The sequence below is a fragment of the Olsenella sp. Marseille-P4559 genome (assembly GCF_900605015.1).
Classification (GTDB): Bacteria; Actinomycetota; Coriobacteriia; order Coriobacteriales; family Atopobiaceae; genus Tractidigestivibacter.
The window spans coordinates 671396-718756 of sequence record NZ_LR027573.1 but is presented as its reverse complement, the minus strand read 5'-3'; the positions used below and the strand labels follow the sequence as shown (position 1 = coordinate 718756).

General features: G+C 61.8%; 54 protein-coding genes and 3 pseudogenes. 28 read left to right on the top strand and 29 right to left on the bottom strand.

All coding sequences use genetic code 11. The features are described 5' to 3' along the window. The 5 genes from E0E00_RS03285 to E0E00_RS03265 form a co-directional block, all read right to left on the bottom strand. A partial coding sequence (locus E0E00_RS03285) for a WG repeat-containing protein (RefSeq protein ID WP_130811161.1) occupies positions 1-828 on the bottom strand: 828 nt, incomplete at its 3' end. 24 nt (positions 829-852) lie between these two features. Then, a complete protein-coding gene (locus E0E00_RS03280; protein WP_130811160.1) occupies positions 853-1725 on the bottom strand; it encodes a WG repeat-containing protein in 873 nt (290 codons plus the stop codon). Between the two features lie 19 nt (positions 1726-1744). Then, the gene (locus E0E00_RS03275) at positions 1745-3595 is read right to left on the bottom strand and encodes a hypothetical protein (RefSeq protein WP_130811159.1); all 1851 of its coding nucleotides are present in this window, start codon (positions 3593-3595) and stop codon (positions 1745-1747) included. Between the two features lie 13 nt (positions 3596-3608). Continuing rightward, positions 3609-3866: a hypothetical protein gene (locus E0E00_RS03270; RefSeq protein WP_130811158.1), complete on the bottom strand. Its 258-nt coding sequence runs from the start codon at positions 3864-3866 to the stop codon at positions 3609-3611. Next, positions 3856-4275 (bottom strand): hypothetical protein, encoded by a 420-nt coding sequence (locus tag E0E00_RS03265; RefSeq protein ID WP_130811157.1) that lies wholly within the window; start codon positions 4273-4275, stop codon positions 3856-3858. The genes E0E00_RS03270 and E0E00_RS03265 overlap by 11 nt, the downstream gene beginning before the upstream one ends. A gap of 76 nt (positions 4276-4351) precedes the next feature. On the opposite strand from E0E00_RS03265, the gene E0E00_RS03260 reads away from it, so the two are divergent. After that, complete coding sequence (locus tag E0E00_RS03260) at positions 4352-4681, top strand: hypothetical protein (RefSeq protein WP_130811156.1); 330 nt, start codon at positions 4352-4354, stop codon at positions 4679-4681. A 95-nt stretch (positions 4682-4776) separates the two neighbouring features. Here the strand turns inward: E0E00_RS03260 and E0E00_RS14905 are convergent, their stop codons facing one another. The 9 genes and pseudogenes from E0E00_RS14905 to E0E00_RS03220 all read right to left on the bottom strand — a co-directional run bounded on the left by E0E00_RS14905 (position 4777) and on the right by E0E00_RS03220 (position 12763). Continuing rightward, positions 4777-5532 (bottom strand): ABC transporter ATP-binding protein, encoded by a 756-nt coding sequence (locus E0E00_RS14905; RefSeq protein WP_242622155.1) that lies wholly within the window; start codon positions 5530-5532, stop codon positions 4777-4779. Positions 5533-5580: 48 nt separating this feature from the next. Next, positions 5581-6480 (bottom strand): annotated as a pseudogene (locus E0E00_RS14900) (ABC transporter ATP-binding protein); the annotation flags it as partial. A 10-nt stretch (positions 6481-6490) separates the two neighbouring features. Further along, positions 6491-7669 carry an ABC transporter ATP-binding protein gene (locus tag E0E00_RS03250; protein WP_130811155.1) on the bottom strand — a complete coding sequence of 393 codons (1179 nt, stop codon included), beginning with the start codon at positions 7667-7669 and terminating at the stop codon, positions 6491-6493. Between the two features lie 76 nt (positions 7670-7745). Further along, positions 7746-8213: a MarR family winged helix-turn-helix transcriptional regulator gene (locus E0E00_RS03245; protein ID WP_130811154.1), complete on the bottom strand. Its 468-nt coding sequence runs from the start codon at positions 8211-8213 to the stop codon at positions 7746-7748. A gap of 80 nt (positions 8214-8293) precedes the next feature. Then, the gene (locus tag E0E00_RS03240) at positions 8294-8770 is read right to left on the bottom strand and encodes an Rrf2 family transcriptional regulator (RefSeq protein ID WP_130811153.1); all 477 of its coding nucleotides are present in this window, start codon (positions 8768-8770) and stop codon (positions 8294-8296) included. A gap of 8 nt (positions 8771-8778) precedes the next feature. Then, positions 8779-9759 (bottom strand): alcohol dehydrogenase catalytic domain-containing protein, encoded by a 981-nt coding sequence (locus E0E00_RS03235; protein WP_242622111.1) that lies wholly within the window; start codon positions 9757-9759, stop codon positions 8779-8781. Positions 9760-9779: 20 nt separating this feature from the next. Next, positions 9780-10610 carry an ABC transporter ATP-binding protein gene (locus E0E00_RS03230; RefSeq protein WP_130811152.1) on the bottom strand — a complete coding sequence of 277 codons (831 nt, stop codon included), beginning with the start codon at positions 10608-10610 and terminating at the stop codon, positions 9780-9782. Beyond that, a complete protein-coding gene (locus E0E00_RS03225; RefSeq protein ID WP_130811151.1) occupies positions 10610-12151 on the bottom strand; it encodes a glycine betaine ABC transporter substrate-binding protein in 1542 nt (513 codons plus the stop codon). The genes E0E00_RS03230 and E0E00_RS03225 overlap by 1 nt, the downstream gene beginning before the upstream one ends. After that, positions 12152-12763 carry a 4Fe-4S binding protein gene (locus E0E00_RS03220; protein WP_130811150.1) on the bottom strand — a complete coding sequence of 204 codons (612 nt, stop codon included), beginning with the start codon at positions 12761-12763 and terminating at the stop codon, positions 12152-12154. A gap of 129 nt (positions 12764-12892) precedes the next feature. On the opposite strand from E0E00_RS03220, the gene E0E00_RS03215 reads away from it, so the two are divergent. The 5 genes from E0E00_RS03215 to E0E00_RS03195 all read left to right on the top strand — a co-directional run bounded on the left by E0E00_RS03215 (position 12893) and on the right by E0E00_RS03195 (position 16430). Next, a complete protein-coding gene (locus tag E0E00_RS03215) occupies positions 12893-13699 on the top strand; it encodes a protein-ADP-ribose hydrolase (RefSeq protein ID WP_242622110.1) in 807 nt (268 codons plus the stop codon). Then, complete coding sequence (locus tag E0E00_RS03210) at positions 13641-14522, top strand: Sir2 silent information regulator family NAD-dependent deacetylase (protein WP_130811149.1); 882 nt, start codon at positions 13641-13643, stop codon at positions 14520-14522. The genes E0E00_RS03215 and E0E00_RS03210 overlap by 59 nt, the downstream gene beginning before the upstream one ends. Before the next feature lie 88 nt (positions 14523-14610). Then, the gene (locus E0E00_RS03205) at positions 14611-14874 is read left to right on the top strand and encodes a type II toxin-antitoxin system Phd/YefM family antitoxin (RefSeq protein WP_130811148.1); all 264 of its coding nucleotides are present in this window, start codon (positions 14611-14613) and stop codon (positions 14872-14874) included. Then, complete coding sequence (locus E0E00_RS03200) at positions 14858-15190, top strand: type II toxin-antitoxin system RelE/ParE family toxin (protein WP_130811147.1); 333 nt, start codon at positions 14858-14860, stop codon at positions 15188-15190. Before E0E00_RS03205 ends, E0E00_RS03200 begins: the two co-directional genes overlap by 17 nt. A gap of 109 nt (positions 15191-15299) precedes the next feature. Continuing rightward, positions 15300-16430: an ATP-binding protein gene (locus E0E00_RS03195; RefSeq protein WP_130811146.1), complete on the top strand. Its 1131-nt coding sequence runs from the start codon at positions 15300-15302 to the stop codon at positions 16428-16430. Here E0E00_RS03195 and E0E00_RS03190 read toward each other — a convergent pair whose 3' ends face one another. The 5 genes and pseudogenes from E0E00_RS03190 to E0E00_RS03175 all read right to left on the bottom strand — a co-directional run bounded on the left by E0E00_RS03190 (position 16431) and on the right by E0E00_RS03175 (position 20430). Beyond that, entirely contained in the window at positions 16431-17093 is a 663-nt protein-coding gene (locus E0E00_RS03190; protein WP_242622154.1) for a LysR family transcriptional regulator substrate-binding protein, read from the bottom strand. It abuts the gene before it with no gap. Between the two features lie 52 nt (positions 17094-17145). Then, a pseudogene (locus E0E00_RS15305) lies at positions 17146-17316 on the bottom strand (LysR family transcriptional regulator); the annotation flags it as partial. A 67-nt stretch (positions 17317-17383) separates the two neighbouring features. After that, positions 17384-18772, bottom strand: a complete 1389-nt coding sequence (locus E0E00_RS03185) for an RNA-binding domain-containing protein (protein ID WP_130811145.1) — start codon at positions 18770-18772, stop codon at positions 17384-17386. Between the two features lie 205 nt (positions 18773-18977). Next, positions 18978-19601: a hypothetical protein gene (locus E0E00_RS03180; protein WP_130811144.1), complete on the bottom strand. Its 624-nt coding sequence runs from the start codon at positions 19599-19601 to the stop codon at positions 18978-18980. A gap of 82 nt (positions 19602-19683) precedes the next feature. Continuing rightward, positions 19684-20430 (bottom strand): hypothetical protein, encoded by a 747-nt coding sequence (locus E0E00_RS03175; RefSeq protein WP_130811143.1) that lies wholly within the window; start codon positions 20428-20430, stop codon positions 19684-19686. Between the two features lie 247 nt (positions 20431-20677). On the opposite strand from E0E00_RS03175, the gene E0E00_RS03170 reads away from it, so the two are divergent. From E0E00_RS03170 to E0E00_RS03145, 6 genes are all read left to right on the top strand, one after another. After that, complete coding sequence (locus E0E00_RS03170) at positions 20678-21187, top strand: flavodoxin (RefSeq protein ID WP_130811142.1); 510 nt, start codon at positions 20678-20680, stop codon at positions 21185-21187. Positions 21188-21274: 87 nt separating this feature from the next. Next, a complete protein-coding gene (locus E0E00_RS03165; RefSeq protein WP_242622109.1) occupies positions 21275-21940 on the top strand; it encodes a carboxymuconolactone decarboxylase family protein in 666 nt (221 codons plus the stop codon). Beyond that, positions 21933-22640, top strand: coding sequence for a hypothetical protein (locus tag E0E00_RS03160; RefSeq protein ID WP_130811141.1), 708 nt, complete (start codon positions 21933-21935; stop codon positions 22638-22640). Before E0E00_RS03165 ends, E0E00_RS03160 begins: the two co-directional genes overlap by 8 nt. A 67-nt stretch (positions 22641-22707) precedes the next feature. After that, the gene (locus E0E00_RS03155) at positions 22708-23376 is read left to right on the top strand and encodes a flavodoxin (RefSeq protein ID WP_130811140.1); all 669 of its coding nucleotides are present in this window, start codon (positions 22708-22710) and stop codon (positions 23374-23376) included. Between the two features lie 102 nt (positions 23377-23478). Then, positions 23479-23751, top strand: coding sequence for a type II toxin-antitoxin system RelB/DinJ family antitoxin (locus E0E00_RS03150; protein ID WP_130811139.1), 273 nt, complete (start codon positions 23479-23481; stop codon positions 23749-23751). A gap of 4 nt (positions 23752-23755) precedes the next feature. Beyond that, on the top strand, positions 23756-24052 hold the full coding sequence (locus E0E00_RS03145; RefSeq protein ID WP_130811138.1) for a type II toxin-antitoxin system YafQ family toxin: 297 nt from the start codon (positions 23756-23758) through the stop codon (positions 24050-24052). A gap of 68 nt (positions 24053-24120) precedes the next feature. Here E0E00_RS03145 and E0E00_RS03140 read toward each other — a convergent pair whose 3' ends face one another. Then, on the bottom strand, positions 24121-24957 hold the full coding sequence (locus E0E00_RS03140) for a LysR family transcriptional regulator (protein WP_130811137.1): 837 nt from the start codon (positions 24955-24957) through the stop codon (positions 24121-24123). Between the two features lie 153 nt (positions 24958-25110). Here E0E00_RS03140 and E0E00_RS03135 point away from each other — a divergent pair, with 153 nt between their 5' ends. The 5 genes from E0E00_RS03135 (at position 25111) to E0E00_RS03115 (ending at position 30758) form a co-directional block, all read left to right on the top strand. Further along, entirely contained in the window at positions 25111-26484 is a 1374-nt protein-coding gene (locus E0E00_RS03135; RefSeq protein ID WP_165443530.1) for an MFS transporter, read from the top strand. Between the two features lie 32 nt (positions 26485-26516). Next, positions 26517-27677, top strand: coding sequence for an iron-containing alcohol dehydrogenase (locus E0E00_RS03130; RefSeq protein ID WP_130811135.1), 1161 nt, complete (start codon positions 26517-26519; stop codon positions 27675-27677). Positions 27678-27701: 24 nt separating this feature from the next. Continuing rightward, positions 27702-28715, top strand: coding sequence for an alpha/beta hydrolase (locus tag E0E00_RS03125; RefSeq protein ID WP_130811134.1), 1014 nt, complete (start codon positions 27702-27704; stop codon positions 28713-28715). 158 nt (positions 28716-28873) lie between these two features. After that, on the top strand, positions 28874-29788 hold the full coding sequence (locus E0E00_RS03120) for an alpha/beta hydrolase (RefSeq protein WP_165443529.1): 915 nt from the start codon (positions 28874-28876) through the stop codon (positions 29786-29788). A gap of 142 nt (positions 29789-29930) precedes the next feature. Then, complete coding sequence (locus E0E00_RS03115; protein ID WP_130811132.1) at positions 29931-30758, top strand: SDR family NAD(P)-dependent oxidoreductase; 828 nt, start codon at positions 29931-29933, stop codon at positions 30756-30758. Between the two features lie 59 nt (positions 30759-30817). Here the strand turns inward: E0E00_RS03115 and E0E00_RS03110 are convergent, their stop codons facing one another. Beyond that, positions 30818-31396 carry a TMEM175 family protein gene (locus E0E00_RS03110; protein ID WP_130811131.1) on the bottom strand — a complete coding sequence of 193 codons (579 nt, stop codon included), beginning with the start codon at positions 31394-31396 and terminating at the stop codon, positions 30818-30820. A 249-nt stretch (positions 31397-31645) separates the two neighbouring features. Here E0E00_RS03110 and E0E00_RS03105 point away from each other — a divergent pair, with 249 nt between their 5' ends. The 5 genes from E0E00_RS03105 to E0E00_RS03085 all read left to right on the top strand — a co-directional run bounded on the left by E0E00_RS03105 (position 31646) and on the right by E0E00_RS03085 (position 35664). Beyond that, a complete protein-coding gene (locus tag E0E00_RS03105) occupies positions 31646-32098 on the top strand; it encodes a flavodoxin family protein (RefSeq protein WP_130811130.1) in 453 nt (150 codons plus the stop codon). Positions 32099-32134: 36 nt separating this feature from the next. Beyond that, positions 32135-33061 carry a prolyl oligopeptidase family serine peptidase gene (locus E0E00_RS03100; RefSeq protein WP_207302628.1) on the top strand — a complete coding sequence of 309 codons (927 nt, stop codon included), beginning with the start codon at positions 32135-32137 and terminating at the stop codon, positions 33059-33061. A 116-nt stretch (positions 33062-33177) separates the two neighbouring features. Further along, positions 33178-33861, top strand: coding sequence for a flavodoxin (locus E0E00_RS03095; RefSeq protein ID WP_165443528.1), 684 nt, complete (start codon positions 33178-33180; stop codon positions 33859-33861). 46 nt (positions 33862-33907) lie between these two features. Then, positions 33908-34768, top strand: a complete 861-nt coding sequence (locus E0E00_RS03090; protein ID WP_130811129.1) for an aldo/keto reductase — start codon at positions 33908-33910, stop codon at positions 34766-34768. A 47-nt stretch (positions 34769-34815) separates the two neighbouring features. Continuing rightward, positions 34816-35664, top strand: a complete 849-nt coding sequence (locus tag E0E00_RS03085; RefSeq protein ID WP_130811128.1) for an aldo/keto reductase — start codon at positions 34816-34818, stop codon at positions 35662-35664. Positions 35665-35701: 37 nt separating this feature from the next. On the opposite strand, the gene E0E00_RS03080 is transcribed toward E0E00_RS03085, so the two are convergent. From E0E00_RS03080 to E0E00_RS03060, 5 genes are all read right to left on the bottom strand, one after another. Then, positions 35702-35959 (bottom strand): HPr family phosphocarrier protein, encoded by a 258-nt coding sequence (locus tag E0E00_RS03080; protein WP_130811127.1) that lies wholly within the window; start codon positions 35957-35959, stop codon positions 35702-35704. Between the two features lie 43 nt (positions 35960-36002). After that, positions 36003-37514, bottom strand: coding sequence for a glycoside hydrolase family 1 protein (locus E0E00_RS03075; protein ID WP_130811126.1), 1512 nt, complete (start codon positions 37512-37514; stop codon positions 36003-36005). A 52-nt stretch (positions 37515-37566) separates the two neighbouring features. Then, positions 37567-37890: a PTS lactose/cellobiose transporter subunit IIA gene (locus E0E00_RS03070; RefSeq protein ID WP_130811125.1), complete on the bottom strand. Its 324-nt coding sequence runs from the start codon at positions 37888-37890 to the stop codon at positions 37567-37569. Between the two features lie 67 nt (positions 37891-37957). After that, positions 37958-39238: a PTS sugar transporter subunit IIC gene (locus E0E00_RS03065; RefSeq protein ID WP_130811124.1), complete on the bottom strand. Its 1281-nt coding sequence runs from the start codon at positions 39236-39238 to the stop codon at positions 37958-37960. A 35-nt stretch (positions 39239-39273) separates the two neighbouring features. After that, positions 39274-39600, bottom strand: coding sequence for a PTS sugar transporter subunit IIB (locus E0E00_RS03060; protein WP_130811123.1), 327 nt, complete (start codon positions 39598-39600; stop codon positions 39274-39276). Positions 39601-39864: 264 nt separating this feature from the next. Between E0E00_RS03060 and E0E00_RS03055 the strand changes: the two genes are divergently transcribed. From E0E00_RS03055 to E0E00_RS03050, 3 genes are all read left to right on the top strand, one after another. Further along, the gene (locus E0E00_RS03055; protein WP_165443527.1) at positions 39865-41802 is read left to right on the top strand and encodes a PRD domain-containing protein; all 1938 of its coding nucleotides are present in this window, start codon (positions 39865-39867) and stop codon (positions 41800-41802) included. Positions 41803-42256: 454 nt separating this feature from the next. Then, complete coding sequence (locus E0E00_RS14280; protein WP_165443526.1) at positions 42257-42397, top strand: hypothetical protein; 141 nt, start codon at positions 42257-42259, stop codon at positions 42395-42397. 691 nt (positions 42398-43088) lie between these two features. Further along, entirely contained in the window at positions 43089-44558 is a 1470-nt protein-coding gene (locus tag E0E00_RS03050; protein WP_130811121.1) for an RNA-binding domain-containing protein, read from the top strand. A 60-nt stretch (positions 44559-44618) separates the two neighbouring features. Here E0E00_RS03050 and E0E00_RS03045 read toward each other — a convergent pair whose 3' ends face one another. Next, positions 44619-44927 carry an HAD hydrolase family protein gene (locus E0E00_RS03045; RefSeq protein WP_130811120.1) on the bottom strand — a complete coding sequence of 103 codons (309 nt, stop codon included), beginning with the start codon at positions 44925-44927 and terminating at the stop codon, positions 44619-44621. Between the two features lie 167 nt (positions 44928-45094). Next, positions 45095-45304 carry an HAD family hydrolase gene (locus tag E0E00_RS03040; RefSeq protein WP_165443525.1) on the bottom strand — a complete coding sequence of 70 codons (210 nt, stop codon included), beginning with the start codon at positions 45302-45304 and terminating at the stop codon, positions 45095-45097. Positions 45305-45586: 282 nt separating this feature from the next. Between E0E00_RS03040 and E0E00_RS03035 the strand changes: the two genes are divergently transcribed. After that, positions 45587-45775, top strand: coding sequence for an antitoxin VbhA family protein (locus E0E00_RS03035; RefSeq protein WP_130811118.1), 189 nt, complete (start codon positions 45587-45589; stop codon positions 45773-45775). 96 nt (positions 45776-45871) lie between these two features. After that, complete coding sequence (locus E0E00_RS03030; RefSeq protein ID WP_207302627.1) at positions 45872-46420, top strand: Fic family protein; 549 nt, start codon at positions 45872-45874, stop codon at positions 46418-46420. Here E0E00_RS03030 and E0E00_RS03025 read toward each other — a convergent pair. Then, a complete protein-coding gene (locus E0E00_RS03025) occupies positions 46410-46823 on the bottom strand; it encodes a hypothetical protein (protein WP_130811116.1) in 414 nt (137 codons plus the stop codon). The two genes, E0E00_RS03030 and E0E00_RS03025, sit on opposite strands and share 11 nt — an antisense overlap. Before the next feature lie 177 nt (positions 46824-47000). On the opposite strand from E0E00_RS03025, the pseudogene E0E00_RS14605 reads away from it, so the two are divergent. Then, positions 47001-47361 (top strand): annotated as a pseudogene (locus E0E00_RS14605) (IS21 family transposase); the annotation flags it as partial.

Below are 47361 nucleotides of genomic sequence, written 5' to 3'. Positions count from 1 at the left end.
CTCGGCGAAGGCCGGCTGCACCACCCAGCCGCCGTCCCAGCCGACGTAGCCCCAGAGTCCCGTGTCGGCGTCCTTGGCGGCCAGGACGCCCGCGTCGAAGGCGACGACCAGGTCTGCGTAGGCGGGCCCGACGACCCACCCGCCGCCCGCGTCGACGACGCCGCAGAGCCCCGAGCCCTGCGGCCGGGCGAGGAGGTAGTCGGAGTGGCCGTCGGTGGCGAGGTCGGCGAAGGCGGGCTCGAGCGCCCACGTGCCGTCTTCTGCTATGATGCCCCAGAGCCCGCTGGCCGGGTCCTCCCTCGCCTGGGGGCGCGGGCTTCTTCTTCCCTCTAGGATTTCCCCCTTCTCGTTAATCCACGTCGTACGCTCTCTTTCTGCGTCTAGCACAAAGGCAGTGCCGTTTTCGTAGAAGGACCAGGCGTCGGCGTATCGGGGCTCTATGGCCCACTCACCCGACTTCCCGATATACCCCCACAGGCCCGTCTCGGTATCGCAGGCGGGGGCAAGGCCATTCGGTGAGAACCACTTGGCTTCGCTGAAGCACAGCTCGATGGCATAGCCTCCCGAGGAATCCACATAGCCCCACAGGTCCGTCGTCGGATCCTGTACGGCCGCCAGCCCGTTGGAGGCGAAGCCGTACCCGTCGGCGTCGGAGAAGCGGGCCGTGCCCACCCAGTCGCCGCTGGAGTCTATGACGCGCCACCGCGCCCCCTGTTCCGAGGCGCCGGACGGGTCCCCGCCGGCCTCGCAGCCGCAGAGGCAGGCGGCGAGCGCGCCCGCCGCGAGGGAGGCGAGCCCCCTCCTCGTGATGCCGCACGGCCCCCTCATGCGATCCCCCCGTCGTGGCCCAAGCTAGGCCGCCCTGGCCAGCGCGCGCCCGTTGTCGCCCATCCGCGTCGCGTCGGAGAAGGCCGGCTGCACCACCCAGCCGCCGTCCCAGCCGACGTAGCCCCAGAGCCCAGTGTCGGCGTCCTTGGCGGCCAGGACGCCCGCGTCGAAGGCGATGACCAGGTCGGCGAAGGCGGGCCCGACCACCCACCCGCCGCCCGCGTCGACGACGCCGCAGAGCCCCGAGCCCTGCGGCCGGGCGAGGAGGTAGTCGGAGTAGCGGTCGGTCTGCAGGTAGGAGAAGGCAGGCTCGCACAGCCAGTCCCCGCCGGCCGCCGCGATGCCGTACAACCCTGTCCCGTCGTCCTTCCTGGCCCACCGGCGCACGGCAGTGGTGTCTTCGACAACGTTGCCCTCCCCGTCCAGCCAGACGATGTTGTGGCCCGACTCGTCCAGAACCTGCGTCGTGCCGTTGTCGTAGAACGACCAGGCGTCCGCGTATCGGGGCTCTATGGCCCAGGAGCCCGTCTCGTCGACGAACCCCCACAGGCCCGTCCCGTCGTCCTGCGCGGGGGCAAGTCCGTTGGGGGCGAACTCGCGGGCCCTGAGGAACGTCGGCTGGAGGGCCCACCTCCCTGCCTCGTCGACGAAGCCCCACAGGCCCGTCCCGGCGTCCTCGACGGCCGCAAGCCCGTTGGGGGCGAAGCCGTACTCGTCGGCGTCGGAGAATCGGGCCGTGCCCACCCATTCGCCGTTGGAGCCTATGACGCGCCATGCGTCGCCGGGGTCCCCCGCCGGGCTCGCGCCGCATCCCCCGAGTGGGAGGAGGAGGGAGGCGAGCGCGCCCGCCGCGAGGGATGCGAACCCCCTCCTCGTCATGGTGTCGGGCCTCTCCATGTGGCTACCTCCCTGTTACTTAGTACTTAGTAGCTGGATCACTCCAGGCAAGTTTGTCGGGGCTGTTCGCAATCTCGTAATTGGTTGGCTTCGTGTTGGCCCAGCCCTCCAAGGAAGTCATCGAGTATCCACCCTCGGGCTTCGATCGCGCCCAGTCGAGGTAGCTGTCATAGGTGGTACCACCATTGGTGTTGTCGTAGCGATATTGGCTGTATGCATTGGTGAATTTCTGACGATCCCCGTCGTTGGCAAACCCGGGGGCCACGACGTATGCGCCGTCCCCGCTTGCGTCCGAGACGAGCGTGCCGTACTCGTAGAAGCTGTAATGGGCTTCCGTGTCCGCCCGGTCGAGCTCGAAGACGGTGTCTATCGAATGGTTGGCGGCACTTTGCTCTCTGTAGCTTTCGACGGTGCTGGTGACCAGGCTCTTCGCGGTGCCAAGGACGGGAATGCCGTCGAGGATCTTGCCAGAGACCGCGTCGCCGGCGGCTTCAATAAGGCCCTCCCCGGCGGCTTGGTACTCGTTCTTGTAGTTCCTGCCCGCGACGATGTCGCGCATCTCGGAGAACGCGGCGTTGACGTCTGTCGTCGCGGTCATCGCAACGAAGCCACCGTGGGAGTAGAGACTGCCCCCTCCGTCTGCCGGGACTTCCACTTGCCCTCCGTATGTGATCTCCGTGTATATGTATGTGTGCTCCTCGCCCTTGCCGTCTCGAACGGTCTCAGACCTGTTGTGACTCACCTTGATGTTCGGGCCCAGCTCCTTGAGGGCGTCTTCCGCAGTGGTGTACGAGTTGAAGCCCCCGATGCGCGTGTAGGTTCTCCCGCTGGCAAGGAGGCCCGCAGCGGTGCTCGCGAGGAGCCTCTCCGTGTCGCTCAGCGGGGAGTTGGCCTGAAAGGCGGCTGATGTCGTTGCGACGGCATAGGCGGAGAGGAACCCCGCGAGGCCGTCCCGCATGGAGTATCGGACCATATAGATCTCGCTGGGGCTCTGGTAGTTCGAATAGCCGATATGGCGTATCCCTTCGCATGGCCAATAGCCGTCGTTGAGGAACCGCTCGAGCAGCGTGGAGTCGCCCCCGGCGGCCTGGCTGCCCGCTCTCCGGTAGAGCTCCGCGACGGCGGTTGCCTCCCCGTCGGTCCACAGCTCGACGGGCCTGTCGAAGATCCCTCCGAGCGTCCCGTCATCGAGCTCGCCGTTGCTGTACAGGTCCTCGAGGGACTTGACGCTGCTCCCAAGCATGTCCTTGAGCTCGCCGATCCAGCTCGCGTCCGCCGCGCTGGGCCAACCAACGCCGCTCTTGCTGAACTCGGATTCTGATAGGGAGGCTGTGCCCCTGGCCAGCGTGGCGAGCATGTCGGAGCAGGAGCCGGCGCCCTCGTAGATCCCGTTGGTGGTGCTCAGGTAGTCCGCGATCCTGTCGAGCATGTCTTGGGCGGCGATGCGAGCTCGGTCGCACCAGTAGCGCATGAGCGAGAGCCCGGCGCTGAAGCCAGGGTCGTTGCCGTAGGGCGTGCACTCCAGCTCTGCGATCCTGTCGAGCATGTTCTGGGCTTCGTCCCTCTTCCGTACGTACTCGTCCTCGTTGACCTCGGCGACGGCTCCAAAGTTGGACGAGAGCGCGTCCCTGACCGTGTCGTCTGCCGACCTGACCCTCTCGAGGGCCTCTGTGATGCCCGCGTAGAGCACGCTGTAGTTGCTGAGCCGACTGCGTGCTGCGTCCCACGCCTCGGCCGTGAGGTAGGTGTCGTTGCAAAACTCGCTCACCGCCTGTCGACGCTCCGAGCACTCTTCGCCGGCCCTGTCCATCATGGTCGACTTCCTGTCGAGCATCGAGATGAGTTCGGCTGGTCTGATGATTGCCCCCATGCGCCTCTCCTTCTCAGCGGGACATGAGCTCGTCCCAGGCGGCAAAGTCGCCAGCGACGCTGCTGATTGCCGCTGCGTCCAGGTTCACCTCGGTCGCCGCATTTGCCATGAGCGAGCGTATGGCGTCTGCCGTGCTCTTGGCACCTGCGGCGGCGCTCGTGTTGTCGCCGTCGACGCCTCCGACCTCTTCGGCCTCGAAGTCTGTGGTGATGCTGTCCGTATACGACCTGGCGAGGTCCTCGTTCGAGAGCCTCTCGCCGTCACCTGCCATATCGGCTGCCTCCCTGCATCGGGTTGCCCCACCGTCCTGCATCGGGGGCGCTGCGGGCGCCGTTCGCCTCCCGATCGTTGCGTGCCCAGCGGGCAAACTCGCCGTCGACCGACTCCATGCGGTCCTCGATGGAGCGCCTCTCGGCATCGAGCTCCTGCAGCCGCTCGTCACAGCCGTAGGCTATGTCGAGCATGGACTGGTTCACGCCATCCTGCAGCTCAGCCACATTGGCATCCATGTCGGGAATCCCGCGCGTCAGGTAGGCGAACTCGTCTGACCATGCGCACATGTCGCGGCCGATCATCTCCAGGATCTCGTTTCCCTGCTCGGCACGCTCGCGGCTCTTGCGGTTCTGGTCGAGACGATCCTCGAGCGCGAGGCGAGCCCTCCTGTAGTCGTCAACGTTCACCAGACCTCCCCCTCTCGGGCACGTTGCCCCCCATGCCCTCGCCGTCTCGCGGGCAGGCCCGATCGGCGCCGCCCGCGTGCGTCACGTACACTATAGTCCTCTTCGCGCCGCCGATCGCCGAGACCGGCCCGACGGCACGGGGCCCAGCGCGGCGACCGGGCTTGAGGCAGATGCCGCCATCGAGCTTGTGGACGGTCGTTGGGCGGCTCTAGAGGCAGAGACCAGCGAAGCCAGGGTCGGTGGCGGGGTCGCCAGCCTGGGGAGACTGTGCGAGGAATTGATTCCCAACGCCGATGCTCGTGTGCGACCCCCAGAGTTCATGGCGGTGATCACGGGAGTATCGGAGTACGCCCATCTCGTGGAGCAGGGTGTCTGTGCGGTTCCCACACGGGCGCTCACTGCATAGGCGCTCCCCGTACCGTTGGCTGGCAAGCTCGTTATGTCGCGCTGTCGAACTGGCTCAGGTAGAGCTTGGCATAGCGTCCACCGCGTGTCAGCAGTTCATCGTGCGTGCCCTTCTCCTTCACGTCGCCGTCCTCCCATGTAGAGGATGAGGTCGGCGTTGCGGATGGTGGAGAGGCGGTGCGCGATCACGAAGCTCGTGCGACCGCGCATGAGGGTGTCCATGGCCTGCTGCACCTTGAGCTCGGTGCGGGTGTCCACGCTGGAGGTGGCCTCGTCGAGGATCAGCAGTGGCGCATCCTTTACCATGGCGCGTGCGATGGTGATGAGCTGGTGCTGGCCGGCGCTGATGGAGTCGGGTTCCAGCATGGTGTCGTAGCCCTGGGGCAGGCTCTGCACGTAGCCTGTGAGTCCGCAGGCGTCACAGGCGGCGTCCAACTGGGCGTCGGTCACGCCCGGCGTGTCGAACGCGATGTTCTCGCGCAGCGTCCCCTGGAAGAACCAGGTGTCCTGCAGCACCATGGCGAACTGGTCGCGCAGGTTGGCGCGGGTGAGGTCTGCCGTGCTGGTGCCGTCGATGCGTATAGAGCCCCCGTCCACCTCGTAGAACCTCATGAGGAGGTTCACCAGCGTGGTCTTGCCGGCACCGGTGGGGCCCACGATGGCGACCTTCTGGCCGGGCTTTGCGGCCGCGCTGAAGTCGTGGATGATCTCACGTGAGGAATCGTAGCCAAAGCGCACGTGGTCGAACTCCACGTTGCCGGCAGCACGCCCGATATGTGCGGTCTTCTCGGACTCGTCGGACACCTCGTCCTGTGCCAGGAAGTCGAACACACGGTCGGAGGCTGCAGCCATGGTCTGCACCGACGTCGCCGCCTGGGCTATGGTCTGCAGCGGCTGGGTGAACAGGCGGATGTAGATCATGAAGGCCACCACGGTGCCAAAGCTGATGGTGCCCTCCAGTGCTAAGGTGCCACCCACGATGCACACCACCACGTAGGCGAAGTTGCCGATGAAGGTCATGAGGGGCATCATCATGCCGCTGAGGAAGGCGCTCTTCCAGACTGCGTCGTACAGCGTGGCGTTGCGCTGGCGGAAGCGCTGGCGCTCGCCTTGCTGACCATTCATGACCTTCACCACGTCCAGGGCGCCCATGACCTCCTCCACCTGGGAGTCAACGCTGGCGAGCGCCCTCTGCTGGTGGGCAAAGTAGGGCTGCGAGCGCTTGATGACGCCCATGGAGAGCCACATGCCGAGAAGTGCCGTGGCAATGCCCGCCAGAGCCATCTGCCAGTTGGCGGCAAACATCACGATTGCCGCGCCGACCAACTGCGCCACGCCGCTGACCAGCTGCGACACGGACTGGTTGAGGCTCTAGCCCACGGAGTCCACGTCGTTGCTCATGAGCGACAGCGTGTCGCCCTGCGGGGTGGAGTCCAGGTAGCGCAGCGGCAGGCGGTCGATCTTGGCCGTCATGTCGCGACGCATGTCGCGCGTGAGGTCCTGCGTCACGTCGGCCATGATCCGGCCCTGCGCGTAGTTGGCGGCAAAGCCCAGCAGGTAGATGACGGCCAGTATGGCACCCATGCGGCCTATGGTCGTGATGTCGATGGTGCCCCCGATGCCCTGGGTTATGAGGTCGCTGATTTGCCCCAGGCGTCCCGGTCCCATGAGGTTCAGGACGGCGCCGGCAACCGCCAGCACGACGGCAAGCAGCACCACCTTCGCGTACCGGTGGGCGTAGCGGGCCAGCCTGCCGAGCGCTGAGCCGAGGTCGACCTTCTCGCCCGTGCCCACGGGCATCTCTCCTGGCCTAGGCATGTGCAATCTCCTCCTTGGAAAGCTGCGAGCTGACGATCTTCTGGTAGGTGGGGCAGCTCCGCATGAACTCGTCGTGCGTGACCTCGTGCCCCGCGTTGCCGTACGACACGTTGCTGGCGACGGTGCCGGCAAAGAGCGTCGTCGTTTGAGGCACGTAGCCTATGCGCTGGTGCAGCTGCGTTGACGTGTACTCTCGCACGTCGTGGCCGTCTACCAGCACCTGTCCGGAGGTGGCGTCGAACAGCCTGTCCACCAGCTGCACCAGCGTCGTCTTGCCCGAACCGGTGGCGCCGATGAAGGCCACGGTCTGGCCCGGCTCCGCGCGGAAGCTCACGCCGTCCAGGGCGCGGGCACCGTCATCCGGATAGCTAAAGCTGACGTTGCGGAACTCCACGGTGCCCTTCTCGTCCGTGGTTTCGACGCCCGGTCCATCCTGGATCTGCGGCGTGCGCTCGATGACCTCCATCACGCGGCCTGCCGACACCTGCGCCCTGGGATAGAGGATGAACACCATGGATAGCAGCATGAAGCTCATGATGATCTGGATGGCGTAGTTGCTAAAGACAATCATCTGCGAGAAGAGCGTGAGGCCCGAGCCGTCGGTCAGGCCCTGGATGCGCTGGTAGCGCGGCACGGCGATGGACATAGTGACGCCCAGCACGATGCACAGGGTGATGGCTGCCACCACGGTGGCGCAGGTCCACTGCCAGCCGTAGCCCATGATCTTGACGACGGCCCACACCACCATGATGGGAGCCTTGATGATGGCGGAAAGTCCCATGGACACCAGGGTCTGGATCTGCGTGATGTCGTTGGTGCAGCGGTTGACCAGACTGGCGGCGCCCATCTGGTCCACGTCCGCCTTGGAGAGGTCGAGCGCGTGGTCGAACACCTCCTGGCGCAGCGTGGCGGCAAGCCCGGCGGCCACCTTGTTGCCGTAGTAGGTCGCGGCCACGGTGGCCACCATGGAGCTAAGCGCGCAGAGGACCATCATGAGGCCCTGCCACAGGATCGCGTACAGGGAGGAGCCGGCGGTCTCGGCCAGCGTGGTGATGTTGGCCATGTAGTCGGGCAGGGTCAGGTCCAGCCACACCTGCACGACCACGAAGGCCAGGACCACGAGGCACTGCCAGCGCTGCTTCCCGTCAAGGTATCGAAGTGTCTTGAGCACCAGCGCCCCTTCTCGTCGTTTGTAGCTAGTGGTAGAAGTAACAAATAGTAAAAGCTAAATGGGGGAGAAGAGCGTCCTATCGGAACGGCTCGTCCTTCTCGCCTGTGACGGCGTGCGCGATCTTCTGGACGAGGCGAGTCAGCTCCTTCTGCTCGGAGGCGTCGAGCACGGCCATCAGCCGGCTGGTGTTCCGGACGGCCTCGAGGTAGCGCTCCTCGCCGAAGGACCTTCCCAAGGGCGTGATGGTCACGATGACGCCGCGTCGGTCGTCGGGGTTTATGTCGCGTGTGACATAGCCCTTTCGCTGGAGCGCCTTCAAGGTGTTCGCGATGCGCGAGGTGGTCACGTTGAGAGCCTCGGCAAGGTCGGACGGGGCCGCCGAGCCTCCGTGCGACTCCAGGAAGCCCAGCACGCCAATCTCGCCGCGCGACACCTGCGGCGCGTTCGAGAGGCTGCGGCTCTGGATCTGGCCCATCGCACGCGTCACGCGGCCTGCGGGGGAGTTCTCCTCCTGCCACAGCTGCTGCCTGGTCTTCTCGTCCAAGATGCCTCCAACACGAAGTAGTTTTTACTAGAAGATAGTATTGCCAAACATGGATACTTCAGGCGAGACAGACGTGAACTTCACAACGCAACCATCTCTCCCATGGGGCCGCCTGGCAAAGCCTGGCTGGCGGCGAGCAGGCGGACGTCCTTCTCGACGTCTGCCAGGGTGGTGCGCTGCAACTGGTCCTCGAGTGCGTGCTGCGCCGCCTCAAGCCTGCTGTCCAGGGCGGCGTGGATGTTGCCGCCCACAGGGCACTGCGGGCAGGGGCTCTCGTGGAAGTGGAAGAGCGAGTCCGCGTCGCTTTGGTCCACGGCGCGCCACAGGTCCAAGAGCGTTATCTGATCCAGGGGCCTGGCCAGCGTGATGCCGGTCTTGCCCTTGCTTGAGCTGATAATGCCCGCCTGCTTGAGCATGCCCATGATCGTGCGCACCATGACGGGACTCGTGCCGATGCTTCCCGCGAGGAAGGTGCTGGTCACGGGCCTCGTGTCACCAAAGTAGTCTATGGCGCACACCATGTGCGCCGCCATCGTGAGCCTGCTGGTTATCTGCATTCGTTCACCTATTCCGTAACAACAACCTTGCCAAAGCCCTTCGAGCCCTCCAGGAAGCGGTGGGCGTCTGCCATGTGGCCAAGCGAAAAGACCGCTGCGGGTCCGACGTCCACATCCTTCTCCTCCACGTACGAGATGAGTCCGGCAAGCCGTTCTTCATCCACGTTTCCCGAGTAGAAGCTGGTGAGAAAGCCGTTGCTCGGCAGGTCGACGATGGGGTCGAAGTCCTCCATGTACCATACGCCACCCAGCTGGCCTGTGCTGCAGACGATGCCACCCGCAGACACATGGCTGCACGTGTCCCTAAGGGTTGCCGGTCCTACAAGCTCCAGGACACGCTGGTAGGGACGACCCTCCACCTGCAGCGTCCCGTCCAGGTCAAGCACCGTGTCGTCGTATCCGCCCTTGAGCAGCAGGCCTGTGCGCGCCTCGCTGCGGGTGGTGCCCACAAGGTGCAGCCCCGGAGCCATGGAGCGAGCCAGCTTCGCGAACGCCATGCCAACGCCACTGGTTGCGCCGCGTACGAGGACCGTCTGCCCTGCCTCCAGGTGCAGGTTGAGGAGGGAGCCGTAGGCGGTGTAGCAGGTCTCGGGGATGGCCGCGAGAGCTTCCCAAGGGAGGCTCGACTCGATGGGATGGATTTGCTCGTTGGGGAGAAGTGCGTAGTCCGCATAGCTGCCATCGAAGGCGCGGCCCATCTCGCCCATGATGGAGACCACCTTCTGACCCACGGGCAGGCGCAATGGGTCGGTCGTTGCCGCGACCTCGCCCACGCACTCGATTCCGAGGACCCGCGGGAGGCGTACCGAGGGCGAGAGCCCCTGGCGCGTGAACACCTCGGAGTGGTTGAGGCCGCGGGCACGTACGCGCACGAGCGACCATCCCGGCCTCAATGCGGGTACGGGGCGCTGTTCTAGACGCAGGACTTCGGGTCCGCCGGCCTCGTGTACCACGATGGCACGCATAGATTCGGGAATGGAAGTTGCCATCGAAAGACCTCCTCTGATCGTTACCTTGCGAGTGCCGCCCCGGCCCGCGCCGCGCCGCTGTGACCGCAGGCGCACAGCTGGTCATCCGGCAGGTCGCAGGTGTGACGCTGGCGTGAGACCAGCTGCTCGACGAACTCCGTCGCGGGATTCGCCAGAATCTCCTCGGGCGCGCCGTATTGCTGGACCTTGCCGCCGTCGAGCACCAGCACGCGGGTACCCAGGCGCAGCGCCTCGCCGATGTCGTGGGTCACGAACATCACGGTGATGCCGGTCTCGTGGTGAATGCGGGAGATTTCCGCCTGCAGCTGAGCGCGGGTGATCTCGTCCACGGCGCCGAACGGCTCGTCCATCAGAAGGATGTCCGGCGACGCGGCCAGGGCGCGCGCGATGCCCACACGCTGCTGCTGGCCGCCCGAAAGCTCGGACGGGTAGCGCTCCAGCAGGTCGTCGGAGAGCCCCACGATGTCCATCCACTTGCGCACCGCCTTGTGCGTGCGCTCGTGGTCGCGCTTGTTCAGCAGGTTGGGCACGTATGAGATGTTGTCCTCCACCGTCATGTGGGGGAACAAGACGCTGCCCTGGATGGCGTAGCCGATGTTGCGGCGCAGCTGGATGGGGTCTACGTCGCGGACGTTGCGCCCATTGACCAGCACGTCTCCCGAAGTGGGCTCCATCAGCCGGTTTACCATCTTGAGCGCCGTGGTCTTGCCGCTGCCGGAGGAGCCGATCATGGTGACGAACTCGCCCCGGGGGACCTTGAGAGCCAGGTGCTCAAGCACGCTCTTCTCGCCATAGGACTTGCAGATGTCGCGATACTCGATAGCGACGTCGTTGGTCGTCGTGGTGTTCATCAGATCAGTCCCTTCGAGCTGAGAAACTCCTCGGCCACGGTCTTGGGGTCCCTGCCTTCCTCTTCCACCTCATAGTTCATGCGTGCCATGTCCTGCTCGGAGATGGTGCCCTGGAGCTTCTCCAGCACGTCGCGCAGTTCGGGGTGCTGCTGCAACACCTGGTTGCGCACGACGTTGCCGCACTGGTAGGAGGGGAAGAAGCCCTTGTCGTCGGTGAGGACTGTGGCGTCTGCGGTGCTCAGCTTGCCATCGGTGGTAAAGATCACGATGGCATCGACGCTGCCTTGGGCCAGCGCGTCGTACTTGAGGCCGATGTCCATCTGCATGGTGCTGCCAAAGCTCATGCCATAGGTGTTACAGAGGGCATCGTAGCCGTCCTCTCGCTCGAAGAAGTCTGCCTCAGCGCCTAAAGTCAGTTGGTCTGTCACGCGGGCCAGGTCCGAGTAGGTCTTGAGGTCGTACTTCTCGGCGACGTCCTTGCGCACGGCTATGCCATATGTGTTGCCAAAGCCGTACATCCCCACCCAGCTCATGCCAAGGTTTTGGTAGCCTGCCTGCAACTGGTCGAACTCGTCCTCGGAGTAGGTGCCCTCGTTCTTGAGGACCATCGCCCAACCGGTGCCCGTGTACTCCGGGTACAGGTCGAACTGGCCGGATTCCATGGCGGGCTCGATGTTGGAGGTACCGCCACCCACGCCCTCGGTGAGCTCCACCTTGAGGTTGGTGTCGTGCTCGATGAGCATCTTGAGGGCTTCGCCCATCACGTACTGCTCGGTCATGGGCTTGGTGGCCACGTGGATGGTGTCGCTGGCCCCGGCGAGCATCCCCGGTACGGTTACACCCAACGCCACGGCTGCACATGCCGCCGCGGCACCGATGGCCAGCCTACGGTTGGTGCGGCGCGCCTTGGCACCGCGCATCTGCATGAGCTTCTCGACAAAGCCGAGAATGGCATCTACTACCAGGGCAAGCACGGCAATGAGAAGGCTGCCTGCCATGGTCATGGCGGCGTTGTTGGTGGTGATGCCTCGGTAGATGGCCACGCCCAGGCCGCCCGCACCGATGAACGACGCGATGCCGCCAAGCGCGATGGTCATGGTGACCATGTTGCGGATGCCGCTCATGATAACGGGCAGGGCCAGCGGCAGCTGCACGCGCACGAGCGTCTGCATGCGCGTGCCGCCCATGCCCTTGGCGGCCTCCATGATGGCGGGGTCCACGTTGGTCATGCCCGTGTAGGTGGAGCGCACCATGGGCAGCAGCGCGTAGACGGTAAGCGCGATGATGGCCGTCGCGTCACCCACGCCGCTGAAGGGGATGAGAAAGCCCAGCATGCTGATGGACGGGATGGTGTACAGGAAGTTCACGACGGCCAACGTGGGTTTGGCCGCTTTCTGGTACTCGCTGATGAGGATGCCGGCGATGCCGCCAAACACGATGGCGATAAGGATGGCAACCAGGCATATCTCCACGTGCTCCAAGAGCAGGCCCGAGAAGAAGTCCCAGCGTTGGACGAGCAGGTCCCAAGTCTGTGCAAGCATCTATCCTCTTTTCACTATGGCCTGGACGGGGCAGTTCTCGTAGCACAGTCCGCAGTGCAGGCAGTGCTCCTGGGCTATGACGAAGGGCTTGCCCCGGGTGATGCACTGCTGCGGACAGTTGCGTGCGCACGTGCCGCAGCCGATGCAGGCGTCGGTAATCTGGAAGCCCTGCACGTGCACGGACGCGCCTCCCAGCGAGAAGGTCTGACGATAGATGGGGGAGACCCCCAGGTCGAAGATCTCAATGCAGCCATTATCGATCACGAAGGGGTCCAGGACGTAGCGCGACTGGCCGGGATACACGTCGTTCATCGACGGGTTCTGGTCAAAGATGCGGTCGATCCAGGCGTGCGGGTCGTCGGTGACGAAGTGCGCCTCGCCCGCCAGGCGCACCATCTTGTAGTCGCGCGTCATGCCCACGATGGCCACATGCGCCTCGCGCATCAACTGCGCATGGAAGTCCTTGCCGCGCGAGGTGCAGAAGTAAAGCGCACCCTTGCCCACGAGCATCACGTCGATGATGCGGATCTGTGGGTGGCCCTCTGCGTCTACCGTCGCGAACGAGATGTCCCTGATCTCGCGAAGCGTCTGCAGGCAGTCCTGTGCGTCCATTATGGTTCCTCTCCCTTGGCTTACATGTAATATATGTTGTGACATGCAACGTGTCAAGAAGAATTTGACACGTTTGGTAGTATTGCCACAACAAGCACGGCGACAGGTGAATGCGAACGGAGGAATCCGATGGAGAAGGACATGACACAGGACGAGCGGAGGCTCTGGCTCATCCGCGCGTTCTGCAACGAGAGGCGTAGCTGGGGTGCAGACGTTCCCGAGATACCTGCAGACGAGGAGGGCCAGCGCCTGCTGCTGCGGGCCCTCGTGAACATGCGCCCGCCCGAGCCGGCCGACCCCGAGCTGCTGCGTGTGCAGGACGCGTACCTGCGGGAACGCCTGGTCGAGCGCGGCGGGGCCGTAGGCGAGAACGACGTGTCCTTCTCGCCCGAGGGCATCGCCGTGTGGCGCGGCGACATTACCCGGCTTGCGGCGGACGGCATCGTCAACGCGGCCAACAGCCAGATGCTGGGCTGCTTCGTGCCCAACCACCGCTGCATCGACAATGCCATCCACACCTACGCAGGCATCCAGCTGCGACTGGCATGCGCGCGCCAGATGGCCGACCAGGGGCACGAGGAGCCCACCGGCGTCGCGCGCATCACGCCCGGCTACAACCTGCCGGCGGCGCACGTGCTGCATACGGTGGGACCCATCGTGGGAAGCGTGCGTCCGTCGCGGCGGGACCGTGAGCTCTTGGCCAGCTGCTACACGTCCTGCCTGGAGCTGGCGTGCGAGCGGGGGCTTGCCAGCGTGGCGTTCTGCTGCATATCGACAGGGGAGTTCAGCTACCCCAACCGCGATGCGGCGCAGGTGGCCGTAGCCGCGGTGCGCGACTGGAAGAGACAGACCGACAGCCAGATGAGGGTGATATTTGATGTATTCAAGCCAGTGGACCACGACATCTACCGGGAGCTTCTCGGAGTGCGTGGATAGGATTGCGGATGCGGTGCGCGGTGCCGACGCCGTGCTGGTGGGTGCCGGTGCAGGCCTCTCGGCTGCGGCGGGCTTCTCGTACGCAGGGAAGCGCTTCGACGACAACTTCGCGGACTTCCGCGCCGCATATGGCATAACGGACATGTACGTGGGCGGCTTCTATCCCTTCCCGGACCAGGAGACCTATTGGGCCTGGTGGAGCCATATGATCTGGCTCAACCGCTATGTCTGTCCCGTGGGTCAGCCCTACCAGGCCTTGGTGCAGATGCTGCACAGCCGCGACTACTTTGTGCTGACCACCAACGTGGACCACCAGTTCCAGCGCGCGGGAATCGAGCGCGACCGCCTGTTCTACACGCAGGGCGACTACGACCTGCTGCAGTGCTCCAAGCCCTGCCACCAAGCCACCTACGACAACGAGGACATCGTCTGCCAGATGGTGGAGCGGCAGCGCGACCTGCGCGTGCCTACGGAGCTGGTGCCGCGCTGCCCGCGTTGCGGCGAGCCCATGGTGCCCAACCTGCGCTGCGACGACGCCTTCGTGGAGGACGAGGGCTGGCATGCCGCGGCCCGGCGCTACGACGCGTTCCTACACAGACACCGCCGCGACCGCCTGGTGCTTCTGGAGGTGGGCGTGGGCGGCAACACCCCGGGCATCGTCAAGTACCCGTTCTGGCGCATGGCATCCCAGAACCGCCACGCCACGTACGTGCAGCTCAACAGGGGAGAGATGCTCGCCCCCGCCGAGCTGGGCGAGAAGAGCATCATCCTGGACTGCGACGCCGTCCAGGCGCTCTCTGCCGTCCGTGAGCGGCTGGGGTAGGACCTCCAGGTCATTTCTTGCCATACCCTTGTTAGTGGGACGAAAATGATAAAATATCGATAAGATAACGATACGTCAGGAGGTGCTCATGAACATCCGTCCCATCTCTGACCTGCGCAATCATTACTCAGACGTCGAGAAGGACGTCGAGGAGCATGGTCCCGTCTTTCTCACGAAGAATGGCTATGGTTCGATGGTGGTCATGTCAATCGACCAGTTTGACCGGATCAACGGATCGGTCGATGCTGCTCTCGACGAGGCCGATGTGCAGGCTTCGACGACGTCGCTGCGCTATACGCATGAGGAGGTCTTCGGCTCGATTCGGGAGGGGCTTAATGCCAAGCGCGCCTGACGGGGTCGACAAGAGCTACGAGCTGAGATACCTGCCCCTTTTCTGGGATGACCTCAACTCGGCTGTTACGTACATCGCGACCCAATTGAAAAACCCAGCAGCTGCGGAGAACCTGTTGGACCAGACTGAACGGGCGATTTTGGAGCATGCCAAGCGACCTGCCTTCGGAACCGTGTATCGTCGGTCGGACGGGAGGCAGGCCTATTACTGGTTCCCAGTCGGGAACTATATGGTGTTTTACGTAGTCGAAGGCAACGCGATGGAGGTTCGCCGCTTCCTCCTCGGCAGCAGGGACCTCACCAGGATGTCACTTTGAGGCCCCGGGAATAGTCTTGTCTGAAGCTCCAAGAGTTTCTACAATTTCTATTTTTTCTAAAATTTCTACATCCTCTATAATTTCTACTGTCGAGTATAGAGGAGGAGCCATGCCGAGCCAGCAAAGACTTGTCAATCCGTTCAAGCCCACGGCGGGCATGACGCCTCCGGTGCTCATTGGCCGCGAGGTCGTGATCGATGATTTCATGGATGGCTTGGACGAGGGCCCAGGTGCACCTGGCCGCCTGATGCGAATCACGGGACCGCGCGGATCGGGAAAGACCGTTCTTCTCACCCAGCTGGGTGACATTGCCAACGACCGTGGTTGGACGGTGGTGAACGTCTCGGGTAGGGAGCCGCTCTGCGCCTCGATTCAGGAGCAGCTTGCCCATGACGCACGCATTAGGTCACTCGACATAAAGATCTCGCTGCCCATCGTTTCGGCTGAGGCGCATTTGGGCGGGGCAGCCGAGGAGCTGTTGTTCCGGGAAGTGCTGTCCCGTGCGACGCGCTCGCTTACAAATCACGGCTCGGGCTTGCTGATAACCGTGGATGAGGTGCAGGATGCCTCTCACGACGAGATGGCCACCATAGCCACGAGCGTTCAGTACATGATTCGCGAGCAGCAGGACATCGGCCTGCTGTTTGCGGGCATCACTACGGGGGCACTCGACCTCCTGAACGGCGAGGGGATCACGTTCCTGCGTCGTGCAAAGGCGGAGGAGCTCGCCAGCATCCCGACGGATGAGGTCGCCCAGGCGCTCAGAAAGACAATCGAGGTGTCGGGCCTGCGAATTGGCGACGGCGCGCTGTCCTACGCAGCCGCGCAGTCGCATGGCTATGCGTATCTGATTCAGCTTGTTGGCTACTATGTCTGGCGAGAAGGACGTCGACATGCGCAAGACTCCGTCACCATCACGCTGGCGGATGCCAAACGTGGCTCGGAGGTTGCGCTCCAAGAGTTTGGTTCTTCGGTTCTGGAGACAGCCATATCTGGGCTGACGAAGCCCTCCGTGGACTACCTGCTGGCCATGACCGAGGACGAAGGAGCATCGTCTACGTCCGAGATTGCCCAACGTATGGGCATGCCGGCATCAAGCGCCAACACGTATCGTAGGATTCTGATCGAGCGGCAGATCATTGAGAGTACCGCGCCGGGATTCGTCGCGTTTTCCATCCCGTTCATGCGCGAGTACCTGCTGCAGCACCGTGCTGACATCCTTGCTCGTTACGGGGCGTAATCACTGCTCGAGCGTGGCCCGCAGCTGTTCCAGAAACGCCTCGCACGCGGGCGAGAAGATCCTGTGCCGCTTCCACGCAACGACGGACCCAGTGGTGAGCTGCGGCTCCAGCGGCAAGAAGCGCAGCGCGCTCGTCTGCAGCCCCAGCAGGTGGTTGATGCCCAGGGCGCACACGCCGCCGGTCTCGACCAGAAGTGACGCGTTGCCTATGAGGCCGAAGGTGCCTACCACGTTCAGGCGTCCGGACGTCACGAGGCCACCCGACCACGCCGCGAGGTCGAAGGACCGGTGCGTTGTGCGCGAGCTCACGAGCAGCGGCATCTGCACCAGGGTCTGCGGCGTCACGATGTCCAACCTTGTCCAGGGGCTTCGCGTCCCCACGATGACGTCCACGGTGTCGCGCGCGGGCAACTCCAGGTGGTCGTACTTCCGCACGTCCACGGGCTCGATCATCAGCGCGAAGTCCACGAGGCCGCGCTCCAGGCGCTCCTCCACGGCGTCGGCGTTGCCGGTGTAGAGCTGGCAGGTCACGCGGGGGTGGTTGCGGCGCAGTTCGGCAAAGGCGTCGGTCAGCACGCGCATGGCTTGGGTCTCGCCCGCGCCGATGCGGACGAGGCCCGCGACCTCCCGCTTGGTGCCCATCTCGTCCTCGGTCTGCTGCACCAAGCTGCAGGATCTCCTCGGCGCGCTGGCGCAGGCGCATCCCGTTCGCAGTCAGCATAGTCGCACGGTTTGTGCGCATGAAGAGGGTGCAGCCCAGCTCGCGCTCGAGGTCTGTCATCTGGCGCGACAGCGTGGGCTGCGTCACGTGCAGGACGTTGGCGGCCTCGGTCATGTTCTGCTCCCGCGCGACGTCGAGGAAGTACTTCAGGGTTCGTAGCTCCATGGTTGCGCCTCACAACGATTGGTGACGGGCAAAGCGGCTCTGCAGGCTTCGACGAGAGTGGCTAATGTTACTTACGAGCCTTGCGGTAACGGCGGTCCCTCGTCGAGCCGGTTGCCTCGAGCCTGCCCTCATTGGCAAGGGCGTTCAGATGCGAACTGGCTGTTCTCGGCGTAACGCCTGCCCGCTCCGCCACGTCGCGTACGGTCGTCTCGGCATCGTTTGCAACGAGTTCCATGATGATGTCGTTCACGCCAATCCTCGTGTTGGTCTCCCTTGCGGGTCGATTGTGCGGGTCTCTAGGTATCCAGGCGCGAAACACGTCGCCGTCCTCAAGTAAGGGGTCTCCGCCAAGGAACGGCTTCGAGTATCTGTAGAGATTTTTCGTCCCGCTGCCAAGCTCCTCGGCAAGGCCGACCTGTGCGAAGACGGACGCAATAAGAGGATTCTTGGAGACGGGGCTGAAGTCGTCCAGTCGTATCCGACCTTGGAAGAAGGTCCGGCTTGCGTTGCGAGTTCTTATGCCGTCTCGACTGATCTCAAGCTGGGCGGCGGTTGGGCTGGAGTACTCACGGTGGATGAGCATGTTCGAGACCAGCTCCCGGCATACGATGCTCCGAACGCTTACTCGAACATCCCCTTCCAGATGGAACGGGTCGGGAAGGTATTGCTCGCAAAAGGTCATGAGTTGCTTGTACGCGTCAATCAGATTAGTGGAAGTAGACAGCCTGTCATCATAGCGATCGGTGTTCTCTACGCGCAGCAGCGCGTCAGTTCGATAGGAGGGCGCGATGGAGCGAATGACGTCATCGGGACCAAAGAGGAGGCCTGCGGCCAATGTGAGCCCCTTCTCGCCGGTCGCGTAGTTGCGTTGCCAGAGTCCGGCACTCCGTAGGAGCTCTGAGTCCGAGAGCTCTCCCCAAGGATGTCCTGGCCGACGAAGGATTGCCATGTTGCGAGCCTGGGCGATGAGTGTGGGGTCCAAGTCTTCTATGGAAAGATAGGGATACACCCGACGTTCGGAGCTCACTCCGCCTTTTCGCAGGTAGAGCTGGGTTAGTTGACCTCCCCCGCGTATTGCCACATCGGCATCGGCTACCCGGTCGTAGACGGTGCCCTTATAGCTGTGGACGTCGGGGCTCATGGGAACCCACACTCGGACGACGGCCTTTCCCTGGCACCTTACGGCTTCGGTCTCGACCGTTACGATAGGCGAGAAAAGCTTGGGATTACATACGACATTGGCAATGTTGCGCTGAACGGAAAGGGTGCTTGCCTCGGGTATGCCGAGCACTTCTCCATCGTCGGCAACACCCAGATAGATGTTGCCTCCCATATGGTTCGCGAAGGAGCAGATTGTCTCGAACGTGTCGTTTTCCGGCCTTCCTCCGCAACGCTTCAATTCGCACGTTGCTGACTCACCGGAACTGATTCTCTCGATTAGGGTCTTTTCATCCATCGGATCCCCTTTCGCGAAACATTTTAGGAAACTATAGCAGCATTTTCCTGAAATACTTCTCAAAACAATGCGTCAAAGCTTGAGCGTCGCCAGCCCCTGACCATTCTCGCTTGGATATCGAGCGAGATATCTCGTGTCTGGCATGTAGGACATGCATTCCAAACTCGCGTACAGGGGGTGGTACCGCTTTTCCGTACCGTTCTCGCTAGGCTGCAAGGGTTAGGCTTTGCCTGTATGCCAAGGGGCCCATCGAGCCCAGCGAGCGCCTGATCCTCTTTGTGTCGTGCCACCCTATGTAGCCATCGATCCTCTTCCCGAGCCCCCCCAGGCTGACGCCCTCCCAGTCCCTCCCGCAGGACATCCCGTTCTTCATGGTGCCGAGGAGGCCCCCCATGCGGGAGTTGTCGGGAGGGCTGCCCTTCCTCGACATCGAGCGGATGACTCCCGCCTCCTCGCAGATCGATATCCACCCGGGCCACCGGTGGTGGCATCCGCAGCCGCCGTGGACGACGAGGTGGGCCCTCTCACCGGGCTTGGTAAGCCTGATGGCTGCTTCCGGCGTCGAGTTGGCCATCTCGGCGTCCGGCGAGGTCGACGTCGCCCAGCTCACGATGGAGCCGCCGGAGCAGTCCGGGACAGGGGAGAGGCAGGGCTTGCCGGCGGGGACCGAGAGCTGCGTCACGTCCGCGGGCCACAGGAAGCTGGGAAGCCCCGCCGCAAGGTCCTGCCTGACCTTGTCGCCCGGATGTTCCGTGACCTCGCCCGCGCAGGGGCTGCAGCGCCGCCTTGGCTTCGTCCTGCCCCGGGCCTCGAGCCCCTCCCCGGCCATGATGCGGGCGATCCTGCGCCCCCCGATGGCCTCGCCCCCCGCCTCGGGCCCGTCGTGGATGCGGCGCCTTCCGCAGGTGCCGTCATTGGCGTCGAGGACCCCCGAGATCCTCCTGCGGGCCCCCCTCGCCCCTGTCGGGGGCGCGGGGCGCCCCCTGCTGGCACTGGTAGCCTGGCCGGGCCATCCCGGGCGCCGAGGGAGGCTCGCACGGCCCCCGTTTGGGGCGCGGGGACCCGATCAGCAGGGTCTTCTCCCCGTTCGCGGGCTCGCTTGCCGGGTCGGCGCCCGCCCCCTTCCCCAGGACCTCGAGGGCACCCTCCATGATGTCGCGCCTGAGCCCGGGCCCCTCGAGCTCGGCCTCGGGCTCGGCCTTCCTGGCCTCGAGGGCGGCGGTGCCCGCCTGGGTCGCAGGCGACCTTCCCCGCGTCCGCGCAGGCTTGCTGGGGCGGCCTTCGGACATCGGGGGCTCCTCCTCAAGCAGCCCGCGCCTCCACTTGCAGAGCGCGGATCTCGTACATCCTACCAGGTCGGCGACCTCCTGGGCGGACGATGCCCGAGATGCCGGGGCCCTGGCGGCAGCGGCCTTCTCGGACGCGTCGAACACCCTGGGCCGCGTCGCCCCTCTCTCGCCGGGCGCGTACCCGTCGATCCGCTCGGCGAGCCTCGCCGTGCACTTGGGGTATCCAAGCCCGCGCCTGGCGGAGGCGTTGCGCCTCCCATGGGTGAGGCAGTGCCTGGCCGCGGCCCCCTTCTGCTCCAGCGTGCATTGCCCGAGGCTGCGGTCCGCGAGCCTTCCTCCGTTCTCCTGCCACTCCCTGTGCCAGCTCACCAGCTGTGCGCGGCTGGGACATCCGAGCTCCCGTATGGTTGCCGTGGCCTTGAGGCCGTACTTGATGTAGGGCTCGACCGCCCTTGTCCTCTGCCCAAGGGAGCACGCGCCATCCTCCAGACGTCATCGTCTGGTACGGATTTCCGGTACCACCCCCACATAGGCATTTCACATTGCGCGACGTAGACACTACCGTTGTAGGCGAGGAGCCGCGGCAAAGGATACTGCGGGCGTGATGGAGGTGCCCATGGGACGGGTTCTGGTTCTGTACTACAGCTGGTCGAACGGTAACACGGAGTGCGTGCCGCAGGAGCTGGCCGACGCCTGTGGCGCCGACGTCGAGCGCATCGAGACAGTCGATCCCTATCCCAAGGACTACGACGGTACGGTGAACCAGGCAAAGCGCGAGGTGGAGGCGGGCTTCGAGCCCGAGCTTGAGCCCCTGGCGCACGACTCGGCCGACTATGACGTGATTGCGGTGGGCACGCCCACCTGGTGGTACAGTATGGCACCTGCCGTCCGTACGCTCCTGCACGCGCGGGACTGGCGCGACAAGGTCGTCGTGCCCTTCTCGACCTGCGACGGCTGGGAGGGCACCGCGCTGGATGACATGTCGGGGCTGGCAGAGGGCGCACGGGTGGCCGAGTCGCTCGCGGTGACGTTTGGATCCGATGGCGGCTCGCGCATGGCGACGGACCCTCGCAAGGTTACGGACTGGGCTGGCCGCGTGGCCACCTTGGCAAAGGAGAGGAACTAAGATGAAGCAGACCGCAGGCAGGGACGTGCTCGGAGAGTTCGCCCCCATGTTCGCGCACCTCAACGACGACGTGCTCTTTGGCGAGGTGTGGGACCAGGAGGCCATCTCCACCAAGACCAAGGCATCGTCACCATCGTGGCGCTCATCTCGCAGGGCATCGCCGACAGCTCGCTGCGCCACCATATGGAGAACGCGCGCAAAAACGGCGTCACGCGCGAAGAGGCGGCGGCCATCATCACGCATGCCACCATGTATAGCGGCTGGCCCAAGGGCTGGGCGGCCTTCCGCCTCGCCAAGGAGGTCTGGACGGACGACGAGGAGCCTGCGGGCGAGAAGGGCGTGCGCATTGCCGAACCGTCTGGCCTCTCCAAGGAGTTTCCCAAGGGCGTGCCCAACGACGCCTACGCCCAGTACTTTGTGGGCAACAGCTGGGTGGCCCCGCTGGGTGACCCGCAGCTGGGTGCCACCAACGTCACCTTCGAGCCGGGCTGCCGCAACAACTGGCACATCCACCACAAGGGCGGCCAGGTGCTCATCTGCATCGCCGGCCGCGGTTGGTACCAGGAGTGGGGCAAGCCCGCGCAGGAACTCAGGCCCGGTGACGTCGTGAGCATCCAGCCCGAGGTCAAGCACTGGCATGGTGCCGCGGCCGACTCGTGGTTCCAGCACATCGCGTTGGCCGTGCCCGCCGAGGGTGCCAGCGCCGAGTGGCTGGAGCCCGTTGACGCCCAGGCGTACGAGCAGCTTGGCTAGCATCATGCGGAGGGAGCTGCGCCGCGGCCTCAAGGTCCTGGTAGACGTGGCCATGATCTTGGATCTGGCACTCCTCGTGGCACGCTCGCTCACGGGGAGCGCCCTCCACGAGTGGCTGGGCATCGGCTTCTTTGCGCTTGCCGTCGCGCACAACCTTCTCAACCGCACCTGGTGGAAGACGCTTGGCAGGGGACGGTGGACGCCGCTGAGGGCCGTGGTCATCGTCCCCATCGTATTGCTCGTGGTTGTCTGTGTGGCGCTGCTGCTCACGGTCGGTCCGCTCACGACGGCGCTGCCCCTGCGCCTGCCGAGCCCCCTGGGCCTGTGGCAGTCGCGTTCCGTCCACGCGGGGCTTGCGTGCTGGATGTACGTGCTGGCCCAGCTCCACGTGGGAACGCATTGCGGTCGCGGCGTGTGGGCCTGGTGGAGAAGGGCGCGGCCCCTGGCACGCACGATCGCGCTTGTGGGGTGCGCCGTTCTTCTCGCCCTGGGGTCCTACGACTTTGTGGTCATGGGATTTCCCGTACACCTTGCGTTTGCCTACGGGTTTGCGGGCGTCGCCGTTGACGCGCCCGTCGCGTACGGGGTGCTCGAGGTGCTGCTGGCGGGCTTCCCGTTTGTGGCCCTCGGCGCGCTGGCACGCGTGTTGTCATGGGGCAGCGTGAGACAAAGGGACAGTCCCTTTGTCTCATTACGCTAGTTCGTGCGCTATCAGGTTGCGGCGCCCGCTCGGGTGCCGGCGCCGCGTGAGGGAAATGGAGAGAGGTATGAAGAACCAGATTGGCATCACCCGCAGGGATTTTGTCACGGGCACGCTCGCGCTTGTTGCCGGGCTGGGCCTCTCGGCGTGCGCAAGCGGCGGTTCCACCCAGACGGGCGACGGTTCCGGCTCCCCACAGTCCGCGGCTGACGACTCCGGATCCAGCCGCGGGGCAGAGGGGCACGGAGGCTCCCACAAGGTCCTGGTGGCGTACTTCTCCGCGCAGGGGCACACCAAGCGGGTCGCGGAACGCATCGCCAAGGACATGGATGGCGACACGTTCGAGGTCGTTCCTGAGCAGGCATACAGCGACGACGACCTCGACTACAACGACGACAACAGCCGCGTCTCGAAGGAGTACCAGGACACGAGCCTGCGGGACATCCCGCTGAGCGCGACGGCTCCTGACAGCTGGGCCGACTACGACGTGGTCTTCGTGGGATACCCCATCTGGTGGTATGACTACGCGTGGCCCATCAGACACTTCGCGAGCGACAACGACTTTGCGAGCAAGACCGTGATTCCGTTCTGCACCTCGGTCTCCTCGGGTATAGGCGGCTCCGGAAAGAACCTCGCGGCGGTTGCGGGATCTGGTGACTGGCAGGCGGGTCAGCGCTTCGGCGAGGATGCGAGCAACGGCGATATCGACAGCTGGGTGAAGGAGCTCGACCTGTAGGGGGTCAACGAGACTGTTTGACTTACTGATGGCCGTTCATCATAGATTGACAGAGCATTCGTAAGACAATACAATAATAATGTCTTACGAATGGAGGATGCTATGGCTTCGGTTACGGTGCGTGTGGACGAGAAGACCAAGGAGCAGGCAACCGAGATCGTAGAGGACTTCGGCTTCGATCTCTCCTCGGTCACCAGGGCGTTCTATCGGCAGATTGTTCGTGAGCGTCGCATCCCGCTGAATCTGTCTCATGAGACCCCCAATGACGAGACCGCCGCGGCGCTCAAGGAGGGCGCAGACATCATGGCAAGGGGCGGTAACGCCAGTTCGTTCTCAACTGGGCGGGACCTTCTCGATGCTGCCTACAAGGCGTGAGACAATGGGTAGGCTCAAAGCCCAGTACAGCCTTGCCTTTGCGCGTGACGTGAAGCGACTGCGTAAGAAGCACGTAGATGACAGTCCGCTCGCCGCGGTTATCGACCTCATCATAGAGAACACACCCGAGGCCCTTGAGGAGCTTCGTCGGAGGCATCGTATGCACGACCTAGTCGGCAGGTGGGCTGGCAGCAGCGAATGTCATGTCGCAAAAGCAGGGGATTGGCTGCTTATCTGGACTTCGGATGATGAAATCGCTCTGATGGAGCGCACGGGAAGTCATGACGAGCTGTTCCCGTAAAACGGGGGAGACGTGTTCGAATTGATGCGCGGCGAGAAGGAAACGTTCTTCTCGCCGCGCTTTTTGTCTCATCCAAACAGGTCGAGCACGCGACGCACCTGCTCGCTCGAGTCGTTCAAGCACGCAGCAAAGTACGTTGCGCTGGCACCCGTGCCCCAGATGGGGATTCGCACGCGTCCCGTTGACGGGTGAGAGAACGCAGAGGCGTCTGTCACAAAGTTAAGCAGGTCGGACGAGGCAACCAGCTGTGTGAAGACCTGTGGGTCCTGCTGCACGATGATCTGCGAATCGGGCAGGTTGTCGCGCACGATGCCCATCCAAAAACCTATGGATTCCAGTACGAGAAACGGCCGCCCATTGATGTCCTCCCAGGTCACGTGGTCACGACCTGCGAGCTCGTCGTCTGCCGGCGCTTCCACCGAGAGTGCCTCGGTCATCAGCTGGCGCGATGTCATGTTTGGCAGGGCGAGCGGGCGAATCAGGATCGCCAGGTCCACGCTGCGGTCGAGCAGCGCTCTCTCGAGGTCCTGCTCGCCCAGGTACTCCGTCGAGAAGATCGTGCCAGGGTGGGCCGTCACGGTTCGCTCGGTGAGGAGCCACATGGGTGCCGGCGCTACGGTGCCCAGACGGATGGTGCGCTTGCGCTTCGCGTGCTCGTCGAGGTCGCCGCGCATCACGTCCACGTCTGCGAGCACCTTGCGCGCGCTGTCCAAGGCGATGGCCCCAGCGTCGTTGAGCGTTATTCGGTTGCGCGCGTGCTCGAAGAGCTCCTGACCGAGTTCCGTCTCCAGGGCGTGCATGTTCCTGCTGATAGAGGGTTGCGAGATGTGCAGGCGCTCGGCCGCCTTGGACATGGTGCCACAGTCCACGATTGCCACAAGCTGGCGAAGCTGCTCCAGTTCCATGAGACCCTTCTTAACTATTCGCAGATGTAATAGTGACAGCTAGTTTAAGCATTGTACTTCCATTTTAGCAATCCGTAAATTGTATAGATAGAAATACGGATGCATCGGACGGGCACGAGTGACGCCCAATGCGGCAGGCTAGGAGGGAACTACATGTCAGACGGACAGAAAAGGGGATTCGGGGCAGTCCTTCCCATAGTGCTCCTGGGGTACTTCCTCATCCTCATGGACAACTCGGTCGTGTTCACGAGCAGCCTCAGCATTGCGCTGGAGCTGGGTATGGACAGCGTCGCCGTCTCGTGGGTGAGTACGGCATACGCACTCACGTTTGGCGGGTTTCTGCTGCTGGGCGGAAGGCTCGGCGATATCCTCGGTCGACGCAGGATCTTTCTGGCAGGTCTGGTGGTCTTTACGGTCGCATCGTTCCTTGTTGGTGCTGCGACGAGCGGAAGCATGTTGGTTGCCATGCGCGCTATCCAGGGCATGGGGTCGTCCATGCTGGCACCGTCTACCCTCGCCCTTCTCATTGACAACTACGAGGGCGAGATGCGCACGCGTTCCATTGCGGCATATGGCACCGTGGCGGGAATCGGCAGCAGCGTGGGCATGGTTCTCAGTGGGTTCATCACCGCATACGCGTCCTGGCGCTACGCCTTCTATATCGACGTGCCGGTGGGCGTCCTGCTGATCGTCCTCACGCTTCGCTTCATCCGCTCCAAGAACGGCTCCGACAGTGCCGATGTCGACTGGGTGGGTGCCATCCTCTCCGTTATCGGGTTCGCTGGGTTGATCTACGGGATTGATGGCCGCGTTGGGCGTGAGATCTCAATGGCAATCGCCGTCGTCACCCTGGCTGCCCTCGTGCTTCGCGAGAGGCGTGCCCAGGTGCCCCTCATGCCGCTGGGCCTCTTTGCCAACCTCGGCCGTAGCGCCGCGTACGTGGGGCGCTTCCTCATGATGGGTGCCAGCATGTCGTACTTCTTCCTCATGCCCACGGCACTGCAGCAGGTATATGGCTTCACTCCGCTCATGGCGGCGATTGGCTTTCTGCCGCTCACGGTCACGCAGTTCTTCTCGTCCCTCACGGTCCCTGCGCTCACCAGTAGGCTCTCCAACGCGCGCGTCCTCATCATGGGAAGCGTCATAGATGCCCTTGGCCTGCTCCTGGGCTGGCGCATGGGCGTCACCGCTGGCTATCTGCTGGGAGTTGCCATCTCGATGGTCCTCATCGGCATGGGGCAGGCGCTCATCGTGAGCCCGCTCACTGTGGCAGGCGTCGCGGGAGCGAGTGAGGACATCCCCGGTGCCGCTTCGGGTGTGGTGAACGTGTTTCACCAGGTTGGTGCCGCTATCGGTCTGGCTGCCGTCTCCACGGCCGTTGCGGGAATGGACGAGGCTGCCTCGATTGACGCAGCCCAGGGCATGATGCTGGCCCTCATCGTCCTCACCGGCATCTGTGGTGTGCTCGTGCTCGTGAGCGAGTCGTGCGGCAAGAGGCTTGCAGCTGCGGCATGCCCTAGCAAGTAGAGAAAAGCAAAGCATCCATAGAGGGGATCACAATGGAATCTTTCGTGTACGACTATCCGGTTAAGAACTACTTTGGCAACGGTGCGACATGGCGTGCGCTTGACGCCGAACTCCCCAACATGGGCGAGAGGGTCATGCTTGCCTACGGTGGTGGCTCCATCAAGCGCAGCGGCTTGTACGACAAGCTTGTCTCGAAGCTCAAGGCAGCCGGCAAGACAGTCGTAGGGTTTGGTGGCATCATGAGCAACCCCACCTACGAGAAGGTCCAGGAGGGGGCGCGCCTTGCCCGCGAGGAGGGCATCGACTTCATCATCGCCGCGGGTGGCGGCTCGGTGTTCGATTGCTGCAAGGTCGTCTCCGCCCAGGCAAACCTCGACGTCGACATTGACAGCCTTGAGCACGGGCAGGGCGGGGCTCCCACCGAGTTCATCCCTATGGCCTGCATCGTTACGGTCTTTGGCACAGGCGCTGAGCAGAACGACGGCGCCGTGATCACCAACGAGGAGACGCACGTGAAGGCCCCCTTCCTCGGGGCGCTTCCCAAGTGGGCGGCGCTCGATCCCGAGCTCACCCTCACGGTCCCCGAGGAACAGCTCATGAGCGGTGCGTTTGACACCCTGAGCCATTGCATGGAGACGTACTTTGGAACCCCGCGCGTGAACGATGTGTCCGATGATTTGAACGTCGCGGTCCAGCGAAATGTGATTGGCAACATGCGGTGCCTCCTCGATGACCCTGCAGACATGGATGTCCGCTCAGAGTTCGAGTACGACTCGGCGATGGCCGAGAACGGCGTGCTCAAGATCGGCAAGGTCACCGACTTCCAGTGCCACATGATCCAACACCAGTATGGTGCCTATACGCACACCAACCATGGCATGGGTCTCGCGGTCATCCATCCGCACCTGTACCGCCATCTCGCGCCTGCAGCCCCCGAGCAGTTTGCACGCTGGGCACGCGACGTGTGGGATGTCGAGGCGGGCGAGACCGACTTGGAGACCGCCAACCGGGGCATCGACGCGTTGGCGGCGTTTATCAAGGAGATGGGACTGCCCACGACGTTCGCCGAGCTGGGCGGTGACGCCTCCGATCAGACGCTGAGTTCGGTTGCGGACTCCACGGTGCTCACGAAGGGCTGCGCAAAGAAGCTGACGAGCGACGAGCTCTTCGAGATCCTGACCGAGTGCCGCTAATCCTCGTCTGATGTGGGGGGTCGCATGGGCAATCTTTCAAGAAAGCAAGTCCTGGCCCTACTGGGCGGCGCCCTGACGTCGCTTGCCTTCGCAGGGCTTTCGGGGTGCTCGGGAGGCGAGCCAGGGGTGGCGGAGAGCAGTGGCACAGAGGCCGGGACCCCCTCGGGCGGATTCCCCTATACGGTGGACACTCCAATAGACAATGTGCGCAGCGATGCCACCTTTGGCAGCTGGGGCAGGCTTCTGTTTCCCGTGGACGAGGGCTTCATGAGCGGCAATACCTTGGGAGCCTTGAATCTTACCTGGTACAGCTGCATCGATCCCAGCAAGACGGTCGAGATCTGCAACTATCTGCATGACCAGGCGGCGTCGGGCGCCCAGGTGTTCTACGACATCTATTCGGATGACGAGAAGGCCGCCAACCCTGGCAAGAGTGACACGGGGCTCTTCTTCTTTCAGGGCGAGAAAGACGCGCCCTTCGCCATCTGGAACGCTGGCGGCGGCTTTGCCTACGTGGCCGCCATGCACGACAGCTTCCCCCATGCGCTGGAGCTCTCCAAGCGAGGATACAACGCGTTCGCTGTTGTCTATCGGCCCGGCGCGCAGACGGCATGCGAGGACCTCTCGCGTGCCGTCTCGTTTGTCTTCGATCATGCCGAGGAGCTTGGCGTCTCCACCGATGGGTACCTGCTTGGTGGCGGCTCCGCCGGTGCACGCATGTCTGCCTGGGTGGGCGGCTACGGAACCGCAGCTTTTGGCGAGCCGGGCCATCCTCAGCAGATTGCCGTTGTAACACAGTACACGGGTCTCTCCGAGTGGCAGGAGTCTGACCCCGCGACCTTTGCGAATGTTGGTACCTCAGACCCCATTGCCAACTGGCGCGTCATGCAGGAGCGCACTGACGAGATGTCCTCGGCAGGCATTCCCACCGAGCTCCACGTGTACCAGGGGCTTAGGCATGGCTTTGGGTTGGGAACAGGCACGGAGGCTGAGGGTTGGATTGACCAGGCGGTCGCATTTTGGGAGGCGCAGAGATGAGAGTACCGGGGTCAGCAATTGCAGCTATTCTCGTCCTTGTACTGACGGGCTGCTCGACAGCACAAGAGCAGCCTCCGGGCACGACGGCTTCCGACAGTGCGGGACAGGATGTTCTCTCGGCATCGAGGCTGGATGAGAGCGCAGTAGGGGAGGATTACGTGCCTACAAGTCCGAGCGTTACGGCATATACGCCGTCTGAACAAGAGGTTCGTGCCTTTGAGTCAATCCCAGAGTCGTACTTCACGCAGCACATTACCCCCGATATATCGCTTGCGGCTGGAACCGTGGCGAACCCCCAGCGTATCGACCCGACGAGCTCACAGGTCTTCTACCTGTGGGAAGAGGGGAATACCCCTGGTGGGGAGAGGCCCCTGGGAGCGGATGGGGATGGCTTCCGCGCTGCGTTGACCACGGTACCCGTTCCGGAGGGCACGCAGATCCGTGGGGCGGTACTCTTGGAGGCTGGTGGCGCCTTCATGTTCCGTGGTGCCCTTGGTGATGCCTACCCAACCGCGGAGGAGCTCTCCAAGCGGGGCTACCAGTGCTTTGTTGTGGACTATCGCCTCAACCGCGACCTTGGGGCCATTGACCTTGCAAGGGCGGTGCGCTTCGTGGAGAGCCACTGGCAGGACTATGGCCTTCCCAAGCGAGGTTCCGTCGCCGTCATGGGATTCTCTGCCGGAGGCATTGCGGCCGGCCAGATGCTCCTGGATTGGGACGGAACGACGAGCCCCCAGGCATACGACGCGGACTACGTGCCCGACGAGCTCGACTCCGTCTCCGCGGACGTGGCGGCGGACGGGATGATCTACTCCTTCTACGGGCGGCTCTCCGTTGCGAGCAAGGACGCGGGCCAACTCCGCGCTGGCAACCTGCCTCCCACCTATTTTGTGTACGGCTCGCGTGACCCCTTCGTGCACGAGTTCGAGGCGAACGTACAGACTCTGGAGAGCGCGGGCGTGAGCGTCCAAGGAGTAGCGCTCCGCGGGTGGCCGCACGGTTTTGGCGCAGTGGGCGGCTGGGTCGACGGATATGACGCATTTCTCCAGAGTTCCTTTGAGAGCGCGAGGTAGAGTGATGCGTGGGCAGGACTGAGTTCCTGGTGGGCGACGGCTGTCTGCCTCACGTGGATTTTCGGGCGCTCTGGTTCGCCTGTTGATGGGCAGCAAGCACGCTCGCAAGCAAAGGCTGAACATGGAGAGGGGCTAATAAGACATGAAAACGTGGCTCATTACGGGTGCATCGACTGGCCTTGGCCGTGGAATCGCGGAGGCAGCTCTGGCACATGGGGACCGTGCTGTCATAACGGCAAGAGACCCCCGGAAGCTGTTTGACCTGAGAAATGCGTATGGCGACAGGGTGCTTCCCCTCTCGCTTGAGGTGACCGATCAACGCCAGCGGCACGAAGCGGTTGCTCGGACGGTAGATGCCTTCGGCGGGATTGATGTTCTGGTGAACAATGCGGGCAGAGGCCACTTTGGCGCCGTGGAGGACAGCATGGAGGAAGACGTCCGCCTGCTCTTCGAGACGAACTTCTTTGGTCCCGTGGGAATGATTCGCGAGGCCCTTCCCTACATGAGACAGGCGGGAACAGGTCTGATCGTGAACACGTCATCCATAGGTGTCATGTTCGAGAATGGCACGGGCAACGCCTACTATACCGCGTCGAAGGCCGCCTTGGAAATGCTGAGCAACGTGCTTGGCAACGAGGTTGCTCCCTTGGGCCTACGCGTGATGATCCTGGAGCCCGGGGCATTCCGGACAGAGTTTAGGGTCTCGGCCATTCAGCATGCCGACTCCCAGATTGCTGACTACGCAGATACCGCCGGCGCCTCTCGCAAGTACCTCAACGACAACCCCCATAACCAGCCGGGGGACCCAGCCAAGGCAGGCGAGGCGGTATATCTCGCCGCGAGCCTTGGGGAACCGCCTCACGTGCTGGTCCTTGGCAAGGGAATGATCGATGCCGCATCCAAGACGCTCGATGGGCGAAAGGCCGAGATTGCCCGATGGCGCGACATCAGCGAAAGCACGGACTACTAGGGCGCGTGTTTGCTACCGCTCCGGGGAGGAGCCATGAGTGAAGGTCCTTGCAAGGCTCCCTAGGCTGGCTGGCGCGAGCTTCTCCAGCGCATCACGTAAAAATACGCAGCCGCGATGAGCACGTCCACCATGGTGGCGGGTGACCAGACGAGAAGCGACACCAGGAGCGCGCTCACCTTGATGGCGATATCTGGTCCCAAGACCTTCCTGTACCAACGCGAGGCCCCCACGAGCTCCGCGACGTCTGCGTTGGGAGCCTCGAGCGTCCGGTGCAGCATCCAGTTCGCGCCGGTCATCAGGAGGACCACAAGACCATAGCCGCACTGTACGATGCGACTCTCGAAGTAGTAGCTCACGAGGTCGGTGGTATAGGGAATCAGCGACGCGAGGAACAGCAGGATGAGCGTCCACATGACCGTGGCGTTGTCTATGCGCTTGACGTTGTCCCATACCTCGTTGAGGCTCATCCAGAGCGATCCCAGCCAGAAGAACGAGAGTGCGTAGGACAGATAGCTGTTCCTCAGCGCCCAGAATGCGGAGAGGGTCGGCTCATCCGGCCGTTCCAGTGCGAGTACGAGGATGGTCATGATGATTGCGAGAATCGCGTCGGTGAACGCGACGAGGCGCTCCTTTTTCATAGGTCCCCCAATGCTGCCGAGAGGGTTGTGCTCCTGGTGGCTGTCCCTGTCGAGCTATACGGAGTAAACACTAGACGGTACAAAGTGTATTGGTAATTACGAGCAATAACTGTAATTATTAAAGATACTTGTATGCATTTTATTAATACAAACTTCTGACCTTGGCATTGTACTTGGGTGTGGGATGCCCTTAGCCTTGAAGGCGTCCAAAAAGATGGCGCCTGCGCGCCAAGGGAAGGGAAGTACGAAATGAGCGAGGTCCTGTTTGTGAACGCAAGCCCCAACCACGATGGCAATACCGCAGCGCTCGCAAAGGCGCTTGCCTCGGGAACCGACTACGAACAGCTCGATCTTGTGGACTACAAGATTTACGCATACGGGCAGCACTTTGATGACGACCAGTTCGACGAGGTGCTCCAGAAGATCAAAGACGCGGACGTTGTGATCATGGGGTCACCGGTCTATTGGCACAACATCTGCGGCCTGCTTCGCAACCTGCTTGACCGCTGCTATGGCCCCGTCGAGTCGGGTGGCCTCTCGGGCAGGAAGCTCTACTTCGTCTTCCAGGGTGCGGCACCCGAGAAGTGGATGCTCGACGCCGGTGAGTACACGATGAGTCGCTTTGCTGGACTCTACGGCATGTCGTGGGGCGGCATGGCGACGACGCTTGCACAGGCAAAGCGCCTGGGCCAAGGCATCTAGCTCCCAACGTATGCACATTAGGCTGGGGTGATCATTGTGACTAGGGCAGCTGTGGACCGACGGGACTTCCTTCTCTCCCTTTGTGGCTTGGGCGTCGCAGCGATGCTCTCGGGCTGCTCGCAGGGGACGTCTGATGCCGGTGACGGGAGCGCTGCCGCGGCGGGTGCGAGTGGGGAGGCATCGGCTCCTACTCCCTCGGATGCCTCGTCTCAGCCGGATTCCACCGCTGATGCGGTTTTCGTTGCCGGTAGCGTGGTCGACCGCGGCTTCGTGGTGGATAACGCGCTCGAGGTCGGTGGACGTACGCTGCACTTCAGCCTCCACGTCCCTGACTCCTACGACGGGGGCACGCCGTTCTCGCTCTACGTGTCATGTCCCGGTTGGGAGGGACTCTACTTCCAAGGGGTTGGTGCCAACCTCGTGGAGGACTATCCCTTTGTCGCGAACGACTACATCCCAAGCATGATTGTCGTGTCTCCGCAGCTCGACGATTGGGGTAAGCAGTCGGCACGTGACGTCATTGCGCTCACGGAGTGGCTTCTCTCTGCGTACAACATCGATAGGGAGCGCGTGTATCTCTCTGGAAACTCCGGCGGGGGAGAGACCGCCTCGCTTGTGATGGGCGAGAGGCCCACTCTGTTCCGCAGGGTGCTCCACACCATATCCCAATGGGACGGAGATGTGGATGTGCTCGCAGATGCCCGCGTTCCTGTGTACATGGCCATCGGCGAGCATGACGACTATTACGGGTCTTCCCCGGACCGTGATGCCTATCAGCGCATATGCGAGGCATACCGCGAGAGGGGACTGTCTGACGATGAGGTTTCCAACCTGGTGACCCTCGACGTCAAGCCGGACTCCTACTTCACCGACAGGGGCAGGGCGGCAGGCGCCAGCCAGCATGCGGGTGGTGGGATGCTCTTCCCCCACGACGAGCAGATCATGGGGTGGCTCTTCTCGTAATCTTGAGTTTCTGCTATGCATTCATCGCATACAAAGCGTTCGAACTAGGCATTGTACTTGGTCTTTTATCGCCTCTACTCTTGTATTAGTAACAAGCAAGGCGAATGGAGCAAAACATGTCGGATCAGCGTGGTATTACTCGGAGGACGTTCATCACAGGTGCGTTTGCACTCATTGCCGGGATGGGTCTTGCGGCATGCGCAAGTGGAGGGGCCACCCAGACAAGCGCCGCATCGTCGGCTGCGGGCTCGGACTCCTCTCAGTCCCAGTCCAATGACAGCGGCTCGACCAGCGCCACGCCGAGCACCAGCGGCTCGCACAGGATCCTTGTCGCGTACTACTCGGCCCAGGGGCACACGCAGAGGGTTGCGGAGCGCATCGCCCAGGACCTCGGCGCGGACACATTCCAGATCACCCCGGCCCAGCCCTATTCCGACGAGGACCTCAACTTCAACAACGACCAGAGCCGCGTGGTGAGGGAGTACCAGGACACGAGCCTGCGGGACATCCCGCTGAGCACGACGACCCCAGATAACTGGGCCGACTACGACGTCGTCTTTGTTGGATATCCCATCTGGTGGATGGACTACGCCTGGCCTGTCACGCACTTCGCGAGCGACAACGACTTCTCCGGCAAGACGGTGATTCCGTTCTGCACGTCGATGTCATCGAGCATCGGCAGCTCCGCGAAGAACCTTGCCGCGGTCGCGGGGACTGGCGACTGGCAAGACGGCCAGCGCTTTGGGGAGAACGCAGGTGACGACGAGGTGGACAACTGGGTGAGCGGGCTCGGCCTGTAGCACGCAACGTGTTAGATGCCAGGAGAAAGGCAAGGGGAGAAGCGCTATGGAGTACACGACACTTTCCAACGGAGTCCAGATGCCCATGCTGGGCTATGGGGTCTTCCAGATTGACAACGCACAGACCGAGGCATGCGTGGCGGATGCCATCGACTGCGGCTATCGTCTCATTGACACGGCGCAGGCATATGGCAACGAGGAGGGTGTTGGTGCCGCAATCGCAAAGTCGGGCGTCTCGCGTGACGAGCTCTTCATCACGAGCAAGGTGTGGGTGTCCAACTACGGTGACGGCAACGCCATGCGCTCGATCGATGCCTCCCTCAGGAAGCTGGAGACAGACCACCTCGATCTGATGCTCCTGCACCAGGCCTATGGTGACTACTACGGTGCCTATCGTGACCTCGAGAAGGCCTACGAGCAGGGCAAGGTTCGCGCCATCGGCGTCAGCAACTTCGATGCCAACCGGATCCTGGACATCTGCACCTTTGCGAAGGTCAAGCCCATGGTCAACCAGATCGAGACGCACGTCTACTGGCAGCAGCGCGAGAACCATGAGGTTATGCAGAAGCTCGGCGTTGCACATGAGGCCTGGGGTCCCTTTGCCGAGGGTGCCAACGGGTTCTTCGGGGATCCCACCCTCACGGCGATCGGCCAGAAGTACGGTCGCGGCGTTGGTCAGGTGGCGCTTCGCTACCTCATGGACCTGGGTGTCATTGTCATCCCCAAGTCCACGCACAAGGAGCGTATGGCACAGAACATCGACGTGTTTGACTTCCGGCTTTCCGACGAGGACCGCAGGCAGATCGCTGCGATGGATGCCAATAGGTCCATCATCTTCGACCACCGCAACCCCAAGGTGGTTGCCGGTCTCATGAATTGGTTCGAGAATGCGCCCAAGCAGGCATAGTGACGACAAGAAATCAATGACGATAACCACGAGAAACGGAGAGTAGCATGCAATACCTGACCATGAATGATGGAAACAAGATTCCCCAGCTTGGTTACGGAACCTTCCAGATGTCCTCTGCTGAGGTGGAGGCACACCTGCCTGAGGCCATCGCCGCCGGCTACACCCACATCGACACGGCGAACGCCTACTACAATGAGGTGGCCGTGGGCAAGGCCATCAAGGCTTCCGGCGCCAAGCGAGGGGACCTCTTCGTGACGTCCAAGCTCTTCCCCCAGGACTACCCGTACAAGAAGTGCAAGGCTGCAATAGACGCAACGCTTGGGCGCTTGGACCTCGACTACCTGGACCTGCTGCTCTTCCACCAGCCCTACGGCGAGTACGTTGACGGCTGGCGTGCCATGGAGGAGGCCGTCAAGGAGGGCAAAGTCCGCTCCATCGGCCTCTCCAACTTCAACGATCGCAAGGTCAAGGAGATTCTCCTCGAGGCCACGATCAAGCCTGTCGTTATCCAGGTGGAGATCAACCCACGCTGGAACCAGCACCAGCTCAAGTCGGTCTTTGCCGATGAGCACTTCGTGTGGGAGGGCTGGTATCCCCTGGGACACGGCGACAAGAAGCTGCTGAGCCTCCCCGTGTTCGAGGGCGTTGCCGAGAAGTACGGCAAGTCCGTGGCGCAGGTGATTCTCCGCTGGCACATGCAGGAGGGCAACATCGTGTTCCCCAAGACGCTCAACCCACAGCACATGGCTGACAACGCGAACATCTTCGACTTCGAGCTCACCGATGAAGAGATGGCGGCAATCAACCGGATTCCCCAGAAGCCGTACTATCGTGTTCCCGATGAGGCTCCCGCATGGGTCTGGGGTCCCAACGACTACTCCCAGCAGGCATGAGACAAAGGGACTGTCCCTTTGTCTCATCCAAGATGGCTCAATCGCGGAGTGCCGCAGCGAGCGCAATCAGAGCTTCCTCCTCGTCAGGACCATCCGCACCGATGATCACTTCGTCGTTGAGGCCAATATCGAGCGATAACACCGCTATGACATCTTTCGCATCCGCTACCCGCCCCCCAGAAGCACGTGCGATCCAGGACTCGCTCTGGAAGCTGCGGGCAGCCTGCACGAATCTGGTCGCAGGCCGTGCATGCAGGCCGGTCTTTAGACCTACGGTGGCATGCCGCTCCACCATGGCTGGCCTCCTTCCAGTCCAGATGAATCTTTGACAAACAGCGCTATGCGGGGTAGTCGACGATATCGTTCGCAAGGTCTACGCCATTCGAGGCGATGACCTTCTTGTACCAGTAGAAGCTCTTCTTGCGGCTGCAGTCGTAGGTGCCGTTGCCGTAGTCATCGGCATCGACGTAGACAAACCCGTAACGCTTCACCATCTCGGACGTTCCGGAAGACACTTCGTCGAGCGGGCCCCAGGATGCGTAGCCGAAGACATCGACACCATCCTCGATGGCCTTGCCGAGCTGCTCGATATGGCGAGCAAGGTAGTCAATACGGTAGTCATCGGCCACCCTTCCCTTGCTGTCACGCTCATCGCGCTGGCCCAGGCCGTTCTCGGCAATGAAGATGGGCAGATGATAGCGGTCGTAGATGTGGTTGAGCGTAATTCTGAAGCCAATCGGGTCGATGGGCCAGCCCCAGGCCGACATCTCGAGATACCTGTTCTTGAGGTGCGTCACCAGAGACCCCGATGGCATCGGGTTCTCGAGACCCTTGTAGCGCATGATGTAGGTCATGTAGTAGCTGATGGAGAGGAAGTCCACCGTGCCCTTCTTCAGGATCTCTTCGTCGCCCGGCTCCATCTCGATCTCGATGCCGTTCTTCTTGAACCAGGACCTGATGTAGTACGGATACTCGCCCTTGGCCTGGATGTCGCTGTAGAACCAGTTGAAGTGGTCCTCGAAGAGCACTTGGAGCTGATCTTCGGGTCGCGAGGTCTCCGCATAGTTTTCGAGACGACAGGTCATGTTGCCGATCTTCGCACCGGGGTCGATTTCGTGGCACTTGATGACGGCCTTGGCGCTTGCCACAAACTGGTTGTGGGAAATCTGGTACTTGAGCTGCCACTTCCCTGCGTATGGATTGCCAGAGCCATCGTCGGGCAGGATGAGGCCAGAGCAGGTATAGGGATTGGTCAGGACATTGTTGATCTCGTTGAAGGTCAGCCAGTACTTGACCTTGCCCTTGTAGCGTCTGAAGCAGGTCTCTGCATAGCGCTCGAAGGCATCGACCGTATGGCGGCTCGCAAATCCGCCATACTCCTCGGCCAGGTGGAGCGGCGTATCGAAGTGGCAGAGTGTCACGAGCGGTTCCATGCCAAGGCGATGGCACTCATCGAACACCGCGTCGTAGAAGGCGAGGCCCTCTTCATTGGGCACGGGATCGTCGCCGTTGGGGAAGATGCGGCTCCAGGAGATGGACATGCGGAAGACCTTGAATCCCATCTCTCCCAGCATGCCGAGCTGCTCCTTGTAGCGGTGGTAGAAGTCGATGCCACGGCGCTTGGGCATATTGAAGCGCTCTGGATGGGCCCTGCGCTCCCCAAGCTGCTGGGCTGTCGCGCAGTTGTGGGGGAGATGGTTCTCTGGCTCTCCCTCTTTGGGCTTCTTGAACAGCACCGAGAAATCGGATGTGGCGAATCCGCGGCCACCCTCGTTGTAGGCACCCTCTATCTGGTTCGCAGCGGTTGCTCCGCCCCAGAGAAAGCCCTCAGGAAATGGAGATTCAGACATTGGAGAATCCTTTCTATAAGACGCGTTGCCTGCCGGAATATCCGGCCATCGTCTAGCCCTGTGCCTTGAGTACCTTGAATATCGGGACCAGCCTCTTGAAGAGGTGCAGCTCTGCGTCGATGGTCATGAGCGTGTCCTGGGCATGGACGAACAGAAGCGAGTACTCGAACTTCTCGCCAGCCGCCTGCCGCTGAATCATTCCTGTCTGGGCATTGTGTGCGAGAAGGATTTTCTCATCTGCATCTTCCAGCGCCTTCTCGACGCCAGCAAAATCAAATGTCCCGAGCTTGATGGTCGCCTCATCCAGGCAGCTGCGCGCATCGCCCGCATTGAGGATAACTTTCATCGCAACCGAGCTTATCTCGTCTTCATCCATGGTGACTCCTTCCAGCCAGGGCTGCGTGCGCCTGCGCGCAGCCCTCTTGATGTTTGCCCAGAAACCCCTACTTAGCAGCCTCTGCGGCAGCGAGCTCCTGTTCCTTGCGGTATTTCGCGTTATCGTCTGCTTTGAAGAATGGATACCAAATGATGGCTGCAATGATGAGGTTGACCACGCACAGCAACGCGTTGCCCCAATTGCCATTCGACAGGAAGAACGCAGACACTGCATTGGGTGCAAAGTTCATATCGAACATTTGGCAATGGTAGCCAGCCCACCCCATGGACATCCACAGATAAGCATTGGCGGGCAGAATGATTGACTGCAGCATCATGGGGATGAACATATACGGGTTGTTAACGATAGTGGAGAAGACCAGCGGCTCATTGATGTTGAAGAGCGATGGAACGATGGTGGCCTTACCCATGAGCTTGTTGCGCTTGCTCTTGGCCAGGAAGATAAGGTAGAACGCAAGCGGGAGCGTCGATCCTTCTCCGCCAATCATGTAATAGCGAGAGAAGCCGTATGCGTTGATGTTGGGAATGGGAAGACCGGCAGTCAGCGCAGCCACATTCTCTGCCATGGCAGCCTGCGTGATCGTACGGGTAACCGGAGTGAAGACCCAGCCAGAGATGCCAAAGAAGTAGAAGAAGTCCTTGATCCATGCCATGAAGATGACGCCGGGCAACGTCTGGGCAAAACCAGTGACAGGGGAGACAAGAATCTGGATGAACGTAAAGAGGTCGACGCTCATGACGACGGAGATGATGTAGGCAACAAGCAGGCAGATCAGAATCGAGAGAATGTTATCGAACCAGTTCTTCACGAAGTCAGGAATGACGGAGTCTTCGGAGAAGAATGACTTGGTCGCAAACCTCTTGTAGACCGCAGCGACGAAAAGTCCGATGAAGATGGCTGTGAACATGCCGCCGGCACCAAACTTGCTGAAGTCGACCTGGTAGCCGTTGTCGACCTTGACAAAATTCATTGCCAGCATGTACGTGCCGATTGCAGTGAAGCCGGCAATGAGACCGCGATCCTGGCGGGACTCCTTCACCATCGTGTTGTACGGAATGGTGAAAACAACACAGAGGCCAATGATGCCAAACGAATAGGTGCTCAATGCAGAAATATCGGGAAGGAATGTCCAGAAACGTCTAAAGACACTCCAGATGCTTGGGATCGCGCTGATCATGGAGAACGGCACAATGTAGAGAACGGCATCTGCCACTATGCTGAACCAATATGCCGAAGTCACTTTGTTTACAACCGGTACCAGATGCTTCTCAATCCAGGCTTGCATCCGGTCCATAAAGCCCCTCTTTGCCGCTGTCTCTTCAGCCATTTGAACCCCCAGCCCTCAATGATTCGATCTGCTGTCTACTGCTCGTGATAGATATCGATGGCCTGACGAAGAATGGCCTCTCCATCAAGCGACGCGTAATAGTCCGGCTTCACCGACCCAACCTTGACGCCATAGTTCGCGACTTCCTTCTGCACCGTAGGCACCTCGGCTGCAAAGTGGGGACCAAGGAGAATGACGTCGACCTTGTCGGCATGCTGCATGATCTCCGACTTGCTCACCGCATGGACGGTGACATTGAGCTTTTCCCTCTTCGCGACCTTGCGCATGGTTGCTGCCATGAATCCGGTGGAAGCCCCGATGCCACAGGCAAGGAGGATACGGATGGGCTGTCCTTCAGACATGATGTGCTCCAATCTCGGTGAAGCCCTTCAAATCCCCGGAGGCCATCTGGCCTCTTACTGCCATACATATTCGCGGGTCGCAGGTTTTTCCTCTAACAGTCATGCTTCCGGGGTTAGGAAGAAGAGCGGCAATAGAGCCTTACATTTGCGCAGGTAAACAGCACAGTTTCCTCGGGTAGGAAGTTTTTCTGTAGCCGAAAGGGGGCGTTCATCCCTGGCTGCGGGACCAGCTTAGCTACCATGGGACAGAGGAGGGATGGCTCAATGAAAGAAGACAGGAAGAGCAGGCTCGTACATATACTCAAGAATGCCGATACCTGGGTGCCTGCCTCAACCCTTGCAAAGATGCTTGGGGTTTCAAGCCGGACAGTTCGGTCCTACATCTCTCAGCTCGGCAAGGAATACACCGTCCTCTCATCTCAGAATGGCTACCGTCTTGCGGGGAAAGCCAAATCCGAGCAGAGCGCTTCGCATACCGTGCCAGACCTTCAGTCGGATGACAGCCGGAGACGGGCCACGACGCTCATTACGACCTTGCTCTCATCCAAGGAGAGCGTAAGTGTCTACGACATTGCAGATGACCTCGGCGTGAGCGAAAGCACGGTAATGAACGCCGTGGTTCCTCCTGCCCGCGGCCTTGCCCAGGATTTCGGTCTGACCTTGTCCTCGCGTAACTTCAAGCTGCTCCTCGAAGGCTCGGAGCGTGACAAGAGGCGACTGCTTCGCTATCTCGTGACGCAGCACTCCTATGGCTATTTCACATCCGTGAAAACCCTTGCGCAGATGTTTCCGGGATTTGACACGAGCTCGATCATGTCTGAGCTGGTGAGAATCTGTCAGGATTCCGATTTGTTCCTCAACAACTATTCGCTCAACAACCTGCTTGTTCATCTCATGGTTATCGTCGTGCGCATGAAGGCGGGTGACGATTCGGCTGCTCCAGAAGAGTTCATTGACGCCACCCAGCTCATAGAACATCTGCGACTCCACCGCCAGATTGCGCAATGCGGCGACCAGATCGCGCACATGCTCGAAGACAGATGCCGCATCCAGATATCGGAAGGCGACTTCCAGCAGATATTGCTCCTCATCGCACTCTCGACGGACCAGTTCGATTACGACGAGCTGAATGCAAGCACGATGGCGCAGCTGGTAGACACCGATTTCCTGAACATTGTGCACGGTGCGGCAGAGGAGACGGCCAGCCGGTATGGCCTCGAGCCATTCGACGAGGACTTCCTCATGCAGCTGACCCTCCATTCCTACAATGCCTATCAGCGCGCTGTATATGGGGTATCCTGTGTCAACCCCATCGGCAGCCAGATCAAGCAGAGCCACCCACTCGTCTACGACATGGCAGTCTATTTCTGCCACAAGCTCGAACGGCAGCTTGACACATCCATGAGCGAAGAGGAACTCGCCTTCTTCGCGTTTCATTTCGGTGCCTATCTTGCCAGCAATATCGCAGGAGATGACCGAATATCCTGCACCGTCGTATCGGAACGCTACCATGATTATGCCGGACGGGTCGCTGCCTCCATCTCGGATGCCTTTGCGAATAGGCTCACCATCAGCCGCACGATTGGCTACGATGACTTTCTCGTCGAACGGCCGCGGGCGGATCTGATCGTTACCACAGTTCCTCTTCCGGATGATATCGAGGTGTGCAGCGTTCTCGTCTCGCCTCTTGTAAGCCGTCTGGATCTGAAGCGCATCGGCATTGAGCTCGATCTCATACAGCAGCAGCGCGACAAGGAGCGTGCACGGCTCTTTCTCAAAGGCTTGATGCACAGGGAGCTCTATCTGCACAATGCCCATGAGGATTCTGTCATGGCCTATCTCAAACTCATGGGAAATCTCGCCCTTGAGCACGGCTATGTCGATGAAGAGTTCATACATGACGTGGAGCTCAGGGAGCGCACCAGTTCGACGGCGTTCATCGAGGGTCTTGCGATTCCACATTCGATAAGCCTCTTCGCCAAGCGCTCCTTCGTCTGCGTGCTCCAGAGCGATGAGCCCATACCATGGGGGCGCAACGATGTGAATGTCGTCATGATGTTCGGGCTCTCCAAGGCCGATATACACAAGCTCGGTCTTACCTTCGACGTCATCATCGACCGCTTCAGCAGTACGGACAGCATGCGTAGCATAATGGAGAGCACGAACTTCGATGGGTTTGTCTCTGCGCTTCTCGGCAACTGACAGGAAGAGACAAAGGAAGAGACAAAGGGACAGTCCCTTTGTCTCATTTACGACCGTCATCTTGTCCAGGGAGGCTTTCCGGGCGCGCATCTTGCAGAGCCCTATCTGCCGATACAGGCCACGGCAGACATGTCGCACCCCAAGACCCGCAAGCGCGAAGTCTCCTCGCTCGAGCACGCAATGGATATCGCCCGCCTTCGGGAAGGCCTCGTTGTCAAAACGGCATCCCATGAAACCGGATGGCAGTTCCAGCTAATGTGGGACTGTCTCTCAGGCATCCGAGGTGAGCTCGCATCTAAGTTGTGTACTACTTTCTCTCTGTTAGACAGTATGACCCGAACCCATGGACCTGGGAGGCTCTGCCGATTCCGCTGGAGCAGGGCCTCCCAAAGCCGCACGATGCCTCTCATCGCAGGGAAGGGCGCGCGACGCCACGAGGGACGGGAGGCCCCGCATGGGCAAGGGTGGCACCAACTTCGCTAGCACGGCCGGCATGGCCACGGTCTTCGGGATCGACAGCCATGCCAGGACGACCACCATCTGCGCCCTCTCCCTGGGATGCGAGCAGCAGTCGCCCGTGGCCGAGGCGTCATAGGGGAAGGCGGCAGGACGGCCCCACGCAGGGGCCTGGGATATCTGGAATGCCCCTGGGGGCGCCCTGGATGCGCGAGACTCCGGCGGCAGACGCGAGTGGTCTATGTGCAGCGGCATGTCCGCTGCGCACGGCGTTAGAGTGCTGTCCTGCCGCCATGCCGGAACACCGATGTGCGGGCCGCGGCAGCGCGGTGTCTGCGGATATGGGAACGAGTGGGAGGCTCGCATGGTCTCACGGGGACAGGACGCGCTTCCAGGGGCATTCGGCAGCGGACGGCAACACCCCCCGGGCCGGAAGGCATGGGTCTTCCGGACATGGGATGCCATGCCGCTTGACAGGGTTCGGGACATATGAGACCACGATTGACCTGGACAGGATTCAAAGATGTCCGGGCCTTCGCCTGCAATGCAGGTTGCCAAACAAAGACATCGAGGAACGGAGGGCCCGGATGGACTCAACGATACTGTCATGCGTGGAAGGGATGGGATCGCGGAGAAGCGCGAGCTCCTGGAGAGGCTGAAGGCGCCCTTGCGGGCATGTCCTTCAGGGGGCTTGCGGCTGCCTACCATTAGGGAAACTCGATAACTCGACGATTATGTCGAATATTCGACAATATTTGCATCGAATATTCGATGAGTTTATCATCGAGCTATCGAGTTATATCGGGCCGTGAGAGCAGGGGGAGATCCAGATGGCGATACCCATCAACTTCGAGGAGCTGGTGAGCGGTTCCGTTGTCGAGTCGTCTCGCATCGAGGCGAAGGAGGACTTCAACCCCGAGCGCGTCGTGCACACGATTTGCGCTTTCGCAAATGACATCGACAACATCGGTGGCGGTTACGTGCTCATAGGAATTGCGGAGAAAAACACCTTGCTCCAGTTGCCACCGAAGGGGATATCACGCGAGCAGGTTGACAGCGTTCTCAAGAGGCTGTTCCAGCTGTGCCGGGGAATCGAGCCTCACTACGAGCCCATCGTGGAGCCCAGGCAGGTTGCCGAGGGCAGGTACGTAATCGTCATATGGTGTCCCGGCGGGCAGGGTAGGCCGTACAAGGCGTACAAGAACGTTTACAAGAAGGGTTCGACCGAGAGACTCTACTACATTCGAAAGATGGCCAGCACTACCGTAGCTACGCCCGAGGAGGAGAGGGAGCTTTACTATGTGTCCAGTACCATCCCCTTCGATGACCAGGCAAACCTTGCCGCCTCCCCCAGTGACCTGAGCCTTGCGTTGATGCGTGACCACCTAAAGGAGATTGGGAGTAGCCTCTACGAGCAGTCCGAGCATGCAACTCTTGAAGAGCTTGCTGACGACCTACAGCTGCTGTCAGGGCCGCCCGAGGGCCTTCGTCCACGCAATGTCGGCATCCTCATGTTCTCGGACCACATTCATACGTACTTTCGTTACGCGAGAATCGAGGTTGTAGATCTGCCCGACCCAACGGGTCAGAATATGATGGAGAAGACCTTCACCGGACCCATCCAGCGGCAGCTGCGAGACGCTCTTGCCTATATCAAAAACTACATGCTTGAGTCCAAGACTGTGAAGTTTGCCGATAGGGCAGAGTCCCAGACCGTATTCAACTATCCCTATGCTGCTGTAGAGGAGATACTATCCAACGCCGTGTACCACCGGTCCTATCAGGTTAGTGAGCCAATCACGGTGCGAAAGACGCCTGACGTGCTCGAAATCACCAGCTATCCCGGGTTCGATCGCAGCATCAAGGACAGTGACATCCAGGCACGCAACATCCGTGGGCGCATCTACCGAAACCGCCGCATCGGCGACTTTCTCAAGGAGCTTCACCTCATTGAGGGGAGGAACACAGGATTCCCCACAACGTTCAGGGCGCTGGCGGACAACGGTTCCCCCATGCCCGACTTCCAGATGGACGAGAACCGCGATTACCTCTCGGTGACGCTGCACGTCCACCCAGCGTTCCAGCCGCGAGAAAGTAGGAGAGATGCGGGGCGGCGAGACCTGGAGCAGCAGATACTCGACGTGCTGTCGGAGCGTCCGGTGCTTATCTCTGAGCTCGCGAGGCTCCTGGGCTACAAGGGCATCACGAAGAGGCTCCGTACCACGGTCGATGCGATGCTGTCGGCAGGCACGCTGAAGTTCGTGCGGGATGGTTCCAGGAACAGGATCTCCAGGCCTTAGAGCGGCCGAGCTCCAAGGCTCTATCGGACAGGGCCTCGAGTGCAGGAGTCGGTCCGCAGTTTAGTCGCTAAGCGCTGGCCGGACGATCTTCTCGTATATTTCCTTCAGCACTCCGTCGTCGTTGGTCGACTGGGCATGGTAGTCGGCGAGCTTGCGAAGGCCCGCGCCCTTGTCGACACCAGCGGGATTGAACTCAAGGTAGCGGCCGGAGCTGAAGGTGGTGGAGACGCCTGCCTTGAGGTCCGCCGGCATGTCCCTCTCAATGGCGCACAGCTCGTCCGTCTCGTTGGGGATGCAGTAGAGCATCTTCGCGATTGCGACGTCTGCGAGGAAGTCGAGGGTTGGCTCGTCCGCCGGTTCGTAGTCCATGTGGCCCGCTAGGTAGCTGACCTCCTCCGGCTGCAGCCTCCAGCTCTATGTCATGCCAGACGCCTCGTAGACGTGCAGACTCACGCAGCTCAGGTCCATGCCGTATCGGAAGAGCGCCTCCGCCTTCTGGTGCGGCAGGGTGTGATAGTAGAGGGGCTTGGGGTCGCCTATGCGGTTGAGACAGCCGCCGTTGTAACTGATGAGGTAGGAGCCCTCCAGGAGTTCGGGGGGGGGACCGTGGCGATAGAGTCCATGACCGAGCCGTAGGCGCGGCCGGACGCAGGGACAAAGAGGCAGCCCAGCTCGCGCATCTGACGAATCGCCTCGATGTTGGCCTGGGGCACCTTGTGATCAGAGCCCAGAAACGTCTGGTCCATGTCGCTTGCAACGAGCCTGTACATGCGCCGATGGAGGGCGAGAGGTGCTCGCGACCGCGTCGCTGCCGCCGGGATGTGCCCGCAGCGTGTCCGGATCCCGACTTACGCACGGCTGAGCTGGAGAGGAAAGCAAACATTCCATGGACGTACATCTCGGGATAGAGAGTTCCTCTCTTCTGCCATTGGCTCGCCCTTCATCGGCGTAAGCTGGACTTGCTCCAAAAGGTCAAGAAGTCCCTGCCCGAGAGGATGTTCGTCTAGACAGTCAGAAGGAGGATCGGTATGGATCGCAAGACGCTCGTAGAGGAATCGATTCACTCGGGCGAGATGGAAGGCGCCTACGTTTCCGCGGAATTCCGCAAAGACGCCGACGAGTACGTGAAGGGCAACATCCCCATAGAGGACCTCATGCGACGCACCAAGCGGCGCTGGGACCCAAAGCGTAAGAAGGGTGCATCCCATGCCGGATGAGTTCGTGGACCCCTACATCGACCCGGAAACGGGGTACTCCGCAACCTCGTTGGTGCGACCTCGTACGACGAGCTGGCCAACGCCGAGGGGGAACTCGTGTCATCCCGCGCTGCCGAGTTCGTGAGCAAGTTCTCGCCTCACGTCGTAAGGACGCTTGACGACCTAAAGACCATCCACCATTACCTGTTCCAGGACATCTACGACTGGGCCGGGGAGATCAGGACCGTGGAGATACGGAAGAACGAGGAGGGGTCGCAGTTCTTCCTCCCGTCGGCGAACATACCCATGGGTATTGCCTGGTCCCTGTCCGAGTTGGAGAAGGACGACCACTTGAGAGGAATGGGACGTGACGAGTTCGCACGACATCTCGCCTACCACTACGACAACTACAACTTCGTGCATCCCTTTCGTGAGGGGAATGATCGCACGCAGAGGCTCTTCTGGACACTCGTGTGCCACGATGCGGGATACGACCTCATGTGGAGGTCGGTGTCGGGCGAGGAGAACGACCGGGCCAGCCGCGACGCGGCGGAGGAGCGCGACTACGGCGGCCTCATCGACATGTTCTTGAGGATCGCTATTCCGTGCGACCCTAAGATCCCCCTCAACGCGGGGCTTGTGGATGCCAGGCACCTTAATGGATGAGCCAACGGCCCATTATCAAAAACAAGGAAAATCCCCTCTTGCAGTGTGGATACGAGAGGGCGAGCCAAGGCTCCTCTGAGCTGCCCCTTTGTCCGTAGAAGTCCCGATATCGCAGCGTATTCGGGGAGGCCATTGCCCGGTCCGGCACCAACGCCACCTTCCCCAGCCTGTCCTCCGGCGGGTTCATCATCACGGAGAAGAGGTCGAGCCACCCGCCGAAGTTGGACCTGCCGAAGCCGGAGTGGCCGTCGAGGAGGAGCCTCAGCAGGAAGCAGAGGCGGTTGACCTTCCAGAGCGGGTTCTCGTCGTCGTCCAGCCTCTTGATCTCGCGCGAGTCGTACGCCTCGCTCTCGAGGCGCCGCTCCCTCACGACCGCGTCGTGCGAGTTCTCCCTGTCGTGCACGAGGGTGATCCCCTCCCCCAGGTGGGGGCAGTGTTAGCGCTAACTTGAAAGCTGCCAGTTAGGCCAATGGGAACCACCGGTTCGGACCATGTATCTCAGCCAATCGCGCAAACGCAGTTTCACCAGTTCCGCCGACCGCCTAGATTCGGGCCGTAGGCACGCATCCGGGAGGCTGGCATGGACGGGAACATGATCGGAGGGCCCGACATGGACAAGGAAGCCGGCATCAAGCCGAACTTCTCGGACATAGCGAGGAGGCACGGCGTCGACAGGCACACGGTCGCGAAGTACTGGGCTGCCGACGGGAGCGCGCCGGAGGACGGGCGCGCGGGCAGGCGGAGCGGGTTCGACGGCGTGAGGGGGCTGATCGAGGAGAAGGCGGCGCTGCCCGGGGTGACGGCCAGGGGAATCTACGGGCTGCTGCTCGACCGGCGCGGCGAGGGCGAGCCCAGGCTGCCCGGCCACAGCGGCTCCGCCCACCACCCCAGGACGCGCGGGATAGTCCCCGGGAGGGCCCCCGCCGAGCCCCACCCCAGGT

Bases quoted from the DNA above. Each gene is read 5' to 3' on its own strand.
- E0E00_RS03080 (WP_130811127.1), bottom strand. From the start codon at position 35,959: ATGGTGGAGCGGCATGCCACCGTAGGTCTAAAGACCGGCCTGCATGCA.
- E0E00_RS03240 (WP_130811153.1), bottom strand. From the start codon at position 8,770: ATGCAGATAACCAGCAGGCTCACGATGGCGGCGCACATGGTGTGCGCC.
- E0E00_RS03085 (WP_130811128.1), top strand. From the start codon at position 34,816: ATGCAATACCTGACCATGAATGATGGAAACAAGATTCCCCAGCTTGGT.
- E0E00_RS03270 (WP_130811158.1), bottom strand. From the start codon at position 3,866: ATGGCAGGTGACGGCGAGAGGCTCTCGAACGAGGACCTCGCCAGGTCG.
- E0E00_RS03125 (WP_130811134.1), top strand. From the start codon at position 27,702: ATGGGCAATCTTTCAAGAAAGCAAGTCCTGGCCCTACTGGGCGGCGCC.
- E0E00_RS03035 (WP_130811118.1), top strand. From the start codon at position 45,587: ATGGATCGCAAGACGCTCGTAGAGGAATCGATTCACTCGGGCGAGATG.
- E0E00_RS03115 (WP_130811132.1), top strand. From the start codon at position 29,931: ATGAAAACGTGGCTCATTACGGGTGCATCGACTGGCCTTGGCCGTGGA.
- E0E00_RS03140 (WP_130811137.1), bottom strand. From the start codon at position 24,957: ATGGAACTGGAGCAGCTTCGCCAGCTTGTGGCAATCGTGGACTGTGGC.
- E0E00_RS03220 (WP_130811150.1), bottom strand. From the start codon at position 12,763: ATGGACGCACAGGACTGCCTGCAGACGCTTCGCGAGATCAGGGACATC.
- E0E00_RS03055 (WP_165443527.1), top strand. From the start codon at position 39,865: ATGAAAGAAGACAGGAAGAGCAGGCTCGTACATATACTCAAGAATGCC.
- E0E00_RS03075 (WP_130811126.1), bottom strand. From the start codon at position 37,514: ATGTCTGAATCTCCATTTCCTGAGGGCTTTCTCTGGGGCGGAGCAACC.
- E0E00_RS03105 (WP_130811130.1), top strand. From the start codon at position 31,646: ATGAGCGAGGTCCTGTTTGTGAACGCAAGCCCCAACCACGATGGCAAT.
- E0E00_RS03230 (WP_130811152.1), bottom strand. From the start codon at position 10,610: ATGAACACCACGACGACCAACGACGTCGCTATCGAGTATCGCGACATC.
- E0E00_RS03110 (WP_130811131.1), bottom strand. From the start codon at position 31,396: ATGAAAAAGGAGCGCCTCGTCGCGTTCACCGACGCGATTCTCGCAATC.
- E0E00_RS03215 (WP_242622110.1), top strand. From the start codon at position 12,893: ATGGAGAAGGACATGACACAGGACGAGCGGAGGCTCTGGCTCATCCGC.
- E0E00_RS03050 (WP_130811121.1), top strand. From the start codon at position 43,089: ATGGCGATACCCATCAACTTCGAGGAGCTGGTGAGCGGTTCCGTTGTC.
- E0E00_RS03040 (WP_165443525.1), bottom strand. From the start codon at position 45,304: ATGGACCAGACGTTTCTGGGCTCTGATCACAAGGTGCCCCAGGCCAAC.
- E0E00_RS14280 (WP_165443526.1), top strand. From the start codon at position 42,257: ATGGGCAAGGGTGGCACCAACTTCGCTAGCACGGCCGGCATGGCCACG.
- E0E00_RS03235 (WP_242622111.1), bottom strand. From the start codon at position 9,759: ATGGCAACTTCCATTCCCGAATCTATGCGTGCCATCGTGGTACACGAG.
- E0E00_RS03280 (WP_130811160.1), bottom strand. From the start codon at position 1,725: ATGGAGAGGCCCGACACCATGACGAGGAGGGGGTTCGCATCCCTCGCG.
- E0E00_RS03200 (WP_130811147.1), top strand. From the start codon at position 14,858: ATGCCAAGCGCGCCTGACGGGGTCGACAAGAGCTACGAGCTGAGATAC.
- E0E00_RS03070 (WP_130811125.1), bottom strand. From the start codon at position 37,890: ATGGATGAAGACGAGATAAGCTCGGTTGCGATGAAAGTTATCCTCAAT.
- E0E00_RS03210 (WP_130811149.1), top strand. From the start codon at position 13,641: ATGTATTCAAGCCAGTGGACCACGACATCTACCGGGAGCTTCTCGGAG.
- E0E00_RS03275 (WP_130811159.1), bottom strand. From the start codon at position 3,595: ATGGGGGCAATCATCAGACCAGCCGAACTCATCTCGATGCTCGACAGG.
- E0E00_RS03170 (WP_130811142.1), top strand. From the start codon at position 20,678: ATGGGACGGGTTCTGGTTCTGTACTACAGCTGGTCGAACGGTAACACG.
- E0E00_RS03130 (WP_130811135.1), top strand. From the start codon at position 26,517: ATGGAATCTTTCGTGTACGACTATCCGGTTAAGAACTACTTTGGCAAC.
- E0E00_RS03155 (WP_130811140.1), top strand. From the start codon at position 22,708: ATGAAGAACCAGATTGGCATCACCCGCAGGGATTTTGTCACGGGCACG.
- E0E00_RS03195 (WP_130811146.1), top strand. From the start codon at position 15,300: ATGCCGAGCCAGCAAAGACTTGTCAATCCGTTCAAGCCCACGGCGGGC.
- E0E00_RS03180 (WP_130811144.1), bottom strand. From the start codon at position 19,601: ATGGCCGGGGAGGGGCTCGAGGCCCGGGGCAGGACGAAGCCAAGGCGG.
- E0E00_RS03205 (WP_130811148.1), top strand. From the start codon at position 14,611: ATGAACATCCGTCCCATCTCTGACCTGCGCAATCATTACTCAGACGTC.
- E0E00_RS03150 (WP_130811139.1), top strand. From the start codon at position 23,479: ATGGCTTCGGTTACGGTGCGTGTGGACGAGAAGACCAAGGAGCAGGCA.
- E0E00_RS03095 (WP_165443528.1), top strand. From the start codon at position 33,178: ATGTCGGATCAGCGTGGTATTACTCGGAGGACGTTCATCACAGGTGCG.
- E0E00_RS03090 (WP_130811129.1), top strand. From the start codon at position 33,908: ATGGAGTACACGACACTTTCCAACGGAGTCCAGATGCCCATGCTGGGC.
- E0E00_RS03065 (WP_130811124.1), bottom strand. From the start codon at position 39,238: ATGGCTGAAGAGACAGCGGCAAAGAGGGGCTTTATGGACCGGATGCAA.
- E0E00_RS14905 (WP_242622155.1), bottom strand. From the start codon at position 5,532: ATGGCTGCAGCCTCCGACCGTGTGTTCGACTTCCTGGCACAGGACGAG.
- E0E00_RS03145 (WP_130811138.1), top strand. From the start codon at position 23,756: ATGGGTAGGCTCAAAGCCCAGTACAGCCTTGCCTTTGCGCGTGACGTG.
- E0E00_RS03225 (WP_130811151.1), bottom strand. From the start codon at position 12,151: ATGCTTGCACAGACTTGGGACCTGCTCGTCCAACGCTGGGACTTCTTC.
- E0E00_RS03060 (WP_130811123.1), bottom strand. From the start codon at position 39,600: ATGTCTGAAGGACAGCCCATCCGTATCCTCCTTGCCTGTGGCATCGGG.
- E0E00_RS03135 (WP_165443530.1), top strand. From the start codon at position 25,111: ATGTCAGACGGACAGAAAAGGGGATTCGGGGCAGTCCTTCCCATAGTG.
- E0E00_RS03045 (WP_130811120.1), bottom strand. From the start codon at position 44,927: ATGGACTACGAACCGGCGGACGAGCCAACCCTCGACTTCCTCGCAGAC.
- E0E00_RS03185 (WP_130811145.1), bottom strand. From the start codon at position 18,772: ATGGATGAAAAGACCCTAATCGAGAGAATCAGTTCCGGTGAGTCAGCA.